Origin of the sequence: Phocaeicola plebeius DSM 17135, from assembly GCF_000187895.1 — a bacterium.
GTDB classification, from domain to species: Bacteria; Bacteroidota; Bacteroidia; order Bacteroidales; family Bacteroidaceae; genus Phocaeicola; species Phocaeicola plebeius.
Map to the genome: position 1 here is coordinate 403,479 of NZ_DS990119.1, position 57,671 is coordinate 461,149.

The 57,671-nt window shown below is 49.8% G+C and carries 53 protein-coding genes (2 of these 53 cut by a window edge); 19 read left to right on the plus strand and 34 right to left on the minus strand.

What is annotated here, in order from left to right; genetic code table 11:
• From BACPLE_RS02890 to BACPLE_RS02910, 5 genes are all read left to right on the plus strand, one after another.
• Positions 1-459, plus strand: partial view of a SusC/RagA family TonB-linked outer membrane protein gene (locus BACPLE_RS02890; protein WP_040312347.1) — the 3' portion only. Its footprint begins 2,757 nt before the window's first position; 459 of the gene's 3,216 nt are visible here — the last part of the coding sequence; its start codon lies beyond the left edge, outside the window; it ends in the stop codon at positions 457-459.
• A 21-nt stretch (positions 460-480) separates the two neighbouring features.
• Positions 481-2,427, plus strand: coding sequence for a RagB/SusD family nutrient uptake outer membrane protein (locus tag BACPLE_RS02895; RefSeq protein ID WP_040312396.1), 1,947 nt, complete (start codon positions 481-483; stop codon positions 2,425-2,427).
• Positions 2,428-2,564: 137 nt separating this feature from the next.
• Entirely contained in the window at positions 2,565-4,028 is a 1,464-nt protein-coding gene (locus BACPLE_RS02900; RefSeq protein ID WP_081458094.1) for a sulfatase family protein, read from the plus strand.
• 2 nt (positions 4,029-4,030) lie between these two features.
• On the plus strand, positions 4,031-5,434 hold the full coding sequence (locus BACPLE_RS02905; RefSeq protein ID WP_040312398.1) for an alpha-L-fucosidase: 1,404 nt from the start codon (positions 4,031-4,033) through the stop codon (positions 5,432-5,434).
• 16 nt (positions 5,435-5,450) lie between these two features.
• Complete coding sequence (locus tag BACPLE_RS02910) at positions 5,451-6,992, plus strand: sulfatase (protein ID WP_007558779.1); 1,542 nt, start codon at positions 5,451-5,453, stop codon at positions 6,990-6,992.
• Between the two features lie 160 nt (positions 6,993-7,152).
• On the opposite strand, the gene BACPLE_RS02915 is transcribed toward BACPLE_RS02910, so the two are convergent.
• Positions 7,153-7,962 (minus strand): TrmH family RNA methyltransferase, encoded by an 810-nt coding sequence (locus BACPLE_RS02915; RefSeq protein WP_007558781.1) that lies wholly within the window; start codon positions 7,960-7,962, stop codon positions 7,153-7,155.
• 86 nt (positions 7,963-8,048) lie between these two features.
• Positions 8,049-8,663: a hypothetical protein gene (locus tag BACPLE_RS02920; RefSeq protein ID WP_007558782.1), complete on the minus strand. Its 615-nt coding sequence runs from the start codon at positions 8,661-8,663 to the stop codon at positions 8,049-8,051.
• Positions 8,664-8,818: 155 nt separating this feature from the next.
• On the opposite strand from BACPLE_RS02920, the gene BACPLE_RS02925 reads away from it, so the two are divergent.
• Positions 8,819-9,457 carry a DUF1847 domain-containing protein gene (locus BACPLE_RS02925; protein WP_007558784.1) on the plus strand — a complete coding sequence of 213 codons (639 nt, stop codon included), beginning with the start codon at positions 8,819-8,821 and terminating at the stop codon, positions 9,455-9,457.
• A 22-nt stretch (positions 9,458-9,479) separates the two neighbouring features.
• Here BACPLE_RS02925 and BACPLE_RS02930 read toward each other — a convergent pair whose 3' ends face one another.
• On the minus strand, positions 9,480-11,027 hold the full coding sequence (locus BACPLE_RS02930; protein WP_007558786.1) for an ATP-binding protein: 1,548 nt from the start codon (positions 11,025-11,027) through the stop codon (positions 9,480-9,482).
• A 183-nt stretch (positions 11,028-11,210) separates the two neighbouring features.
• Here BACPLE_RS02930 and BACPLE_RS02935 point away from each other — a divergent pair, with 183 nt between their 5' ends.
• The gene (locus BACPLE_RS02935) at positions 11,211-12,674 is read left to right on the plus strand and encodes a redoxin family protein (RefSeq protein WP_007558789.1); all 1,464 of its coding nucleotides are present in this window, start codon (positions 11,211-11,213) and stop codon (positions 12,672-12,674) included.
• A gap of 76 nt (positions 12,675-12,750) precedes the next feature.
• On the opposite strand, the gene BACPLE_RS02940 is transcribed toward BACPLE_RS02935, so the two are convergent.
• Genes BACPLE_RS02940 through BACPLE_RS02950 form a run of 3 tightly spaced genes read right to left on the minus strand, consistent with a single transcriptional unit; the run spans position 12,751 to position 14,792 of the window.
• Positions 12,751-13,311, minus strand: coding sequence for a flavin reductase family protein (locus tag BACPLE_RS02940; RefSeq protein ID WP_007558791.1), 561 nt, complete (start codon positions 13,309-13,311; stop codon positions 12,751-12,753).
• 30 nt (positions 13,312-13,341) lie between these two features.
• Entirely contained in the window at positions 13,342-14,388 is a 1,047-nt protein-coding gene (locus tag BACPLE_RS02945; protein WP_007558792.1) for an alcohol dehydrogenase, read from the minus strand.
• An 11-nt stretch (positions 14,389-14,399) separates the two neighbouring features.
• The gene (locus BACPLE_RS02950) at positions 14,400-14,792 is read right to left on the minus strand and encodes a DUF1810 domain-containing protein (protein ID WP_007558793.1); all 393 of its coding nucleotides are present in this window, start codon (positions 14,790-14,792) and stop codon (positions 14,400-14,402) included.
• A 453-nt stretch (positions 14,793-15,245) separates the two neighbouring features.
• On the opposite strand from BACPLE_RS02950, the gene BACPLE_RS02955 reads away from it, so the two are divergent.
• On the plus strand, positions 15,246-17,132 hold the full coding sequence (locus BACPLE_RS02955) for an AAA family ATPase (RefSeq protein ID WP_007558794.1): 1,887 nt from the start codon (positions 15,246-15,248) through the stop codon (positions 17,130-17,132).
• Between the two features lie 83 nt (positions 17,133-17,215).
• Here the strand turns inward: BACPLE_RS02955 and BACPLE_RS02960 are convergent, their stop codons facing one another.
• Complete coding sequence (locus BACPLE_RS02960) at positions 17,216-17,728, minus strand: lipocalin family protein (RefSeq protein WP_007558795.1); 513 nt, start codon at positions 17,726-17,728, stop codon at positions 17,216-17,218.
• Between the two features lie 167 nt (positions 17,729-17,895).
• Between BACPLE_RS02960 and BACPLE_RS02965 the strand changes: the two genes are divergently transcribed.
• The 4 genes from BACPLE_RS02965 to BACPLE_RS02980 all read left to right on the plus strand — a co-directional run bounded on the left by BACPLE_RS02965 (position 17,896) and on the right by BACPLE_RS02980 (position 24,422).
• Positions 17,896-19,866, plus strand: coding sequence for a DUF3857 domain-containing transglutaminase family protein (locus BACPLE_RS02965; RefSeq protein WP_040312348.1), 1,971 nt, complete (start codon positions 17,896-17,898; stop codon positions 19,864-19,866).
• A gap of 36 nt (positions 19,867-19,902) precedes the next feature.
• On the plus strand, positions 19,903-21,540 hold the full coding sequence (locus BACPLE_RS02970; RefSeq protein ID WP_007558798.1) for a DUF3857 domain-containing protein: 1,638 nt from the start codon (positions 19,903-19,905) through the stop codon (positions 21,538-21,540).
• A gap of 184 nt (positions 21,541-21,724) precedes the next feature.
• The gene (locus tag BACPLE_RS02975) at positions 21,725-23,281 is read left to right on the plus strand and encodes an ATP-binding protein (protein ID WP_007558799.1); all 1,557 of its coding nucleotides are present in this window, start codon (positions 21,725-21,727) and stop codon (positions 23,279-23,281) included.
• A gap of 448 nt (positions 23,282-23,729) precedes the next feature.
• The gene (locus tag BACPLE_RS02980; protein ID WP_007558801.1) at positions 23,730-24,422 is read left to right on the plus strand and encodes a DUF6624 domain-containing protein; all 693 of its coding nucleotides are present in this window, start codon (positions 23,730-23,732) and stop codon (positions 24,420-24,422) included.
• A gap of 51 nt (positions 24,423-24,473) precedes the next feature.
• On the opposite strand, the gene BACPLE_RS02985 is transcribed toward BACPLE_RS02980, so the two are convergent.
• A complete protein-coding gene (locus tag BACPLE_RS02985) occupies positions 24,474-25,820 on the minus strand; it encodes a pepsin/retropepsin-like aspartic protease family protein (protein WP_007558802.1) in 1,347 nt (448 codons plus the stop codon).
• Between the two features lie 114 nt (positions 25,821-25,934).
• On the opposite strand from BACPLE_RS02985, the gene BACPLE_RS19810 reads away from it, so the two are divergent.
• Positions 25,935-26,063, plus strand: a complete 129-nt coding sequence (locus BACPLE_RS19810; protein WP_148374634.1) for a hypothetical protein — start codon at positions 25,935-25,937, stop codon at positions 26,061-26,063.
• Here BACPLE_RS19810 and BACPLE_RS02990 read toward each other — a convergent pair.
• The 5 genes from BACPLE_RS02990 to BACPLE_RS03010 form a co-directional block, all read right to left on the minus strand.
• A complete protein-coding gene (locus BACPLE_RS02990) occupies positions 26,042-26,932 on the minus strand; it encodes a DUF4377 domain-containing protein (protein WP_007558804.1) in 891 nt (296 codons plus the stop codon). The genes BACPLE_RS19810 and BACPLE_RS02990 overlap by 22 nt on opposite strands.
• Positions 26,933-26,972: 40 nt before the next feature.
• The gene (lgt, locus tag BACPLE_RS02995; RefSeq protein WP_007558806.1) at positions 26,973-27,854 is read right to left on the minus strand and encodes a prolipoprotein diacylglyceryl transferase; all 882 of its coding nucleotides are present in this window, start codon (positions 27,852-27,854) and stop codon (positions 26,973-26,975) included.
• A 41-nt stretch (positions 27,855-27,895) separates the two neighbouring features.
• Positions 27,896-28,462: a hypothetical protein gene (locus BACPLE_RS03000; RefSeq protein WP_007558807.1), complete on the minus strand. Its 567-nt coding sequence runs from the start codon at positions 28,460-28,462 to the stop codon at positions 27,896-27,898.
• A 105-nt stretch (positions 28,463-28,567) separates the two neighbouring features.
• Positions 28,568-29,665, minus strand: coding sequence for a DUF4932 domain-containing protein (locus BACPLE_RS03005; RefSeq protein WP_007558809.1), 1,098 nt, complete (start codon positions 29,663-29,665; stop codon positions 28,568-28,570).
• A gap of 110 nt (positions 29,666-29,775) precedes the next feature.
• On the minus strand, positions 29,776-30,054 hold the full coding sequence (locus tag BACPLE_RS03010; protein ID WP_157131878.1) for a carboxypeptidase-like regulatory domain-containing protein: 279 nt from the start codon (positions 30,052-30,054) through the stop codon (positions 29,776-29,778).
• A gap of 390 nt (positions 30,055-30,444) precedes the next feature.
• On the opposite strand from BACPLE_RS03010, the gene BACPLE_RS03015 reads away from it, so the two are divergent.
• The gene (locus tag BACPLE_RS03015) at positions 30,445-30,942 is read left to right on the plus strand and encodes a putative signal transducing protein (RefSeq protein WP_007558817.1); all 498 of its coding nucleotides are present in this window, start codon (positions 30,445-30,447) and stop codon (positions 30,940-30,942) included.
• A 66-nt stretch (positions 30,943-31,008) separates the two neighbouring features.
• Here BACPLE_RS03015 and BACPLE_RS03020 read toward each other — a convergent pair whose 3' ends face one another.
• Positions 31,009-33,051, minus strand: coding sequence for a TonB-dependent receptor (locus BACPLE_RS03020; RefSeq protein WP_148374635.1), 2,043 nt, complete (start codon positions 33,049-33,051; stop codon positions 31,009-31,011).
• Between the two features lie 120 nt (positions 33,052-33,171).
• Between BACPLE_RS03020 and BACPLE_RS03025 the strand changes: the two genes are divergently transcribed.
• Positions 33,172-33,966, plus strand: coding sequence for an ADP-ribosylglycohydrolase family protein (locus BACPLE_RS03025; protein ID WP_007558821.1), 795 nt, complete (start codon positions 33,172-33,174; stop codon positions 33,964-33,966).
• 155 nt (positions 33,967-34,121) lie between these two features.
• Here the strand turns inward: BACPLE_RS03025 and BACPLE_RS03030 are convergent, their stop codons facing one another.
• From BACPLE_RS03030 to ppdK, 4 genes are all read right to left on the minus strand, one after another.
• Positions 34,122-34,517 carry a cupin domain-containing protein gene (locus tag BACPLE_RS03030; protein ID WP_050792062.1) on the minus strand — a complete coding sequence of 132 codons (396 nt, stop codon included), beginning with the start codon at positions 34,515-34,517 and terminating at the stop codon, positions 34,122-34,124.
• Positions 34,518-34,578: 61 nt separating this feature from the next.
• The gene (locus tag BACPLE_RS03035; protein WP_235777889.1) at positions 34,579-36,717 is read right to left on the minus strand and encodes a polysaccharide lyase family 8 super-sandwich domain-containing protein; all 2,139 of its coding nucleotides are present in this window, start codon (positions 36,715-36,717) and stop codon (positions 34,579-34,581) included.
• A gap of 18 nt (positions 36,718-36,735) precedes the next feature.
• On the minus strand, positions 36,736-37,311 hold the full coding sequence (locus tag BACPLE_RS03040) for a hypothetical protein (protein WP_007558827.1): 576 nt from the start codon (positions 37,309-37,311) through the stop codon (positions 36,736-36,738).
• A gap of 118 nt (positions 37,312-37,429) precedes the next feature.
• Positions 37,430-40,156, minus strand: a complete 2,727-nt coding sequence (gene ppdK, locus BACPLE_RS03045; protein WP_007558829.1) for a pyruvate, phosphate dikinase — start codon at positions 40,154-40,156, stop codon at positions 37,430-37,432.
• A 212-nt stretch (positions 40,157-40,368) separates the two neighbouring features.
• Here ppdK and rlmD point away from each other — a divergent pair, with 212 nt between their 5' ends.
• The 4 genes from rlmD (at position 40,369) to BACPLE_RS03065 (ending at position 44,006) form a co-directional block, all read left to right on the plus strand.
• Positions 40,369-41,787 (plus strand): 23S rRNA (uracil(1939)-C(5))-methyltransferase RlmD, encoded by a 1,419-nt coding sequence (gene rlmD / locus BACPLE_RS03050; RefSeq protein WP_007558832.1) that lies wholly within the window; start codon positions 40,369-40,371, stop codon positions 41,785-41,787.
• Between the two features lie 41 nt (positions 41,788-41,828).
• Entirely contained in the window at positions 41,829-42,755 is a 927-nt protein-coding gene (locus BACPLE_RS03055) for an RluA family pseudouridine synthase (protein ID WP_007558834.1), read from the plus strand.
• 9 nt (positions 42,756-42,764) lie between these two features.
• Positions 42,765-43,391: an HAD family hydrolase gene (locus BACPLE_RS03060; RefSeq protein WP_007558836.1), complete on the plus strand. Its 627-nt coding sequence runs from the start codon at positions 42,765-42,767 to the stop codon at positions 43,389-43,391.
• Between the two features lie 189 nt (positions 43,392-43,580).
• A complete protein-coding gene (locus tag BACPLE_RS03065; protein ID WP_148374636.1) occupies positions 43,581-44,006 on the plus strand; it encodes a hypothetical protein in 426 nt (141 codons plus the stop codon).
• 203 nt (positions 44,007-44,209) lie between these two features.
• Here the strand turns inward: BACPLE_RS03065 and BACPLE_RS03070 are convergent, their stop codons facing one another.
• The 16 genes from BACPLE_RS03070 to BACPLE_RS03145 all read right to left on the minus strand — a co-directional run.
• The gene (locus BACPLE_RS03070) at positions 44,210-45,097 is read right to left on the minus strand and encodes a F0F1 ATP synthase subunit gamma (protein ID WP_007558843.1); all 888 of its coding nucleotides are present in this window, start codon (positions 45,095-45,097) and stop codon (positions 44,210-44,212) included.
• 5 nt (positions 45,098-45,102) lie between these two features.
• Positions 45,103-46,692, minus strand: coding sequence for a F0F1 ATP synthase subunit alpha (gene atpA / locus BACPLE_RS03075; protein ID WP_007558844.1), 1,590 nt, complete (start codon positions 46,690-46,692; stop codon positions 45,103-45,105).
• Between the two features lie 95 nt (positions 46,693-46,787).
• Positions 46,788-47,342 (minus strand): F0F1 ATP synthase subunit delta, encoded by a 555-nt coding sequence (locus BACPLE_RS03080; RefSeq protein WP_007558846.1) that lies wholly within the window; start codon positions 47,340-47,342, stop codon positions 46,788-46,790.
• A 6-nt stretch (positions 47,343-47,348) separates the two neighbouring features.
• On the minus strand, positions 47,349-47,852 hold the full coding sequence (atpF, locus tag BACPLE_RS03085; RefSeq protein WP_007558848.1) for a F0F1 ATP synthase subunit B: 504 nt from the start codon (positions 47,850-47,852) through the stop codon (positions 47,349-47,351).
• A 19-nt stretch (positions 47,853-47,871) separates the two neighbouring features.
• On the minus strand, positions 47,872-48,126 hold the full coding sequence (gene atpE, locus BACPLE_RS03090; RefSeq protein WP_007558852.1) for an ATP synthase F0 subunit C: 255 nt from the start codon (positions 48,124-48,126) through the stop codon (positions 47,872-47,874).
• Positions 48,127-48,172: 46 nt separating this feature from the next.
• Entirely contained in the window at positions 48,173-49,231 is a 1,059-nt protein-coding gene (gene atpB / locus BACPLE_RS03095) for a F0F1 ATP synthase subunit A (protein WP_185150576.1), read from the minus strand.
• Positions 49,149-49,640, minus strand: coding sequence for a hypothetical protein (locus tag BACPLE_RS03100; protein WP_007558857.1), 492 nt, complete (start codon positions 49,638-49,640; stop codon positions 49,149-49,151). Before BACPLE_RS03100 ends, atpB begins: the two co-directional genes overlap by 83 nt.
• Positions 49,641-49,709: 69 nt before the next feature.
• On the minus strand, positions 49,710-49,955 hold the full coding sequence (locus BACPLE_RS03105; protein WP_007558858.1) for a F0F1 ATP synthase subunit epsilon: 246 nt from the start codon (positions 49,953-49,955) through the stop codon (positions 49,710-49,712).
• A 69-nt stretch (positions 49,956-50,024) separates the two neighbouring features.
• Complete coding sequence (atpD, locus tag BACPLE_RS03110) at positions 50,025-51,554, minus strand: F0F1 ATP synthase subunit beta (protein WP_007558860.1); 1,530 nt, start codon at positions 51,552-51,554, stop codon at positions 50,025-50,027.
• Positions 51,555-51,879: 325 nt separating this feature from the next.
• Positions 51,880-52,290 (minus strand): lipocalin-like domain-containing protein, encoded by a 411-nt coding sequence (locus tag BACPLE_RS03115; protein WP_157131879.1) that lies wholly within the window; start codon positions 52,288-52,290, stop codon positions 51,880-51,882.
• Positions 52,291-52,336: 46 nt separating this feature from the next.
• Positions 52,337-53,524 carry a hypothetical protein gene (locus tag BACPLE_RS03120; protein ID WP_007558864.1) on the minus strand — a complete coding sequence of 396 codons (1,188 nt, stop codon included), beginning with the start codon at positions 53,522-53,524 and terminating at the stop codon, positions 52,337-52,339.
• Between the two features lie 21 nt (positions 53,525-53,545).
• Positions 53,546-54,190: an ATP-binding cassette domain-containing protein gene (locus BACPLE_RS03125; RefSeq protein ID WP_007558866.1), complete on the minus strand. Its 645-nt coding sequence runs from the start codon at positions 54,188-54,190 to the stop codon at positions 53,546-53,548.
• Positions 54,191-54,268: 78 nt separating this feature from the next.
• Positions 54,269-55,768 carry a DUF4836 family protein gene (locus BACPLE_RS03130; RefSeq protein WP_157131880.1) on the minus strand — a complete coding sequence of 500 codons (1,500 nt, stop codon included), beginning with the start codon at positions 55,766-55,768 and terminating at the stop codon, positions 54,269-54,271.
• Between the two features lie 30 nt (positions 55,769-55,798).
• Entirely contained in the window at positions 55,799-56,500 is a 702-nt protein-coding gene (locus BACPLE_RS03135; RefSeq protein WP_007558870.1) for a 16S rRNA (uracil(1498)-N(3))-methyltransferase, read from the minus strand.
• A gap of 4 nt (positions 56,501-56,504) precedes the next feature.
• On the minus strand, positions 56,505-57,209 hold the full coding sequence (locus tag BACPLE_RS03140) for a bifunctional nuclease domain-containing protein (protein WP_007558872.1): 705 nt from the start codon (positions 57,207-57,209) through the stop codon (positions 56,505-56,507).
• Positions 57,210-57,222: 13 nt separating this feature from the next.
• On the minus strand, positions 57,223-57,671 hold the end of the coding sequence (locus BACPLE_RS03145; protein WP_007558874.1) for an MFS transporter. Its footprint extends 817 nt past the window's final position; only the last 449 of its 1,266 coding nucleotides appear in the window; the start codon falls outside the window, past its right edge — the gene reads right to left on this strand; it ends in the stop codon at positions 57,223-57,225.

Genomic DNA, 57,671 nt, shown 5'->3' on the forward strand with positions numbered 1-57,671 from the left:
AAAGGTTTCGACCTGAGCATCTTCTTCCAGGGTGTAGCTAAGCGTGATTATTTATTGAGTGGTATGGTATTCTGGGGTGTAGACGGCGACGCATGGTCTTCTACCGGATACAAAGAACACTGGGATTTCTTCCGTCCGGAAGGCGACCCGTTGGGTGCAAATGTCAATGCCTACTATCCGCGTCCTCTGTGGAAATCTAACCAGAACCGTCAGAGCCAGTCACAGTTCGTACAGAATGCAGCCTATATCCGTCTGAAGAACCTGCAAATCGGTTATACCTTGCCGAAAGCCTGGGTTCACAAAATCGGACTGGAACGCGTCAGAGTATTCTTCTCAGGCGACAACTTATGGACAGGTACTTCCATCAACAAGAACTTCGACCCGGAAGCATTGTATCAGAACGGTATGACTTATCCGCTGAGCCGTACACTCTCTTGTGGCGTAAACGTAACCTTATAACCAATTAAAGCATCTATGATTATGAAACTGAAATATATATTTTTATTTTCGGCTACTTTGCTGGTAGGAACCTCCTGCTCAGACTTCTTGGATAAAGAACCTATTTCAGACAATGTAGACGGCAACTTCTTCACTGCCGAAAACCAGTTGGAGCCTTATTGTAACAACATGTACGGCTTGCTGCCCGATCACGGCACAGGTACGGGTACTTTCGGGTACTTCACTACGGATAACAACAGTGATGACATGACGACAGTGGATCAGGTGGATAATTTCCTTCCTCAGCGTATTCAAGTACCTTCTACGGGTAGCTATGACGGATTCAGCAACATTCGTAACTGCAACCTTTTCCTGGAACGCACAGAAGAAAACATAAAAAAAGGCACATTGAGTTTAAGCGACAACGTGAAGCATTACATCGGTGAAATGTATTTCTTCCGTGCCTATGCTTACTTCAACTTATTGAAGGCTTATGGTGACCTGCCCATCTTGACTCAAGTATTAAATGATGGGGACTATGCAGCCAACGTAGAAGCCAACAAACGTAAGCCACGTAACGAAGTAGCCCGCTTTATCCTGAGCGACCTGGACAATGCCAGTGAACGGATGTACTCCAAATCAAACAGCTTTACAGCTCATCGCCTGAACCGTGAATGTGCTTTACTGTTCAAGTCACGCGTGGCTTTGTACGAAGCTACATGGGAAAAATATCATGCAGGTACGGCACGTGTTCCGGGTGGACCGGGATGGCCGGGTGATGCCGCTTCCTTCCATACTGACATGAACAAGGAAATTGAATTCTTCCTGGACGAAGCCATCAAGTCTGCCAAGGAAGTAGGTCTTGCATCTTCCTTATCACCGGATTATGCAAGCCTGTACAACCAGACCGACCTTTCAGGACAACGCGATGAAGTACTGCTGTGGCGTATGTACAGCGAAGATGCCAAAGTACAGAATCAGGTAGTGGGCGCTACTCACGGATACGGTGCCATTGAAGTCGGTACAGACACTTACATATTTGTTCACGGTGACAACACCGGATTTACCCGCTCACTGGTCGACAGTTACCTGATGAAAAACGGTCTGCCTATTTATGCAGACGGTAGTCTGTATCAAGGTGACAAGAGTCTGGAAAGCACTATGGAGAACCGCGACCCGCGCCTGGTAAGCTCTGTAGCAAAACCAGGTGACAAACTCATCACTTCCAATGGGAAAGACATCATGTACGGCTATCCCGGATTGATTGCTGCCAGTGGTATCCGCGTAACCAGCACGGGTTATATTCCTCGCAAAGGCTGGGTAGACAACGATGTAACCTACAACAGCGCTTATCCTTTGGCTCTGCCTATTTTCCGTGCAGCCGAAGCTTATCTGAACTATATCGAAGCTTACTATCTGAGATATAATACACTGGAAGATGAAACGCTCAAAAATTTCTGGACAGAACTGCGTACCCGTGCAGGTGTAGATACAGATTACAAGAAAACCATTGCAGCTACCGATCTGACTAAGGAAATCGACCTGGCCCGTTACTCAGGCTCCGAACTGGTGGACGCAACACTTTACAACATCCGTCGTGAACGCCGTAGCGAACTGATTGCAGAAGGTATGCGTAAGGATGACCTGTACCGCTGGCGTGCACTCGACAAGATGCAGAACTACTGGGTAGAAGGTATGAACTACTGGGACGAATTCCACACAGGTTTCGAAGCTGCTTGCACAGCCTGCAAACTTGACTATACAGCTCCTAACGAAGCATCTGTCAGCAAATACCTGCGTCCGCAAGGCAAGAACGAACTCGTAAACAAGTACAACGGCTATTGTTTCGAACAAGCCAACTACCTCTCTCCGTTGTCGTACGATGTATTCCGCATGTCAACTCCTGAAGAAGGTGGCGACGTTTCTACGTCGGTTGTTTATCAGAATCCGGGATGGCCTGTAAAAGCTGGTAGCTTTGCCAACCAGTAATGATAGAACTCTTTTAAATCTATTATAAATTAGGCGTGCCAAGGATTAAACATTTATTCCTATCTTTGGCACGCCTATTTATCTAACTGAGACTTAAAATCACAATTACCTGAACTGAAGCTTGTTTTATTCCTGATATGAAACTGACACTACTCGTTTATACCTCTGCCTTAGGCGTCGTGCTTCCGTTCTCGGCATGTTCCCGCCCGGAATCCAAGCCCTCGCGTCCCAACCTGGTCTTCATCATGGCCGACCAGTTCAGGGGCGATGCCATGGGATGCATGGGAAAGGAACCCGTACAGACTCCGAACCTCGACCGTCTGGCTTCCGAAGGAATCCTCTTTACCGATGCCGTGAGCAGCTATCCGGTATCATCGCCCGCACGGGCCATGCTGATGACAGGGATGTATCCGGCAGCCAACGGGGTGACGGGCAACTGCAACTCGCAGAATACCCCCTACGGCGTGGAGCTTTCGGAGGAGGCTGTATGCTGGAGCGACGTGCTGAAGAAAGAAGGGTATCGCACGGCCTACATCGGCAAGTGGCACCTCGATGCCCCGTACCGCCCCTACGTGGATACGTACAACAACAAGGGAGAAGTGGCCTGGAACGAATGGTGTCCGCCTGAACGTCGCCACGGGTTCGACAAGTGGATTGCTTACGGCACGTACGACAATCACCTGAAACCGATGTACTGGGATACGAAATCCGGACGGGAGGAGTTCTACTACGTCAACCAGTGGGGACCAGCCTACGAGGCCGACCGCGCCATCGAGTTCATCCGTACGGAAGGCACAAAGACTGACCGTCCCTTTGCCATGGTGGTGTCTATGAATCCTCCGCATACGGGCTACGAACTGGTGCCCGAAACCTACACGCGGCTGTACGACTCGCTCGATGTGGAAGCCCTGGCCCGACAGTTGCCCTACATTTCGGAAAAGGGCACTCCTGAAGGCGACTACTTCCGCGAAAACATCCGCAACTACTACGCCTGCATCACCGGAGTGGACGAGCATGTGGGACGCATCATCCAGGCTTTGAAAGACTGCGGCGTGTACGACAATACCCTCATCGTCTTCACCTCCGACCACGGCGTCTGCATGGGCGGACACGGAGTGGAAGGCAAGAACGTGTTCTACGAAGAATCCATGCGTATCCCCATGATTTGCTGCTGGAAGGGCAAGCTGCATCCGCAGAAAAGTGACCTGCCCATGGCGTTTGCCGACCTGTATCCTACCCTGCTCTCGCTCATGGGAATGGAAGCACAGATACCGGCATCCGTACAGACACACAACTGGGGACCACTGCTGCTGAACGAGGAAATACAAACGCCCGAAGAGGCTTTCCAGCCTTATTATTTCTGCGTACCTTCGGATTCTACTTCCGGCCGACGCGGCATCCGCACCGCACGCTACACGTATGTGACAGAGGTGGAAGAAGGCCAGCCCACGCACGTATGGCTGTACGACCGGCTTCACGACCCGAACCAGCTGCACAACCTTGCGGAAAGTCAGCCAGCTCTTTGTGATTCACTGAAACGAACTCTTTCTTCATGGCTCGAACAGACCCATGACCCATTTGAAAAATACTTGAAACCATGAATATGAAAAAGACATTACTGACACTACTGACACTGTTCGCCCTCTGCGCGACCACTACCGCAGCCCGTAATACCGACTACGAAGGTCCCCGCCCGGCTCCTCACCAACTTAAATGGCACGAAGCCGAACTGGGCGTGGTGTTCCACTACGACCTGCACGTGTTCGACGGACTGGTGTACGGACAAGGCAACAACCGCATTAACCCGATTGAGGACTATAACATTTTCCATCCCGACCAGCTCGACACCGACCAGTGGATTCAGTCGGCCAAAGCTGCCGGAGCCAAGTTTGCCATCCTCACTGCCACCCACGAAACCGGTTTCGGACTGTGGCAGAGCGACGTGAATCCTTACTGCATGAAGGCCCTGAAATGGCGCGACGGAAAGGGTGACATCGTGCGCGACTTCGTGAACTCCTGCCGCAAGTACGGTGTGCAGCCGGGCATCTACATCGGCATCCGCTGGAACTCCCTGCTGGGTATCCACAACTTCAAGGCAGAAGGCGAAGGCGAGTTTGCCCGCAACCGCCAGGAGTGGTACAAGCGCCTGTGCGAAAAGATGGTGACGGAACTCTGCACCCGCTACGGCGAACTCTTCATGATCTGGTTTGACGGCGGTGCCGACGATCCGAAAGGTCTGGGCCCCGACGTGGAACCCATCGTGAACAAGTACCAGCCCAACTGCCTGTTCTATCACAACGTGAACCGTGCCGACCTGCGCTGGGGCGGTTCGGAAAGCGGTACCGTAGGCTACCCCTGCTGGTCGAGTTTCCCCTACCCGTACAGCCACAGCAACGCTACCGACGGAGTAACCGACCACAACAAGCTGCTGGCACACGGCGACCCCAACGGCAAGTTCTGGGTACCTGCCATGGCCGACACGCCTCTGCGCGGATACAACGGGCGCCACGAGTGGTTCTGGGAACCGGGTGACGACGACAAGGCCGTCTATCCGTTAGCCAACCTGATGGAGATGTACGAAAAGTCAGTCGGCCGCAACGCCACGCTGATGGTGGGACTCACTCCCAACCCCGACGGACTGATTCCGGAAGGTGACGTACGCCGCCTGCAGGAATGGGGTGCCGAAATCAACCGCCGCTTCGGTCAGCCGCTGGCAGCAACTTCGGCCACCGGCAAGAAGAAAGTATCGCTCTCGCTCGGCAAGGTACAGCCCGTCAACTATTACCAGATTCAGGAAGACATTACCGGCGGCGAACGCATCCGTGCCTACCGGGTAGAAGCCCAGGTGAACGGCAAGTGGACTACCGTGGCCAAAGGTACTTCCGTGGGGCACAAGCGCATTGAATCCTTCCCTGCCGTAGAGGCTAAATCCTTCCGTCTGGTAGTAGAAGAATGCACGGCTGAACCCCTCATCCGAAACTTTAGTGTTTATCACGTAAACCCTTAATCTAAAGAAAGATATTATGAACAAAAATCTTTTAGCACTTCTCGGGATAGCCCCAGTGCTTTCCCCGTTGCATACCCTGGCCAACGACCGTCCCGACCCACGTCCGAACATCATTTTCTTCCTGGTGGACGACATGGGATGGCAGGACACTTCACTGCCTTTCTGGACAGAGAAGACCATGTACAACGAACGTTACGAAACCCCTAACATGGAGCGTCTGGCCCGTCAGGGAATGATGTTCACGCAGGCCTACGCCTCGAGCATCAGCTCGCCCACCCGCTGCAGTCTGATGACCGGAGCCAACGCCGCCCGCCACCGGGTGACCAACTGGACCTTGCAGAAGAACAAGACCACCGATGCCCAAAGCGAGGTGCTGCAACTTCCCGACTGGAACTACAACGGCATTGCGCAGGTGGAAGGCACGAACCACACCTTCGTGGCCAAATCGTTCGTGCAATACCTGAAAGACAGCGGCTACCACACCATCCATTGCGGAAAGGCACACTGGGGAGCCATCGACACTCCGGGAGAGAACCCCTGCCACTTCGGCTTTGAAACGAACATTGCCGGCCATGCGGCAGGCGGACTGGCTACCTACCTGAGTGAACTGAACTACGGACACGACGAGAAAGGTAACCCCACCTCGCTCATGTCGATTCCGGGACTGGAGAAATACTGGAAAACAGGTACCTTTGTCACCGAGGCCCTGACCCAGGAAGCCCTGAAAGCCCTCGACAAGGCCAAGGAATACAACCAGCCGTTCTACCTCTACATGTCGCATTATGCCATCCACATCCCTATCGACAAGGATATGCGCTTCTATGACAAGTACAAGAAGAAAGGCATGTCGGACAAAGAAGCGGCCTATGCCTCCCTCATCGAAGGCATGGACAAGAGTCTGGGCGACATCATGGACTGGCTGGAAAAGAACGGAGAAGCCGACAATACCATCATCCTGTTCTGTGGTGACAACGGAGGATATGCCACCGGTGCCGGATGGAGAGATGAGCCGCTCTACACGCAGAATGCTCCCCTAAACTGCGGAAAAGGCTCTGCCTACGAAGGCGGTATCCGCGAACCGATGATTGTGAGCTGGCCGGGCGTGACTCAACCCAATACCCGCTGCGACAAGTATGTCATCGTGGAAGATTATTTCCCCAGCATCCTCGAAATGGCCGGCATTACCGACTGGAAGGCACCGCAGACCGTGGACGGCGTGAGCTTCGTGCCCCTGCTCAAGCAGACCGGCGACCCGTCGGAAGGCAGAAGCCTTTACTGGAACTGTCCGAACCTGTGGGGCGAACAAGGCCCGGGCATCGGTGCTACCTGTACCGTACGTCAGGGAAAATGGAAACTGATTTATTTCTACGAAACGGGCAAGAAGGAACTGTATGACATTCCAGCCGACATCAGCGAGAAGCACAACCTGGCCGAACGCTATCCGGACGTAGTGAAATCGCTCTCGGCCAACCTCGGCGAGTTCCTCCGCAGTTCCGGCGCACAGCGTCCGTCGTTCAAAAAGACCGGAAAACCCTGCCCGTGGCCGGATGAAATCTGACCCTCGAAAACACACTTTTGCGTTTCAGTAAAAACGCAAGTGCATTTCATACAAAACGTCCTTGCGTCTGAATTGAAACGCAAGGACGTTTTACTGAAAACTCCTTTACGTTTTTTTCAAGCGTAAAGGAGTTTTTTTCGGAGTATAAACCCCGTATTTTTCAATGGTTCTCACCGCATCGTAACTCCCAGAAAGCTACAGCCGAAGCGGCTGCCACATTGAGCGAATCCACTCCGTGTGCCATAGGAATGCGCACCACATAGTCCGCTCCCTCGATGGCTGCTTCCGGCAGTCCGTCACCTTCGGTACCCATCACCAGGGCCAGCCGCGGTTCCTCCTTCAGCGGCGGATAATCCAGTGGCACGGAACGGTCGGTCAGTGCCATGGCTGCCGTGCGGAACCCCAGTTCCTTCAACTGCTCCAGCGGACGGTCTACCCACGTCCAGGGCACCAGGAACACCGAACCCATCGACACCCGCACTGCCCGACGGTTCAGCGGGTCGCACGAATCCGTGGTAAGCAATACGGCATCGATACCCAGTGCGGCTGCCGAACGGAAGATGGCCCCGATGTTGGTGGTATCCACCACCCCATGAATGACCACTACCCTGCGTGCCCCACGGCATACTTCCTCTACCGGACGCGGAGCCGGACGCCGCATGGCACACAGCACACCCCGTGTCAGCGTATAGCCGGTGAGCCGGGCCAGCAGTTCCCGGTCGCCCGTATAGACCGGCAGATGCGCCATGCGCTGCACAATGTCCGCCGCATCACCCGTAAGATGCTTCCGCTCACAGAGCAAGGACACAGGTTCATAGCCGGCCTCCAGCGCCACCCGAATCACTTTCGGGCTTTCGGCGATAAAGATGCCCCGCTGCGGGTCAATGCGGTTGCGCAACTGGGCTTCGGTCAGGGTGCTGAACACTTCCACTCCGGGGTGCTCTAGCGAGGTGATTTCGATAACGGGCATAACGTAAACTTTTTGAATGAACCGCAAAGTTACGACATCTGCCGCACATTCCAAGAATCACCCCACGGGAAAATCAGGTATCCCATTCACTCGGCTGCCGTATCGAGCAACGGAGCTTCCTCTTCCTCCGGTCCGCGAGGTCCCGGCCCCGGTCTCTCGCCTTCTGGCATCGGAGGCAACACCTGCGGCTGCGGTTTCACGGTCTGCCAGGTGGCATACTGTTCCTCGGTAAGAATCTTGCGGATTTTCTTCTCCCGCTTTTCCTGCTCCTTCTGCATTTTCTCGGCATGCTCCTTCATCAGTTCTTCCGGATTCATACCCTCCGGAGCTCCTCCCATTCCGGGGAATCCTCCACCCTGCGGCGGCATTCCACCTCCCATCGGAGGGCGTCCTCCACCCATCGGGGGTCTTCCTCCCATGGGAGGCTGTCCGTTCATTCCTCCCGGATGACGCTGCATCATGTTTTCCACTTTTTCCTTTTCTTCCTTCAGGAACAACTTGTAAATCTTCTTGTACTGCTTCTCCGTCAGGTTCAGTGCCTTATCCATCTCGTCGGTCCGTCGCTGGGCCGCCTTCTCCGGATTGGGCACTTCTTTCTTCTGCACTTTCTCCTGCGGGTCATCGTAGCGGATATTCGCACTTGCACTCAAAGGTGCACACATCAAGGCCATTCCGCAGGCCATCCACACAATTTTCTTCATCTTACTTACAATTTTAAATGAAAACTAATCGGAAACAAATGTAGAAGTCGCCTGCAATTTTTAAAAATAGAATCCACCAAATGCGGTTTTCTATCTACCAATTGGAAAGAAATCTCGTATCTTTGCCCTCAGTTTAACCAATTACACACGCCTTTATGGAAAAAGAAACAATACCTACCTGTGTGGACTGCGGCACACAGAACTGCAAATACAAAGACCGCACCTACCCTGATTTCTGTCCTACAGATAACCTGAAAGAGGAAGACCGCCAATGGGCACTGGAGCGTTACGACGAGGGACGCAACCGCGAGATTATGATTGCCAGTGCGGAAGTGGAATACGAAGGCTACTGCCAGTGGACCCGCGTGCAGGAAATCATGGAGTTTGCCCGGAAAATAGGTGCACACCGCATCGGCATTGCCAACTGCATCGGCCTCATCCGCGAAGCCCGTATCTTTGCCCGCATCCTCCGTGCCAACGGCTTCGAAGCTTACTCGGTCATCTGCAAGGTAGCCGGTCAGCCTAAAACGTCGATGGGCATCCCCGCACAATGTGAAAGTATCGGTGCCGCCATGTGCAACCCGATTCTGCAAGCCCGTCTGCTGAACGAAGCACATACCGACCTGAACGTGGTAATCGGTCTCTGCGTGGGACACGACAGCCTGTTCTACAAATACTCGGATGCTTACGTCACTACCCTCGTAACCAAGGACCGTGTGACAGGCAATAACCCGACGGCAGCGCTGTATACGGCAGATTCTTATTACCGGAAGAAGTTTTTTGGAGGGAAATAAAATTTAATGATATTCTGCTTTATCACGCTACAATCCACCGCTCAATGCTTCGTGTCTCGTCACTGAAGTTTACTCCCACCTTTATCACCTTCCGCCCATCGGAAGCAAAGGCTGAGGCATACCCTTTCTCATCTATCTGCTGCATGGCTTCTTCGGCGGTACCGTTCAACTTGAACTCCATCACGTAGATGTAGTCGGACGTCTTCAGCACCAGGTCTACCCGGCCACGCGATGTGCGGTATTCCACCTCGGTGTGGAAACCCATCAACTTGAACACGATGTAAAGAATGTTCTGGTAATGCACCTCACGGTCACGGGCCAATTCGTAGGGAGTATCATCGAAGAAGGTCTGCAAACGACTCAGGAAACCATCCACATCACCCTTGCGTACCTCACCCACAAAGCACTGGATTTCATAAGGGGACTTGCTCACGCTCACCGACGCATAGTGAGGAAGCAGGAAACGGAGAAAACCCTGCTCCACCTCCCGGTTCGGGAAACCGAGGGTATAGTTCTCAAACTCCGCGTTATAGTCCTTGATGGTCAGATAACCGCTTTGATAGATGACCGGTACCGGATCGGTAGAAGCCGCATCGATAGAATCCAGCACCGGACCGCTGGTCACGATATGCTCAATCTCTTCCACCGGATAATGGTGAAGCTTCATCAGCTCTACCAGGTAAGTCGGGGTACCCGTTTCAAACCAATAGCTGCCTATCTGCATATTGGCAAAAGTACTCAGCAGGCTGAAAGGATTGTACATGCCGACTGAATTATAACAGAAATGATAACCGTCATAGTTTTCCTTCAGCAATCCACAAGCTTTGGTATAATCTATGCTCAGTTTATCGGCAAGCGAATGAATGTCCTCGTCAAAGTACTGGTGAAGCTCCGCATCACTGATACCACAAATTTCTGAATATTGATTCACCATGGATATATCACGCAGGTTATTCAAATCACTGAATACGCTCACCTTGCTGAACTTCGTCACGCCCGTCAGCATAGCAAAATGAATAGAACCGTCGCACGACTTGAGGGCACCGTAAAAAGCTTTGAGTGTGTTACGGAATTTTGTCTGCAATTCCGGATTTGTAATGGCCTGAAGCATGGGCTTGTCGTACTCATCAATCAGAATCACCACCTTTTGCCCCATTTTCTTCGCAGCCCGACGAATAACTCCTTCGAAACGGGTCGCCACAGAATACTCATCCGGGTTATGACCATACTCTGCTTCCCACTGCTTCAGCGTCAGTTCCAGCTTATTTTCCAGATTTGCTTCCGTATCATACTTTTCCGTATTCAAATCCATGTGAAGCACCGGATGCACCGTCCAGTCCTTTTCCAGACTTTCCATAGCAAGCCCCTTGAACAACTCACGCTTTCCCATAAAATAAGCTTCCAATGTAGAAATCATCAGGCTCTTACCGAACCGTCGGGGACGGCTCAGGAAATAATACTTCCCTGTCTGTACCAGGTTATATAAAAGCGAAGTTTTGTCTACATAAATATATCCCCTGCTGCGGAGATCTTCGAAATTCTGTATGCCTACCGGATAAAGTCTGTTCATGGCCGTGTCGTTTTAATCCTTTCGTACACACAAAGGTAAGATTTATCTCCCGCAATTCCTAATCTGGCAGGCTGAAATCAAGGCGGCAATAGATTCCGGATAAGATTTATAGTCCCAAACAAAAAATTCCTTACCTTTGGACTAAACAACATAATATGTCATAAAACTTAAACTCTATAGTATATGAAAGCCAAACACATCGCATTCCTTTCACTCAGTGTGCTTGCAGGAACATTTGCTTCATGCACCGGCTCACACGAAATAAAGATTACAGGCTCAGCAAAAAATTTAGACGGAGGCACAATTATCTATCAGAAATCCATCGACGGAATGTTTAATTCCCAATCTCAGGATACATTGAAACTGAATACGGACAGCACGTTCAGTCTCACACTCCCCAGCAACGGGTACGAACAGATACGCCTGTTCCTGTGGGGAAAGCGTTACTTAGGTTCCTTCATTGCCGACGGCGGAAACTATCGTCTGCAAATTGATGCCGTAGCCACGCATCCCATCTCCATTCTGGAAGGCAAGAATGAAAAGAACATGGAGGTATCAAGGCTAATGGATGAACTGGGACAGGACGTGTTTGATGTACTTTCAAGAAAAGGCGACAAGTGGGGTATTACCCAGGACACCATAGCCACGTCAGTCAGCAAAAAGTTGCAGGATGCGGTATTAGCCTTAGATGAAAAGATGAAAGGTGTAGATAAAGATTTATATGAAAAAGCCTGCCAGAATACACGCATACAGACAATGTGGGCCTTCCAGAACCAGCTTTTCGGCATTGCCTACCGCTATTCCGAAGCCACCAAGCAAAGCTGGCTCAAGGAATGGGAGAAGATGATGGAATTCTGTCGGGTAAATCACCCGGCCAGCACTTTCTCGCCCGCTTTCCATGAAGTAGTCTATAACAATGCCGGTATTACCTACTACACTAAAGAAGAACCGGTAAACGAAGACTTGAAGAAAAATCCCAATAAGTTGATTTTCCATTACATCGAAAAGAACCTTACGGGGCAGGCGCAGGAATCGGCCATGGCACTGCTTTTCCTGAGGGATACAAACGAGGAAAAATACGACCCAGAAATACTTCCGCTGGAAGAACGATTCAAGCAACTGTATCCACAAAGCAAATGGCAACCGCTGATAGATGAGGCCATTGCCAAGAACAAGGCTTTCAATCAAGCTAAAACACCCGACTACATCCACTTTCCTGATGTAGACAACGCCAAGACATTCAAAGACATTACCGACTTATATAAAGGAAAGGTTATCTTCATGGATATATGGGCAACCTGGTGCGGTCCTTGTCGTGCCTCTTTCGCCTATGTAAAACCCTTACAGGAGTATGCCAAAGCGAACGACATCGTACTGCTGTATCTCTCCATCGACCGCCCGGAAGAAGATGCCAAATGGCGCAAGATGGCAGCACATTATGACCTGATGGGCGAGCATGTACGCGTGCAGGAAGCGTTTAAGGATGAAATATACACAACCTTCGGCAACGCACAAAAAGCACTTTCCATTCCTCATTGCGTGATTATCGGAAAGGATGGAGAAATCAAGTTCAAATCGGCTGCTTCTCCAGAAGATATGGAAAAACTAAAATCTCAATTGAAAGAGGCAGCGCAGGCAGAAGCATAACCCCTATTGCTACTGAAACTCCTAATACACAGAAAAGCCGCCACGTATCCCTTCCAAGATGCGTGGCGGCTATGTTTTACTTCAATGCTTTCCCGTCGGAAAAGGCATTACCCGCCTTCTCTCCTATCACCAGATAGTGATGATGAATCGGGTCATACGTAATCGGTTTCAGACGGGCAGGGTCAATCTGTCCGTTTTCATCCAGAATATTTTCCGCTGCTGACACGTTGACAATACGGCCTACCAGATGATTGCTCTCCTGATCGTATGAAACCAGCTCACATTCCAGTGTCATAGGCAGTTCCTCAATGACCGGCGCATTCACAAACTCCGATTTTACGGCATGGAAACCGGCTTTGGCAAATTTGTCCGGCTCCTTCTTTCCTGAGACAAGGCCCACATAATCGCAGGCTACCACATGGTCGGCTGTAGCCATGCTCACGGTAAAGGCCTTCGTGCCCAGAATATTCTGGGTCGTCTTGTGTCCTTCGGCCAGGCAGATGCCCACCATGTCATCCGTATAGATTCCTCCCCACGCCGCATTCATGGCGTTGGGGTTTCCATTCTCGTCGTACGCTGCCACAATAAATACGGGCATCGGGTACAACCATGTTTTTACTCCAAAATTCTTTCGCATAGTCTGTATATTTTTAGTTGCAGTATCGAATCATTTGTCATTTCGAGGACTCACCGCCACCTTAATCACCCCATCCAGACGATTCTCGAAGATGCGGTAGGCTTCTTCTATTTCATTAAGCGGGAAGCGGTGTGTAATGAGCGGCGTAGTGTCAAGCTTTCCCTCCGCTATCAACCGGAGGATTTCGGCACAGTCACAACCATCTACTCCGCCTGTCTTGAAAGTGAGGTTCTTACCGTACATGTCGGGCAAAGGAAGCACCTGCGGACGGTCGTACAAAGCCACGACGGTCACAATGGCATTCGGACGAGCGCACTCCCAAGCCAGCCGGAAGGTATCATCAGCTCCGGCCACTTCAATGACTACGTCGGCTCCTCCATGCGCACTGTGGGCTTTCACAAACTCCTGACACTGTTCCGGTGTAGTGACCAGAACTTCGGGATAATGGGTCTGTACAAAACGGATACGTTCTTCCGATTTCTCACATACAATGAGACGGCGCGGATGTTTCAGCCGGGCACAGAGCAACGTACAGATTCCCGTAGGTCCGGCTCCAATCAGCAGCACCGTATCTTCGGGTGTGATTTCCGAGATACGGGCAGCCCAGAAACCAGTGGCCAGAATGTCACCCACGAAAAGTGCCTGCTCATCCGTCACTCCATCGGGAATGCGGTTCAATCCCTGATCGGCATGCGGCACCCGCACGTATTCCGCCTGTCCGCCGTCGATACGGCAACCCAATGCCCATCCTCCGTCGGGGTCCTCACAATTGTTTACATATCCGTGCTGGCAGAAGAAACATTCTCCGCAGAAGGTCTCCACGTTGACCGTTACCCGGTCACCCGGCTTCACGGTAGTGACTTCTGAACCGACCTTTTCCACGATGCCCACCATCTCATGCCCCACCGTAATACCCGGTACAGCACGCGGCACACTGCCGTGCTTGATGTGCAAATCACTGGTGCAGATACTTCCCAACGTGACGCGCACCAGGGCGTCCTTCGGGTCTTTCAGTTCGGGCACAGGCTTCTCTATCAGTGAGAAACGACCATGCTCCATATACGTATAAGCTAACATACTCTTAAATTTTAATGAAAATACGCCTTCAACACTTCTCCGAACACCTCTCCCGGTGCTATCTTATCAAACAATTTCATCGAGGTATGCAGTTTCAGCACGTCCACCTCCGACCCCATCAGTTCCCGTACCGTGCGATGGCCACGATGACCTAACAAGGCATGGGAGATTTCCCGCAGGCGGGCACCCAATACAGGATGTGCCAGATAAGCCCGGGCCTCTTCTTCCCCGTCCAGTCCATAAAACTCCGAGTTATAACTATAGCCTAACCCCTTCTGCTGAGGGAAGATATACCAAATCCAATGGCTGCGCTTACCTCCATTCCTGATTTCCTTCAATGCCACAGGATACACGCCTTCCTGCGCATCCAGAAACCGTTGCAGATTAAAATTCGTGTGCGACATATTCCTTCGTTTTTTATCTTTACTCAAATGTAAGGATAATCCCTTAATGAGCCAACGGTCGCGAGGAGAATTATTTTTGTCACAAGTATGATTTTCCTCCCTAATTCTTCGTTTATTAAAGAGTTATGCTTATATTTGTTCCGAAAATCCGCACAAGGCGGTTTTCATCGCACATTGATTTCTAGATACAACAAATGATCGTTAAAGATGTCACACAAAGTTTTCGTTACGTTCCGCTGAGGTCCTGACCGGATTTTTCTCAGCATAGGAATCGAATGAATTATTGCTTCCGACAAGGAGGCCGGGATTGTTGTGCTCTTTGACGTACTAGCCGCACACCTCTCTTTCGATGGGGAAACGAGAGGGAATCTACGCTGCTACGGACCTTTAGTGTCCGTAAGCTTCTATCTTTATCTATTTCTATTTTCTCATTTTAAAATTCGTTTGTTGTATATGAAAAATGTCATGTTACGTGCTACACGCACCTTTATTGAAGATCTCTGTGCTCCCGAATATGCTCACAACCACCTCGCCGTGGAAATCTCTCATCCCGATGGTTTTACTGATGCCCAGGAACTCTCTATCCGGGTATATTCCAGCGAATACCGCCTGCTGGGCTGTGACACCCGTTCACTGAAAGGAAAAAGGCCCCGAAAAGTACGGTTCGACATTCTCTCTGAAGAAGAATGGGAAGCCGGACTCTACCGTATCTACGTCTACCGCAACGGACGCCCGATGGGATGGACGCTCCTGGAGCTCTATTCCGGCTATGAATGCTGGGACAGGACCGAAGTGGAGGATTTCCAGACCCGCCCTGAAGAAAAATACTTTGCCGAGACTTTCTGCTTCCTGCCCCTGTTCTCCTGGATGCACCAAGAACAGTGTGACTCGAACCTCATCCGGCAGTTCCTCGAAACATTGTATGCGCTCGACAGCCATCAGCTTGCCGTGCCTCACCTGCTCGTTTCAGGCAATCAGGCCCGTAAATATGCCGCCCGCCTGCTGGCCCTCCATTTCTGTGAAAAGCAGACTGCTCTCTGCAGCCATTTCTCCCTACAGGAATTGCTGGAGGGTTCCCTGCAATGGAAAGTCCTGCAAGAGAAGATGGATACTCGAAAAGTGGTGCTGGTGGAAGTGCCCTACATGGACTACTCCCGGCAGGAATCCAACCTGCTCGACCTGTTAGGAAACCTGATGGAACAGAAAACTTCTTCCGGTCCTATCTTCATCTTCTACGGTACGATGGACAGTACCTATCAGTTGCGCAGATGCAGCACAGCGATGAGCCGCATCTTCACCGAAGAGAACACCATCTATACGCCCGACAAGGCAGAAAACGACAACTCGGATAAAGACTTTCCGGCAAATGATCTTCCCTTGCCATTTGATGAAGAACAGCCGCTTTCGCATACCGAAGAAGATAATCCCTTGCCCGAAGACGACACGCCATCGGATGCCGAACAGGCCTTGCAGGAGATGGTGGGACTGACCCGCCTGAAGGAAGACTTGCGGGAGGCCCGGATGCTGGCCACCTTCATGAAGCGGCGTATGGAATTAGGCCTCGACACGGAACTGGACAACCGCCACCACATGCTGTTCTTAGGCAATCCCGGTACAGGAAAGACGATGGTGGCCAAACTCATCGGACAGCTGTATCACCAGATGGGACTGCTTTCCAGCGGACATACCATAGAGACATGCCGCACAAAGCTGGTGGGCGAATACATCGGTGAGACAGAAAAGCACATCAGGCAAGCCATTGAGGAGGCCCGGGGAGGCGTACTCTTCATCGACGAAGCCTACACCCTGATTACCACGAAACAAGAAACGAAAGATTTCGGAAAAGAGGTGATTCACGCCCTGCTCACCGTGCTCTCGGAACCCAATCCCGACATGATTATCATCCTGGCCGGCTACGAGGACAAAATGCAGCAGATGCTCCGTACCAATCCCGGCTTGCAGGAGCGTTTCCCTCTCCAGTTCTACTTTGACGATTACAATGCAGACGAACTGATGGAAATGGCACACCGTCTCTTGCAGAAACGCAATTTCCAGCTTACTCCTGAAGCGGACAAGGAACTGTACGCTCTGATTACGGAAGCCACTGCCCAGCGTGACGAGCATTTCGGCAACGGACGCTGGCTGCACAACCTGATTGAGCAGGGCATCATCAAGTGCATGGCCCAGCGTATCATGTCGCAACCTTCCATCCCCGACAATACCTTCCTGTTCCGTACCATCACCCAGGAAGATGTCGTGAAGGCAGGTAATCGTCTCCGCGGCAAGCAGGTGGTGAAACTGGAACCGCAGCCCATCCGTCGCATCGGGTTCAGGGCCTGAGAAAATTACCGACCAATCGCTAAAAATCCCCCTGCTTTCGCTGCAAAGTGAAGCAGAGGGATTCCTTTATTTCCAATATTCTCTCATTTGTTGAACACCAGTCTTTCCGTATCATATCCGCGCTTCCGAAGTTTATCCAAGAGTTCCTGAAGCACCCCGTCGGGCAAGGTTTCCTCGCGGCTCATAATCCAAAGATACTTGTCACTGCTACTGCCTATCAGCACGTAGCGGTAATCCGGGTCAATATCGAGCACATAATAGTCGGCATAGAACCACAGGAAGAACGATACTTTCAGTTTGCCGGGGTCGTTCGGATCGGGCTGTTTGGCCTTTCCCTTGATTTCCTTGTACTTCCCATCTTTGTATCCCGCGTTCAGCACCTCAATGCGCCCGTTGGGAAGCAAGGTATAAGTGGCCGTTACACGGGTCATGCCCTTTTCAAAGCGGTGGTCGTAACGGGCTATTTCATGCCACTTCCCCATAAAACGCGGCACGTCGAATGTCTGCACCGTCCGGTTGTCTATCTCAGTAGTGTTACTGCTTTGGCAACTGCCAAGCCCTAACAGGGCACACAGAAGAATCAGGATGTGTTTCATAACGTGTATTTTTTAAGTTCAAAGGTTGTATCTCCCACAAATATACCAAAACCTGACCAATTACGGAGGCATTTATCAAAAATAAATCCCTCAATCGTTAGGTCAGCTACATAAGAATGCATACCTTTAAGACCGTTATTTTTTACCAGGCAATCTATCAGAAAAATATGAAAAAGACAAAACTATTTTTTGTAGGTGCTGCCGTCCTGATATGGGGAGGAACGGCCGTACATGCCCAGTCGTGGAGAAACGGCGGGGCAGTTTCTTTGGATAAGCAGTATGCCGATTATCCTTGTGTAAATTTACTGGACAGTACCAGTGTGACAGTGGAACCTACCGGACAAGGCTCGTTTGCGGTCTGCCGGGCCGTACGGGTGCAGACAACTGTCGGAGCCTTGCAGCAACGGGTACTGAAATACGATTACGACCCGCTGACGGCAGCCGCCATCTTCAAGCGAGTGACCATCTACCATGCCGACGGAACATATACATCGGTTGATGTGAGCAAGGCGTGCGACTATGCCGCTCCGGCCAGAGCCATCTACTGGGGAGCCCGCCAGATTATGCTGGAACTGGGCGCATTGCAACCGGGCGACATCATCGATTATGAAATCGACAAGAAAGGATTCACGTACGCCTTGCTGGGTGATGCACCCCAGACAGGAGACGACTCCCGCTTTATCCCGCCCATGCGCGGACAGTTCTACGACATCGTGCCCTTCTGGTCGGCCGATCCCACCCTGCGCAAAGTGTACCGCGTCAGTCTGCCGGCCGAAAAAGAAATGCAATTCCAGTTCTATCAGGGCAGCTGCGCTTCCTCCATGCGCTATGAAGACGGACGGAAAGTCTATACCTTCGCCAAAGATGCCATCCTGCCCTTCCGTCGGGAACCGAATATGGTCGATTTCTATGATGCCGCACCGAAGCTGATGATGTCTACCACCGCCGACTGGAAAGAAAAGTCACGCTGGTTCTACGGAGTCAACGAAGACTACGGCAGTTTCACCGCCATTCCAGAGGCCCAGAAGAAAGTAGACGAGCTCATTCGGGGTAAAAAGACCGAACTGGAGAAAGTGGCAGTACTCACCCACTGGGTAGCCGACAACATCCGTTATGCAGGTATCTCCATGGGCAAGGGAGAAGGATTCACCCTGCACAACCTGAAAATGAACTACACCGACCGCTGCGGGGTGTGCAAAGACATTGCCGGCACGCTGATTGCATTCCTGCGGATGGCAGGATTCGAAGCCTTTCCGGCCATGACCATGGCAGGCAGCCGGGTGGAGACCATTCCGGCCGACCATTTCAATCACTGCGTGGCTGTGGTGAAACTCAGTGACGGCACGATGATGCCGCTCGACCCCACGTGGGTACCTTTCTGCCGGGAATTGTGGAGTAGTGCCGAACAGCAGCAGAATTACCTGCCGGGCACACCGGAAGGCACCGACCTGTGCCTGACTCCCATCTCCGACCCGGAAAACCATTACGTACGCATCAAAGCACAGAACACCCTCGATGAAAAAGGCACGCTGAAAGGCACCTTTACCATCGAAGCAGAAGGACAGAGCGACAGTAACATCCGCCGCATCTTCACCACCGGATTCCAAAGCGAATGGGCACATACCATGGAACGCCAGTTGCTGAACGTATCGCCCAAAGCCCGATTGAAAAGTGTGGACTACGGACGAACACCGAAAGACTACCAGCGCGCCCCCATCCGGATTACGTTCCGCTACGAAATTCCGGAATATGCACTGAAGGGCGACCAGGGAGAAATGTTTTTCAAACCCTTCGTGCTGAACAACCTCTACACGCAAGTACTCTCCTACCTGCGGATAGATACCAGCCTGGAGAAACGGGCCTACGGCTTCAAGGACGGCTGCTCCCGTCTGGTGGAAATGGAAGAAAACCTGAAACTTCCTGCCGGATACGAATGGCAAGGAAAGGAGAAACGCGACCAGATGGACGGCTCCGGAGCCGGATTCACCGGATACATGGGCCAAAACGGCAACCAGTTGCAGGTGAAAACATCCTTACGCCTGAAAAAACGGGTCTACGAAGCTTCCGACTGGGAAAGTTTCCGAAACGCAGTGAACACAGCCAAGGGATATGGAGAATATATTGTGGTAAAGAAATAACCACTCATTCGAGGATTTAACAAGAAACGAAGCGTAATGAAAACATTATCAATCTACATAGGAATCATAGGAATGCTTTTGCTGGCAGTGCTGCCGGCCAGAGCCGCATCGGAAGCGGAATTCCGCAAACTTTCGAAAACGTACACCCTGCGTGCCGACGGCAGCCAGGAGATGCGGGTACAAAAGGAACTGACCCTGTTCACCCATGCCGCCATGAACGGCTTGTACGGAGAAACATTTATCGTGTATAACCCCGATTTTCAGAAGCTGGAGATTCACGCGTCTTACACCCGCCAAAAAGATGGCACCGTGGTTCAGACACCCGCCAATGCCTTTGTAGAGGTGTTGCCTGCCGCAGCTACTAACGCACCGGCCTACAACCAGTTGAAAGAGATGGTTGTGGTGCACACCGGACTTGAGTTAGGTGCCACCATCGTGCTGGACTACTCCATTGTGAGCAAAGCCGGTTACCTGCCGGAACTCGATGTCTGCTGTCCGGTCAAGGAACTCTCTCCCATCAAGGAATTTACCTTCCGCCTGAACGTACCAGCCGGAAAATCTGTACACTATGAACTGCTGAACGCCTCTGCCCAGCCGTCCATTGCCCAAAGAGACGGAATGAAATCCTTCACCTGGACACTGAAGGAAGTAAAACCCCGCCCTTACGCCTATCCTTCTACAAGAGAAAGCATAGGACAAGCACAAGCAGTAGCCAGCGGCATGATGCCCGTATTCATGGCCTCAACCTGGTCACGGTACGATGAAGCCCTGAAAAGCCTGAAAGCACAGTTCCAGCCCGGCAACCGTTCCGTTATTGAAGCAAAGGTAGCCGAACTAACCCGAGGCATCCAAGACAATCCACAGGCAGTCCGCAACGCCATCGCCCACTACATGACTGAACTGTATCAATTGGGCCGTTGCGGTGTATCACTGCAGGATGCCGGCTATCGTTTGCGTCCGGCATCGGAAGTCATCCGTTCGGCTTACGGCACCCAGGCAGAATTAGCGAACCTGGATGTTACCCTGCAGCAGGCAGCCGGACTGGAAGCGGAAGTAGCCGTATGTGCCTTGCGTCCGTCGAAAGCAGAAAACCAAGGTTTGTCTACCATCGTATCGCTGGTAGCCCAAAGCAAGCTGATGCCCGAAAAAGTCGCCCTGACAGGCACCGAAGAAGCCAACCTGCAACCCTTCCTGGCGGTGACCAGTCTGGATGGAAAACCACTGACAATGGAAGCTTACTTAGGAGCCAAGGAAATGCAGCAGACCGACACCCTGAAAGTGGACGAAAAGAAGTTGCAGCAGCCCGCCGAAGGATGGGGAATCGTGACACTGAACGACCCTACACCGGCCCGCACGCTCTATGCGTATGCTGCCAATACAACCATTCCCGAGAATATCCTTCTGCCGAGAACGGTGAACTGCACACTGGAGACCATTGTCTGCCTGCCGGAAGGTATGAAAGTGACTCCCCGCGCCAACAAGGAAATCAGTAATGCCTGCGGAAAAGTAGTATTCAGCTACCAGCCCACGAAAGAAGGCATGAAAGTAACCCGCAGCCTGCGCATCAGCCGCCAGTTACAGACTCCGTCGAGCTACAAAGAACTGTATGCCCTTCTGGCAGAATGGAGAGATACCCATAACCATACGCTGGTGGTGAAGAAAGTAGCAGAATAAACTGAAAAATAAATCTCACCAAAAAGGAATCGCCTCTTAGATGGGTCGGTTCCTTTTCTTTTTTCCCGAAGTCGATGCCACACCCAGCAACATTTCCGGCCAACTTTTCCGTTTCCTGTTTCTGGCCTGTTTGAATGTTCGCTGAAAATTACTACATTCGCAGTAGAATCAAAATCCAGTGGTTATGAGCAAGCTATATCCGGTAGGAGTACAGAACTTTGAGAAAGTGATATTAGGTGGTTATGAATACGTCGATAAGACCACCTTGATTTATCAGTTGTTCAATACAGGAAGTTACTATTTTCTGAGCCGTCCGCGACGCTTCGGAAAAAGCCTGCTATTGTCGACCCTTGAAGCCTACGCACAAGGAAAGAAAGAGCTTTTCAAGGGACTGGCACTGGAAAAGCTGGAGAAGGACTGGACAGTATATCCGGTGCTGCACCTGGATTTGAATACGCAGAAATACGATACGCCGGAATCGCTGACCAGTATTTTGAATGATAATCTATGTATTTGGGAAAGTCGATACGGCGCACGGGAAAGTGAGACAAGTCTTTCCCTTCGTTTTCAGGGCATCATCCGTCGTGCATGCGAGCAGACAGGCCGCCGGGTGGTGATTCTCATTGATGAATACGACAAACCCATGCTCCAGGCCATCGGCAATGAAGCCTTGCAGAACGAATACCGCAGCACCCTGAAAGCCTTCTACGGGGCATTGAAATCCATGGACGGGTGCATCCGCTTTGCCCTGCTCACGGGAGTGACCAAGTTTGGCAAGGTCAGCGTGTTCAGCGATTTGAATAACCTGCGTGACATTTCTATGATTGATCAGTATGCCGAAATCTGCGGTATCAGTGAGAAAGAAATTTATACCTATTTTGAAGAGGATATTCACGAATTAGCCGCAGCTACAGGCATGAGCTATGAGGAAGCTTGTGCGGAACTGAAAACAAACTACGACGGGTATCATTTCACGGAAAATGCCATCGGTATGTACAATCCGTTCAGCCTGCTGAATACCTTTGCCAACCGGCGGTTCGGCAGCTACTGGTTTGAGACAGGCACACCGACTTACCTTGTCGAACTGCTCAAGCTCCATCACTATCCGATAGAAGAACTGGAACACATCGTCACCAGCCAGCCGGTGCTGGACAGTATTGATACGGCCTCTACCGACCCGATTCCAGTCATCTACCAGAGCGGCTACCTCACCATCAAGGGCTATAACAAGATGTTTGAGAACTACACGCTGGGGTTCCCCAACCGCGAGGTGGAACAGGGGTTCTTCAAGTTCCTGCTGCCCAACTACGCGTCGGTGAGCGTAAGCAAGTCACCCTATCAGATTCAGTGCTTTGTGGAGGAAGTAATGGCGGGCAAGGTGGACGATTTTTTCGAACGGTTGAAGACCATGTTTGCCGACATTCCTTACGAGCTGGCGCGCGACCGTGAAGTGCATTACCAGAATATTCTCTACATCATTTTCAAGCTGATGGGTTTCTATGTGCAGGTGGAATACCACACCAGCCGCGGTCGGATTGACCTGGTGCTCCAGACGCAGGACTACGTGTACATCATGGAATTCAAGTTGAACGGCAGCGCGGACGAAGCTTTGGCCCAGATTCGGGAGAAAGGCTATGCCGCACCTTTTGCCAAGGACAGCCGTACGGTCTACAAGATTGGTGTCAACTTCAGTGATGAGCTTCGGAACATTCAGGAAGTGAAGGTGGAAGTGGAGTCTTAAGCATCGTGTCAGTTTATTTCAACTCATAAAAGAAACAATATCACATAGAAATGTCAGATGATAATTATTATATTGACATATTGATATATAAATCATAGATAAAATTCTTGACTTTATCATATTTTTGACAGATTGGTTCGGTTGATATTTATGTCAACAAATAGCGATTTAACCTTTTGTATATTACCCGATATAAAACAATTATTATGATATCAATAATCAAAAATAGATATGAAACGGAGTTACATTTTATTTCAAGTCATTCTTATTGTTGTAGGGCTGACTTTTTGTAGTTGCAATGTAGAAAAAATGCCCAACGTAATGGAGTGAAAATAGATAAGGTCGTGGAACCATCAGCCGAAGAGGTGATGCGTGGAATGGATGTACAGCTGCAAGCTGCGATTGACTATCTGCAAGGAGTTAACATCTGATTTCAAAAACAGTTTTTATGAAACAAATATTCATATTCATTCTGCTTGTATTAAGCACATACCTGAAAGCACAAAGCATTCAGAAAATTGACTCATTATTGTTGGTGGCCTATGAAAATGACCAGAAAGTCAGAACGGAGTCCATGATTCTAATGAATAAGCTGAACAGCACAGGAGCTAATGACGTTCCAGTCTTTGTAATAGATTCTCTTATGCTGCTTCAGGAACAAACACAGGCCATCGACAAGGAAAACCAGATTCTTGTTACTTCAATATTGAAGAAGGGACTGCCTGAAGGTTTGTCCCAGCAATCCTATAAGACTATATGGTTGATTGTAGATCATGCTGATTTGAAATTCCAGAAAAAGCATCTTCCTATAATGGAAGAAGCAGTGCAGAAAGAACTTGTAAGTGCCGGCGATTTTGCTGTTTTGACAGATAGAATCAGAATGAGGGAATGTAAGCCGCAGAAATATGGCACACAATCTTATACCATCACGGTGGACGGCAGGCAGGTTATATATATCTGGCCTATAGAAGATGCCAAAATGCTGAATGAACTTCGAAATAAAATCGGCGTCGGTGATATTGAAACATATATCCAGGTCCTTAAGGCAACGGCAGGCTGTGAGGTGATCTACGATCCGGAACTGACAGTTCATCAAATGAAAAAGATGGGACTACTGAAAAATAAAAAAGGGAGAATCTGACGGTTCGAAGCTGAAGATTCTCCCTTTTTATTCTATCATAATACCATCCGTTTATTGTTTCTCTGCATAAGGAATAGCCTCCATATACATATCCTTCAAGTTGATAATCACTTTAGAGAACTTTTCCAGTGCATTCAAGCCGAGTACCCCATCTTCTGTACCGTGGGATTTCATCTGTCCCGTATGCAAATCAATCCCGGTATTTACTTTGACCGAATCAATCGTCGCGGTACCATTTCCTATATGGAATTTCATTTGCGGCAACCTGTAGGTACGGGTAATTGACACACCCCCTATTCCAGCCATGCGAAGCGAATCGGGTACTCCTGCTGAATTCACCTCTTTTTGGTGACGATTGTACCAGGCGGGCTGCATATAAGTGTAATAAGAGCCTGTATCAAAATGAAGATAGACAGGATGCCCGGTATCAACTGTCGTCTTTAACTGCAATCCTTCTGTATCCGTGCGCAGAAGGTTACTTTTGCCCCACGGAGATGATGTCTGTATGGTTGGGATAATGAGTTCACGGTGTTCAAAATCCAACTGAATTTCCTGCATACAAAACATGACAGGGAGTCCGATGACAGGAGGAAGCTGAAATTTTTCACTGAACTTATCTGCTTCATCATGTCCCGTCCGGGTATCAATTACGGCAAAAGGCACATTCACCCAGGTCATTTCCCCGATACGCAACGTGTCTGCAATAGCATAGTCTCCCTGTTTCAGTCCTCCAACACCTCCCACGGTGATATCTGCATCCAAAGAACGCAAACCATATTTCTTTGCCAATTCTGGGGTTATCAGGTTTCCTCCGGCTCCAGTATCGAACAGAAAACGTCCTTCTCTCCCATTGATGCTTCCATCCATTTCAATGGAGTGCTGCCCGCCTTTATCATCAATCACCATCGGAATGCGGTATTCATCCGATTTATGAAGCGGTCTATAGAGGGTGCCACAGGCAGCCAGAGCCCGATATTGCTGTGCCTGATCGCGATATGCCACGGTCAGGGTGCTGTCCGTACCCAAAGCAGTCAGTTGGTCATAGAGACTCTGAAGCAGTCCGGCTGCATCATTGTAATGACCGGTTCTAGCCAGATTGGTACTCAACAGGATAACCATATTCATGGTGTGATCGCCCAGTTCTTGCTGATGATTGCCCAGCAAATCAGAAAGAACGACACATGCTGAGTCTGGACGGTTGAAATAATGATGCGTCATGGCTGTAGCCAACTGCCGCAAAAATGGTGATATGGAATTAGCAGGAGTTTCTTTCAACGCTTGTTCCAACTCAAACCAGTTGCTTTGATTAATGAGCGAGGCGATTCGCCCGTCGACATTCTGGGCTTGTATGCTCATTGAAACGAACAAGCTGAATATGGCAAAAAGTTTTTTCCACATAATCTTATCTGTTTATATACTCATAATTTGTTCATAGTTTATCCATCTTCCTTCTTACACCTTTCCAATATATTTTCGTCATAAAGTGCCCTCCTCTAAGATAAGCAACAATCAATGATGTTGAAAACTACATTCACAGTAGAATCTAACTGTGGACAGATTGACCTGGTGTTCCAGATACAGGACTACGTGTACATCATGGAATTCAAGCTGAACGATTGTCAGTTTATTTCAATGGCATAAGAAACTACAACCGCTTTTATTGCTGCTTGCGGATATTTGTTTTTGTAGTATTCCGTTAAGTCTTTATATAGACACACTGTATTGGGAGCAGGATTGAAAGTTCTTGATTTGGTTGAACGACTTGCAAATACGTCAAACGAAGGATAGTTTGTTTCATTTCCTTCTTCGTCCAAGAATTGCCACCCCATAAATCCATAAACATTTCCTTCCCAAGGTAGTAATTTGTAGGATTCAGGCATTTTCTCCGGATCTTTGTTTTCGCTTTTTATAATACACGGCCCAAGAGTATTACTATCATCTTTTATCGCAATCCATCTTAAAGAACTGTCTTCTCCTCGATAAAGCATATAATGATAGTCCAATGGCAGAATAGAATTAGTCCTTAAATCCTCTTCTATTACTTCTTTGTTGTCGGCTTCAACGGCATATTGATACTTAGGTAAAACATGTTCTTCATAAAACCATTCAGGTATGAAATGCAACGGCAGACCTTCCGAATCTTTTTTTTCTTTTGACAGAACGTCAAGCAACTCATGTTCCGTCCAGGCAGGTTGCCCCATACTATAATCCAGGTAACTTGTTTCGCTGATTTTTATTTTATATTCATATCCTTTTTCAAATTCAAACCCATCAATATACCCCATAGCTTCCCAGTCTTCGGTATTTTCTTTTTTTACAGGATACACATCATTAAGATAATTATACCCATCTGACGACATTACACCTGGTTTCATTTCCGATGCAACTGTTAAAACATACTCTTTGTAGTCAGTAATTTTTCTACCTTCTTCATCTTCTTTATCACAACTGATAAAGGCAAATGTAAACAGGAATAGCATCAGTATTCCAAATAAATTCTTTGTTTTCATATTACTTTGATTATAGGAGTTTATAGTTTGGCAATAACTCTTATTTTCTACACTGTTTATCGGTTACCTTAGTTGTTTTAGTTGTCATTTTTGATGACTGTATATAACTACGTAAAATTAGGTATAGACCTAATACAATAAAAGGGATACTCAAAATTTGTCCCATATTAAAAAACATCGAATCTTCGAAACCTTTTTGATTTTCCTTTGTGTATTCTAAAAGGAATCGCATGAGAAAAATGGCAAAAATACTAAAGCCAAAATAGAAATAACTTCCGACTTTAAACAACTGTCTTTTATATTTATATAGAGAATAAGCAATCAGGAAAATAATAAAATAGCTTATTGACTCATAAAGCTGTGAAGGATGTCTTGGTAAATCATCAACGTACCTGAATATAAAAGCCCAAGGCAAATCTGTCGGACGTCCAATAATTTCAGAGTTCATTAAATTTGAGATTCTTATAAACGCTCCCCCTAATGGAGCCAAAATAGCTATGATATCTATTATCTTCGGGAATGGAATGTGAACTTTCCGTGAGTATAACAACATGGCAATAAACAAACCAATCGCTCCACCATGGCTTGCCAATCCTTTGTATCCTATAAACTCGTAAACACCATTAGCATTTTCTCTAAAAGGAATGAATATTTCAATTATATGAGAAGAAAAATATTCAAAATCATAAAATAGACAATGCCCCAATCTTGCTCCCCCGAAAATACCAATAACAGCATATATGAAAAGTTTCTCCATTGCATTTGGAGTATAAATCTTCTCCTTCTTGTATATGTGCCCAATTATGTAGTAACACAAGGCAAGTCCAGTAACAAAAATCAAGCCATAATATTGAATCTTAACTGGACCAAGACTAAATATTACAGGATCTATATCCCAATTTATGTATAATATTGGATTCATTGTATTTGAAATTTATAATTCTGTATTTACATGACTTTTTATTATTCATAATTACCTCTAAAGTGGTAAACTAAACGCGGAAAATCTTCATATTTCTTACCATTAACCCATAATTCCAAAGGAGAGATATTAAACATTATGAAATTATTTCCTACTTCAGCGTCTCCACCAAAAGTCTGAGCAAAAACAATCCGAATAGAAGAAGGTGCTCCATAACCGCCTAATACGTCGACATCCTTAGGCCGCAATCCAAAATTTATATTCCTACCGTCACTCTGATGAAAATCATAACCAGCAACAACTTCCACCTCTCCAATTTCACGCAGGCGCTCCGACAGGCCTTCATCTGAAATCAGTTCTACATATGGCAGTAATGACATATTGAATTTGAGTGAATCGCGTGAAACAGCTATTGCATTCTGAAGTTCTGTTATACTTGCACCGTGATAATAGTCTACTTGTACAGTGCCATGATAGGTTCCTTTCATGTCGAATAGCATCTGTTGTATTTCTTCTTTAGAAAACCCCTCTTCGTCTTTGTTGCAACTTGTAAGGCTAAGAGCACTAAGGAATAATATTAGTATTCCGAATAAATTCTTTGTTTTCATATTACTTTGATTAACATTTATGAATTAACTCATATATTCTGCACTTGATTATCATTCGAAACTGCGAATATCACAATATAGTATTTATTATTGAATATACTTCTTTTATTTAAGTACATCCAATCTTTCATTTTCCTTTTGGCTATATTCTCTGAAGAACCTTATTACATTCGGATAGAAATTCTCAAAACTACCATACTTTGTTTGTTTCTTTTCGTACTTTCTCAGCAGACTCACCAGTTCCGGCGTCCATCTGAAATTTCGTTGCACCTGCTCCAACAGTTCATTTTTTATTTCTTCCGGCTTGTAGTCTTTGTCCAGCATATAACAGATAACAGCCGCACGGACAAGTGATTCGTTTATCACGGTCTTCCAATTGCCATACGCCTGTTTCGCCATACTCCAACGTGAAGAATTAAACAAATCCGTGGCAGCCGGTTCCAGTTCTTTTACATAATCTGGATATTTGTTTTCATCCAAAAAATGATTGATAAAAGAATGATTAAATTCATGAATCAGCGTTGGCAGATATTCCTTGCTATACATGGGCATATCTTCTTTATTCACGTAATACCCCACAATGGCAAAAACCTCCTTCTTGTGTCCTTTTATTTGCCGGTCTGCTCCATAGTTTCCACCTCCATTGCAGAAACCGATGATTACAGAAAAAGTTTCCTGAGGTTCATTGCCATAGAAATCAGCATACCAGTCCACATCAAAATGATTGATGACATTATCCTGATAAGACCTGATGCCCCTTTCATAAAGGGCTTTATGGGCCAGGAAAAATTCATTGAATTTTGTATCCTTATAAAAGCTGCTGAGATAAGACAGAAATTCATCCTTATCCACCTTCTTCCATCTTTTCTCTAAGGTAGAAACTTCTTCCTCTATCAATGAAAAAACACCGTTCCGGTTATCCAGATGTACAGCCATTGACATGACGGCATCATAAGCTATGCCATACTTGTTCCTAAGTCCTTTCATATACTGCACGGCCGGATGGTCAGTACTCTCCTTAAAATAGCTGTCCATATCCTTTATGTATTGGCCCGCCATATCCATGTGATATTCCGGAAAACCGGCCATACGCGACAAGATACTCATAAGCTCCACGTTTTCATTTACCTGTGGAATAATAGACTGTGCCTTTACACAAAAAGCTGCGATGAACAGGACTAAAAATATCACGTATTTTTTCATATCGTAAACTGTTGGTTATTCATAAAACTTAGCGAAAGTGATATAATAATTCAGGCAGTTACCCTTAGTCAATACACTAAATAAACCAGAAATACATCTACATTTCAGAGTCATTTTTGCTCTATATAATTGGTCTTTTCGAGATAGTATACACTTATGTTGTTATATCTTCCCTTTGGTATATCTATTTGATATTTCCCTTTCTCGTCAGTTTTTGTTTCATACAGGACATCAAAATTTGAATTTTGAAACATAACAGAACAATTATCAATAGGATTTCCTTTATAGTCAGAAACTCTTCCTGTTATTGTTACCAAGTCTTTTTGTATTTGTGCATACACATTTGAATTTAAATAAAAAAACAGAGCTAGAATACTTAATAATTTCATACTGTATATTTTAGGGTTTAATAAATTAGTCCTTACATTTAATTTTTCTATCATTTTCTCTATACAACAAATAAGTGCAACTGAATAATATAAAGCATATTGATATTATCCATAAAAATACTACATAATGATTATAAAGATAGCATATATCTAAAAATGAAGATAAGAAACTATATGATTTTTTGAAAATCATCAATAACTTATTGCATAAATCGAATATTTTAACCGTTCATTTTACGAGAATGACATCATCAATAAAGATAAACTTCTTCAGGACATCTACCTTGAGGAAATAAAAAACCAACCTAAAAAAATAGGGATAAAGATTTAGAGATAAATCTTGTTTTTTCATATAAATATCAGTATATTGGCATAAAAGTAAATTCTAATATGAAGGAAAGACTTCTTATAAAATGTGATACTACTATTTATGCAGATGAGATTACAAATCAGCTCATTGAAAATAACATTGTTTCTCGCCAGCATGATGAGGGGCAAGACCAAAATCCAGGTGCTTATGGTGCTATCACAGGTATTGCGATATATGTTTTCGAGAAAGATTATGAAAAAGCTGTTGAGATAATAAATCCTATTGTTGACAGTAGAAATAAATCTCATGTCTGGTGCCCTAAATGTGGAAGTTACAATGTGTCAGCCATAGCCGTAAGTAATAAATACGGAACTGCTATAGCATTATGGTGCATCTTTCTTTTTCTTATTCCGGGGCTTTATCTTGTTTGGGCAAATGATTTGGGTATCAGATCAACTATTGCCGATTATATAGCATTGTCTATGTTTATTTCGTTTTTTATAGTTGCATTCTTGGGAAAAATTTCTAATGCCAATTATATATGTAAAGACTGTAATAAAAGGTTCCACCATAAATGACTTTCTGCAGTAAGCTCCACCGAGTTTAAAGTAATATACTATATCCGCTTCGTTATTCAGCAAAATTTAAAAAGACTTCAGCAGCGAACTGTTCACCGACCTATCGACCTCTCGTCTGACTTTTTTCGTTTTGTAACCAAAGTCGAAGGTATAAGCTAATTTGATGTGGCAGTACTGACCGTTTGTCCTGAAATCTTCGTCCGAATCATATGCATAGAGGTCATGCTGGAACGTTTTTCGGAACTTCCGGTCGGTAAACGGAGACACGACATTGACTTCCGCAAAAAAGTTTCCCTTGCCGTAAGTACACTCCAGACCGTAGTTGACGGGAGTCTCTTCTATTCCCAGGGAAGTGGTGTTGACAATCTTGTTTCTGAAATTGACGTAAGGCGAAAGACTGAAATCACCCAGGTAAACATTGGCATTGAGGTTGCCGGTCAGATTTCTGTTGCCGAAACCACACACGGAGTGAACAGACGTATAATTGTATCTTATATCGCCCGACAGGCTGAACATCCGGTTGAACGAGTGCGAAGCCGCCAGTATGGCAGCATAGTAATGAATGTTTCCACGGTTAATGAACGACCTGACGAGGTAAGTATCCTGAACATAATAGTCATGAACCACCGGATTATGCTCCAGCTTGTACTGGAGAATGGCCGAAAGTTCGGTTTTCTTTATCTTACCGGAATAATACAGGAACGAATTGAATGAACATCCACTCTTCAGGTTCGGATTGCCAGTCTGTACCAGATAAGGATTGAGTCCGATGCGTGCCTGATTGATGAGGTCCATGCCGTAATTATAATTGTTATAGGAGGAGGACCATAACAGCATCCCCCCTTTCAGCTGATATTGAAGGTTCAGATTGACACGCGGCGACAGCTTGCTGAATTTTTCGCTGCCGTGAAGCCGGTACTGAAGCCAGTCCACTCCCACCCTTGACCGTAGTGACAGTTTCGGGCTAAAAGCATAATTATAGGAAAGGAAAGCCAGCGACTCATTTTTCCATAGTGACTGCCTCAGCGGATGGCTGCCCTCATATTGCGCATTCCACACATGATGAAAATCGAACAGCTCGGCCGAAAATGAATGCTTTCCTTTGGACAGGTTATAGATGGCCGACAACTGAAATCCTCCGGCATTTTCCGATTCATAGGAACCCGTCTCATAGTCCTGTTCAGAGTAAGTACGGTTGTACAAGTTACGAGAATAAATGCCATGCAATCCAAAAGTAAAATCCTGTGTCTTCGATATAGAGATAGTACCCGTCAGATCTAATTTAGGAGAAAAGCTCTTCTGGTCAGTATACATCGCAAAATTAGAAGTATTACCCACCGACTCTACCGTGCCGGCCATATTCTCACGAGGAGTATTTTTGTGTATAAACGACAGTTTCCCGACGACGTACCGACCTGCCTTCTGATGCTGAAGACGGAACTGTACATACTCACTGTGCCGGGAATAATCTTCATCGGATGTACTAAAACGCTCGACGGACTGCCCGGGTAATGCATAGGATTCAGCCATGTGGTTATGATTATCCTTCACATTAAAGTAATCACTTCCAGCAAACAAGGAATAGGTCGTATTGTTACGGTTGACGGTGGTAGCAATATTGTAGTCGCCATGCGTATATCCAATTGTCTGCAAGCCATCCATCTGCAAGTAACCACCCGTCTTATATTGCTTCAGTATAAAGTTGACAGCTATCTTATCTTTTGCATATTTTCCGGTTGGATTGTCATGATACTCAATCTTTTCTATGTCCTTCGGGCGAAGCATCTGGATATCTTTGGAATCGGCCTGCTGCCCATTGATATAGAACGACACGGGCATCCCCATTGCCTCAGCTCTATTGGACCGTGTATCGATAATCATACCCGGAATCATCAAGCGTTTCAACACTCCATAGCCGCTGTTAGTCGATTTCTTCTGCTGAGAGTTAGGATAAATTACCAAATGATTGTCTACCCGCGACACGTTCGATGCCACAATGGTCACTTCATCCAACGCGATGGTCCGGCTGACGGAATCATTTGGCAACGTCTGCGCAATCATACGGAAAGGGCACGAAAGGAGAAAACAGCCCATTACTATTCTGGACATGTATTTCCTTTTATCCATATAAGACCTGTACTTATTCATTTTGTTCTCATGACATTTGCAAATATATAACATTTATCCATTAATTCTCCGTACCTTTGTATCTATCTAAACGAAAAAAATATGATTGGAAGCATTCTAGGCGACATCGCAGGCAGCGTCTACGAGTTCCGCAACATCAAGACAAAAGAGTTTCCTTTCCTCACTCCGCAGAAAGGATATACCGACGACAGCATTCTGACCCTCGCCACGGCCGACTGGCTGCTGCACGGCGGAGACTGTGCCACCTATTATTTCCGTTATGCCACCCGTTACCCCTGTCCGCTGGGAGGCTTCGGCGGACGTTTCCGCGAATGGCTCCGACAGGGACAACAGACAGGACAGCTCCGTCCTTACGGCAGCTGCGGCAACGGCTCAGCCATGCGTGTAGGCCCCGTGGGATGGGCATTCCGCACGGAGGAAGAGACACTGGAGGCTGCACGCACATCGGCAGCCTGCACGCACAACCATCCCGAAGGAATCAAAGGTGCCCAGGCTACGGCACTCTGCATCTTTCTGGCCCGGAACGGAAAGAGCAAGGAGAATATAAAAAATACCGTCGAAGCAAAATTCGGCTACAACCTGAACTTCACCTGCGACAGTATTCGTGACACCTATCAATGGGATGCCACCTGCCAGGGTACCGTGCCCCAGGCCATCCGCGCCTTTCTGGACGGGACGGACTTTGAGGACTGCATACGTACGGCCATCTCACTGGGTGGCGACAGCGACACGCTAGCCTGCATCACGGGCAGCATTGCCGAAGCATTCTACGGCATTCCCCCTGCCCTGCACGCTCAGGCCATGCTCTACCTGCCAGCTCACTTCCAGCAGATAGTGACGGAATTTGAAGGGAAATTCGGACCGGATATCCGCTAGAATTCACTCCCCCCAAAAAACGCAAGTACATTCACAAGAAAACGCCTTTGCGTTTTACCCGAAACGTAAGTACGTCTTGGGTAAAACGTAAAGGCGTTTGCATCCAAACGTCGAAGCGTTTTTTGCGGCAAAGAATTTTTCTGATTCTCAGTCGGTTATTTTTTCAGGAAATCGGCCCGCATCGGAGAGAAGCAGTCGATGAGCAAACCGGCCTCCAGGCACTTGCAACCGTGAAGTACATCCGGTTCAATATAAATACCGTCGCCAGCAGATACCACCTGCGTCTTCCCGCCCACGGTAAACTCAAACTTTCCGCTGGCCACGTAAGTGGTCTGCGTGTGATAATGCGTGTGGGCTGTACCTACGGCACCCTTCTCAAACTTCACCTTTACGAGCATCACCTGTCCGTCGTATCCCATAATCTGACGGGTTACTCCCTCGCCAGCCGGTTCCCACTCGGTTCCTTTCTCTGTTATGAAAACCTCGCTGCGTGTCTTCTTTGTCGGTGTGTCGGTCGTGTTTTCTGCGGTAGCCGACAGCACATTGGTCATTGCCAAAGCTGCTATCAATACAAATGCTTTTTTCATGTTTCTATTTTTAAGATAATGAGTTTTAGTTGACTTCAAAACGAAGGGTCGTGCCCCGATCCTTTCCTTGCGGAAGCGCATGCGTGCCCTGCTTTCCGTTCACCGTAATCTGCATCTCATCCTGACACTGCATGGGGTCACTGAAGTACACCTCCCAGCGTCCGCCCGTTCCCCGTCCGATACGGTACAGACCAGGCGTGTGAAAATCCACTTCCAGTTCCGGTGTTACACGAAGGGTAAAAGGTTCACGCACGGCTGCCCAGCAGACCGAACGGTCGACTTGCCACACAGCCTGCAAGCGGCTGTCGTTGCACATCACCCGGAAATTGTCGGTACGGAAATTACGCAAGTCGGCTTCCGTTGTCTCGGGAAGGACGGCATAACAGTAAGAAGACTCTTTCGGACGTACGCCGTGGTCCAGATAAAGGGTGAACAACCGGCCCGAAACGGTATCGTTCTTGTACATCTTCATCACGTCGTGCCAACTTCCGGAAGATGCTACCGTGCGGGTAAAGCAACTGTCCAGATTGTTCCACAGCACATACCCACGTCCGTGATGCCAGATTCGCGTATCGTCGGCAGTAGAGATGCGAAGCGGTTCCTCCCTGCTCCAGCACTGCTCCACGGCGGTGGTGACATGAAGAGCCGAATCGGAAGAGATGCCTGCTCCCAGACAAAGCACCGCCTCATCGGCAAAGAGCCAGAACTTCTGCGCCTTCAGCCCGTCGCGGTCCAGCTCCATGGCGCTGATTCCGTTTTTCCCATCCGACAAGCCTCCCACAAAGCGGCCCCGATTGCGCGGATAATAGCTGTGCTTGAGCAACGGCACCGGACGGACATCGTCGTAACAAGTCACACCGGGCAATTTGCGCCAGTCCCATAACGGGAAGATATCGTAATATTCCGTTGCATCCTTATAAATATAGAGGGCCCCGTCGGCCATGTAATAGCCTTTCATGTTATCGCCGTTCATACTCTCCACTCCCATCACGCGGTCGGATGCCATCTTGAGCGAGGCCATCCATCCGGCACGGCGGCTCAACGTGTAGTCCGACTGCCAGAAATGCTTGTGGCCAATCAGCCCGTTGTGCGGCGAAAAACAGTTTTCCAGCAGACGGGCAGCCACCTGGTTGCAGCGTGCATCGCGTCCGCCTCCCAGTTCGGTAGCGGCAAAAGCCAGGCTCAATGCCTTGTGCAGCGGAGCCGAAGCAAAAAGCTGGCGTCCCAGGGAAGCGATGTCCATTTTCCCCTGCCAGATAACCCACTGATAACCCTCTTCCAGCAATCCGGCAATCACCTCCAGTTGCGAAGGCGTAAAAGCCATCGACGTGTCCGAAAAGAGGCCCGACAAAAGGCTCATGGTGTACACATACGCCAGCCCGTAATTACCGAACTGAGGTTGCGGTCCGTGCTGGTGGAAGCACCCGTCGTCCTTGATACCTTCCTTTCCGCCCCGCACAATCTCCGACACAATCGTATCGCGCGCCTGTTTCACTAAATCCAGGTCGTTCTCCAGCACCCCTCGCATCATGACGTTACCCGCCAGCCACACCTTGTTCTGTCCGGTCATGCCGAAACGGGCCTGCTTCATCACCGTGATGGCATCCTGCTTCTCGGCATCGGTCAGAAAAGGTTCAAACAAGATAAAGGCAGTGCCCAGCGTACGGGGAATACCAATCTGATTATAGTACCAGTTCAGGCAGACCGGCTTCTGGACAAACCAGTAGCGCAAGGCCCGATGAATGGCCTTCTCCACCTTCTTCGAATGATAATATTCGTTTTCCGGATTGCTGAAGTGCTTCACCATCTCAAGTATCCGTTCGGCATGCAGACGCGGGTCCCATCCCGAACGGTTGGTGTCCTGATAATTGATGTCACTCCACGAGCCGTCGGCCTGCAATGCCTTGAGGTAATGCCTCATCCGATCCGCTTCGTACGGCACACGCTGCTGGAGTTCCATCACCACACGGTCGGATACCGAGAAGCCCGGCTGGTTCTGCAAGAGCAGCTCTTTCAGAGGAGATTCCTCCCCTTCCGACTGCACATAAATCCGGTTGAAATTCTGCCGGATGACCGACAAATCGCCTTCCGCCTTACCGAAAGCCTGCGAAAAGGCCAGGCATGCGCAAAAAGAAAAAACTAAACGGGTGTATTTCATAGACATAGACTGAACGGTATTTTCTTATGACAACATTCCGCCCGGCACGCGACCGATTTCCACTTTCTCAAATTTATATCCCAGGCGTTTGAGCTCAATGGCCACCCCGATACGGAACATCGTACGGCAGGCACGGGCAAACACATGGAAAGCCAGCGGACTCTGCGGCTCTATCTGTTCGTGGCGAATCAGTCCCACGGTAGTCTGTCCGCAGCGGCGGATGATGTCCTCCAGCTGGCGGGCCTCTTCACCGTCGAGCGACAAGCCGAGCAAATCGCGCACGATGTGTTCATCCATATCGTCAAATCCCTGCTCTCCGTAGTACGACTGATAAGAAGCCTTTGCGCTGGCCTCCCAGTCTTCGTCCCAGCAAAAAGCTACTCCCAAGCCCAGATAAGCAGCCCAGGCCACCGACACCACGGGATAGTCACGAATCTGTTCCACGGCATCGGCCACGTACTCCGGTGCCAGATCGTGCCAGCGGTTGTCCAGGTCCTCCGTAGCCAGCAGAGTGCCGTCCAGCACATGATAGTCAGTACACAAACGCAGCAATTCCTGCTGCAATCTCTCTTCAAAACGGTTCAAATATTCTGTATCCATTGAGGTTTCTTTATTTTTTTGTCAAAGATACGAATTTAGCGAAAACCCACAAAAAAGCCATCCCGAAAGAAAATACAAGTTCTCACGGGATGGCATCTTATGTTAAAAAATCATCAAATTACAAACTTTCTTCAATCACAGCCTGCGCCGCAGCCAGTCTTGCGATAGGCACGCGGAACGGTGAGCAGCTCACGTAATCCAGACCTACCTTGTGGCAGAACTTCACGGACATCGGTTCACCACCGTGTTCACCGCAGATACCGCATTTCAGTTCCGGACGTACGGAACGGCCTTTGGCTACCGCCATCTTGATAAGCTGGCCCACACCATTCTGGTCGAGTACCTGGAACGGGTCTACCTTCAGAATCTTCTTTTCCAGGTAAACCGGCAAGAAGGAAGCGATATCGTCACGAGAGTAACCGAAGGTCATCTGAGTCAGGTCGTTCGTACCGAATGAGAAGTATTCGGCATGTGAAGCGATGCGGTCGGCAGTCAGGGCGGCACGCGGCACTTCAATCATGGTTCCCACCTTGAACGGAATTTCCACGCCTTCTTCCTTGAACAGTTTGGCAGCAGTTTCACGGATCACCTTTTCCTGTGCTTCGAATTCATACAGGATACCAATCAGCGGCACCATGATTTCAGGATGCGGGTCGTAACCTTCCTTCTTCAGTTCGCAGGCAGCACCCAGGATGGCGCGAGTCTGCATTTCAGTGATTTCCGGATACGTATTTCCCAGACGGCAACCACGGTGACCCAGCATCGGGTTGTGTTCGCACAGGCTTTCCACGCGCTGGCGGATATATTCTACGGTCACACCCATGGCCTGTGCCATTTCTTCCTGACCTTTCAAATCGTGCGGAACGAATTCATGCAACGGCGGGTCGAGCAGACGTACGTTGACAGGCAGTCCGTCCATGGTCTTGAAGATTTCCTTGAAGTCGGCTTTCTGGTAAGGCAACAGTTTGTCGAGGGCTTTCTTGCGGCCTTCCACGTCCTTAGCCAGAATCATTTCACGCATAGCTACAATCTTTTCGTCGTCGAAGAACATGTGTTCCGTACGGCACAGACCGATACCTACGGCACCGAAGCCACGGGCATCCTGTGCGTTGCGCGGCGTATCAGCATTGGTGCGGACTTTCAGGCGGGCATATTTGTCGCAGAGTTCCATCAGTTCGGCAAAGTTACCCGAAAGTTTGGCCGGCTGAGTCGGAATTTCTCCGGCATATACATATCCCTTGGTTCCGTTGATAGAAATATAATCACCTTCTTTCAGTACGACTCCGTCAATTTCTACCGTACGAGCCTTGTAGTCTACGTTGATGGCTCCGGCACCTGATACACAGCACTTACCCATTCCGCGAGCTACTACGGCTGCGTGTGAAGTCATACCTCCACGGGCAGTCAGGATACCTTCTGCAGCCTGCATACCAGCCAGGTCTTCTGGAGAAGTTTCAATACGTACCAGTACCACGCGATGGCCGTTATTATGCCATTCAGCAGCATCTTCTGCGAAGAAGACGATGCGTCCGCAGGCAGCACCCGGAGAGGCCGGCAAACCACGTGTCAGCACACGGGCACGTGACAGTTCTTCCTTGTCGAATACCGGATGCAGCAGTTCGTCCAGCTTGTTGGGTTCGCAGCGCATCAAAGCGGTCTTTTCGTCAATCATGCCCTGATGCAGCATTTCCATGGCGATGCGCACCATAGCGGCACCTGTACGCTTACCGTTACGGGTCTGGAGGAACCAGAGTTTGCCTTCCTGCACGGTAAATTCCATGTCCTGCATATCGTGGTAGTGATTTTCCAGTTTGGTCTGGAGTTCATCGAGTTCCTTGTAAATCTTCGGCATGGCTTCTTCCATAGAAGGATATTTGGCCACACGTTCTGCTTCGGAGATACCCTGCAGTTCGGCCCAGCGCTGAGAACCGATTTTGGTAATCTGCTGCGGAGTACGGATACCGGCTACAACGTCTTCACCCTGCGCATTGATCAGGTATTCACCGTTGAACAGGTCTTCACCGGTAGCGGCGTCGCGTGAGAAGCATACACCCGTAGCCGAAGTCTCACCCATGTTACCGAATACCATGGCCTGTACGTTCACAGCTGTTCCCCACTCTGCCGGAATGCCTTCCATCTTACGGTAAAGGATGGCGCGTTCGTTCATCCATGAATCGAATACGGCACAGATGGCGCCCCACAACTGTTCGTAGGCACATGACGGGAATTCCTGTCCGGTCTGTTTCTTCACAGCTTCCTTGAAGCGGACTACCAGGGTCTTCAGGTCGTCCACGTCGAGTTCGTTGTCCAGACGCACGCCTTTAGCCTTCTTCACTTCCTCAATGATGGCTTCAAACGGATCGATGTCTTCCTTGTTCACGGGTTTCATGCCCAGCACCACGTCGCCGTACATCTGTACAAAGCGGCGGTAAGAGTCCCACGCAAAGCGAGGGTTGTTGGTTTTGCGAGCCAGTCCTTCTACTACTTCATCGTTCAGACCCAGGTTCAGAATGGTGTCCATCATCCCCGGCATGGACGCTCTGGCACCCGAACGTACGGAAACGAGCAACGGATTTTCCACATCACCGAACTTCGACTTCATCAGGGCTTCTACTCCTTTGATGGATTTTTCCACGTCGTCTTTCAGCAGCGCAACCACTGCTTCTTTTCCTTTTTCAAAATATTCGTTGCAGACTTCGGTTGTTATGGTGAATCCGGGAGGTACAGGCACCCCGATCAGGTTCATCTCGGCCAGGTTTGCGCCCTTGCCACCCAGAAGATTTCTCATGTCAGCTTTTCCTTCAGCTTGTCCGTTTCCAAAAGTATAGACTCTTTTCTTTTCCATGTTTTCTTATATTTGATAAGGTTCAATAATGTTTTTCGTTGGTCAACCGCTGGCAAATCTATATATATTTTATTGAATCCCAAATTTTGTGAAGATATTTTTCGACATATTTTGCAACATAGAGTTTGCAAAATGAACTTCTTCGAAAAACATGGAAGAATGTCAGGAAAAATGTATAAATTTGCTCCCAAATTGGTTTTATTGAAAAGAACGTGGCAAGAAAGAAAAAAGAACTGCCTTTACTGGAGAAGGTAACGATAACAGACGTAGCCGCAGAAGGAAAAGCCGTGGCTAAAGTGAACGAGTTGGTAATATTTGTCCCGTATGTAGTGCCGGGCGACGTAGTCGATTTACAGGTGAAGCGCAAGAAGAACCATTACGCCGAAGCGGTGGCGGTAAAGTTCCATGAGAAATCACCCCTGCGCACGGAGCCGTTCTGCAGTCACTTCGGAGTGTGCGGAGGATGCAAATGGCAATGTCTTTCTTACGAGGAACAGCTCAAGTACAAGCAGAAACAAGTGTTCGACAACCTCACCCGCATCGGGAAGGTGGAACTGCCGGAATTCCGTCCTATCTTAGGCTCGGAAAAGACCCGCTTTTACCGTAACAAGCTGGAGTTTACATTCTCCAACAAGCGCTGGCTTACGGAAGAGGAGGTGAAGCAGGACGTGAAGTACGACCAGATGAATGCCGTGGGATTCCACATTCCGGGGGCGTTCGACAAGGTGCTGGCCATCGACAAGTGCTGGTTGCAGGACGACATTTCCAACCAGATCCGCAATGCCGTACGCGACTATGCCTACGCGCACAACTTCCCGTTCTTCGACTTGCGCACGCAGGAAGGACTTCTTCGTAACATCATGATCCGTACCTCGTCTACGGGCGAACTGATGGTGGTGCTGCAGTGCAAGGTGACCGACGACGAAGGCCGCCGCAAGATGGAAGAGATTCTGCAGTTTATGGCCGACAGCTTCCCGCAGATTACTTCGCTGATGTATGTCATCAACAACAAGTGTAACGACACCATCGGCGACCTCGACGTGGAGGTGTTCAAAGGCAACGACCACATCTTCGAGGAGATGGAGGGACTGCGCTTCAAGGTGGGACCGAAATCGTTCTATCAGACGAACTCTGAACAGGCCTATAATTTATATAAGGTGGCACGTGAGTTTGCCGGACTTACGGGCAACGAGCTGGTGTACGACCTCTACACGGGTACAGGTACCATCGCCAACTTCGTGGCACGCCAGGCACGCAAGGTGGTGGGCATCGAATATGTGCCCGAAGCCATCGAGGATGCCAAGGTGAACTCGGCCCTGAACGGCATCGACAACACGCTGTTCTATGCGGGCGACATGAAGGACATCCTTACCAACGACTTCATTGCGGAACACGGACGTCCGGATGTCATCATCACCGACCCTCCCCGCGCAGGTATGCACAATGACGTAATCGACGTGATTCTGGCTGCCGAGCCGAAACGCATCGTCTACGTGAGCTGCAACCCGGCCACACAGGCACGCGACCTCCAGCTGCTCGACGGCAAGTACAAGGTGACTGCCGTACAGCCTGTCGACATGTTCCCTCACACGCATCACGTGGAAAATGTCGTGCAACTGGAAAGACGCTAAACACTCTCCCCTATCTTCTAACTTTTAACTGACGCAACAAAGTGGCAAGAAATAACTCTGGCAACAACGGCCGACGCCCTATCCCGCGTGCCGCAGCCAAATATACAATCTATCCGGTCAATGAACCGGCAGAACTGATGGAGTTCCTTATGAAGAAGATGGACGGCATCAGCCGCACGCGCGTAAAAGCCTTGCTGGCCAACCGCGTGGTGCTGGTGGACAACAACATCCAGACGCAGTACAACTTTCCCCTGAAGCCGGGCATGAAGGTGCAGGTGAGCCGTGAAAAGAACAAACACGAGTTCCGCCACCCCATGCTGAAGATTCTCTACGAGGATGCCTATCTCATCGTGGTAGAGAAGAAGGAAGGACTGCTGTCCGTGGCTACCGACCACCAGAAGGAGCGTACCGCACAGCACATTCTGAATGAGTACGTGAAGCGCACGCACCGCAACAACCGTATCTTCGTGGTGCACCGCCTGGACCGCGAAACCTCAGGCATCATGATGTATGCCAAGGATGAGAAGACGCAGCACACGCTCCGCGACAACTGGCACGACATCGTGTACGACCGCCGCTACGTGTCCATCGTCATGGGCGACATGGAGAAAGACCAGGGCACCGTACGCTCCTGGCTCACCGACCGCAAGCTGTACGTCAGCTCCTCGCCGGTAGACGACGGAGGCAAACTCTCCATCACGCACTACCGCACCATCAAGCGGGCCAACGGCTATTCGCTCATGGAACTGCAACTGGAAACGGGACGCAAGAACCAGATTCGCGTGCACATGCAGTCGCTCGGTCATCCGGTGGTGGGCGATGCACGTTACGGCTGCGAAACCGACCCGCTCGGACGTCTGGCACTCCATGCCTTCAAGCTGTGCTTCTACCACCCGCTTACGGGCGAACGGATGGAATTCGAGACTCCCTATCCTGCCCCGTTCAAGAACCTGATGCTGAGAAAATAAAAACAATATATGATAAAAAACCTGATTTTTGATTTCGGAGGGGTCATCGCCCCTATCAGCCGCGAACAGGCGGTGGAAGCGTTCCGCCAGTTAGGAGTGGCTGATGCCGACCAGCGCCTGGACAAATATCACCAGACGGGAATTTTCCAGGAATTGGAAGAAGGGAAAATTACCCCCGATGAGTTCCAGGAAAAACTGGGACAGTTGTGCGGCGGACGCACACCCAGCTGGGAGGAGACACGCCAGGCATGGCTGGGCTATTTCACCGGACTGGACGAACGCCTGCTCGACTGCCTGAAGGAGCTGCGCAAGCGCTACAAGCTCTTCGTGCTGAGCAACACCAATCCCTACGTGATGGACTGGGCCTGCAGTCCGGCATTCTCCTCAAAGGGGAAACCGCTCACCGACTATTTTGACAAGCTGTACCTCTCCTACCAGATTGGAGTGACTAAGCCCGACCGGCAGATTTTCGACTTCCTGATAGCCGATGCCGACATTCTTCCGTCAGAATCGCTCTTCATTGACGACGGGGCCGGCAATGTAAAGGCAGCCCGCGAACTGGGTTTCCAGACCTACTGCCCGCATAACGGCGAAGACTGGCGCGATGCGCTGGCTGTCCTGCTTCAGAAAGCCTGACCAGGCACAATAATACATCTCCATAACACCCTGCACCGGAAACTTTTCCACCGGCTGCAGGGCTTTTTTATGCGCCAATCCCTACCCCCGATAGGGAAATTCCCCCACAGGAATAGGAAAAATCATTCGTTTGTATGATTTTTTCCGGATACCTTTGTCACATAGAGGAAAACAAACACACAAAGAGTTATGAGAACAAGGGTAAGAAAATTCATGTATATGGCGATGCTGGTCGCACTGACACTCGCCTTCCCGTCGTGTAACGTGGAAATGGAACTGGGAAACAACACCCTGGAATATCGTGAACGCACAGCGTATCTCTGCAGCTACGACTGGCAGGACGACTGGTACGACGACTACGGCTTGCATCACTTTCAGGTGCTGCGCTTCTATACCAACGGAACCGGTGAAGACTTTATCCGCATTCAGGATGCTCACGGACGTTGGGAAGAATATACCTACACCTTCACGTGGGACTGGTACGACGCTTTCTACACCAGCATCCGGTTGAACTACGGCCGAGGCGACTACTCCTACATGGACAATATCCGCCTGGGAGAAGGACGAATGGAATGCCTGCTCGACGGTGCGGCAGTATGTTTCTATAGTTATTAAAAAAAATCAGTAAGAAAAACCGACAGATAAAGCGAACAAAACACGAAATCAGTTTGTTATAGAAATAAATCACCAAAGAATTTCATGTTTTCTTTTTTAAGATAATTAATTTTTTAGTTTATTCGTTCAAAAAAAAACGTATCCTGCCGTGAGACAGCGATACGTTTTTTTATGCAATGAACACAAGAGTTCCGCCCGCGGGGTCAGCTCATGCTGCCACCCACGATGTCCAGCAACTCGTTGGTAATCGCCTGCTGGCGGCTCTTGTTGTAAATCAAGGTCAGTTCCTGAATCAGGTCGTTTGCATTGTCCGTGGCAATCTGCATAGCCATGGTGCGCGCGGCATGTTCCGAAGCCGTGGAGTCAAGCAGCACGGTGTACATCTTCATGCGGAGCACCTTGGGCAGCAACTCCTCCATCACCTGTTCCGGCGACGGTTCGATGAGGTAATCAGCCTGCATGGTTTCCTGCTCCTCTCCCTTCTCGTCCGCATGACCGGCACTCAGGTCGAGCGGCAAGTAAGTTTCCCGCGTCAATACCTGCGAAGAGGTCGACTTGAAGTGGTTGTAGAGCAGCTCCACCTGCTGAATCTCACCGCTGGCAAACCGTGTCATCAGCTCGGCAGCCAGGTCGGCCGCTTCCTGATAGTTCGGTTTTCCGCTCATGTGCTGATAATCGCCGGCCGCCGTCAGTCCCTCCATCTTCTTCACCGCATCGGCCACCTTACGGCCCACCGGATAAATCAGGATGTTCTCACGGCCCACCTTCGGCTCATACTCTGCCACCACCTCGTTCAGGTGACGGATTACATTGGCATTGAATCCGCCGCACAGACTGCTGTTGGAGGCAAACACCACCACGGCCACTTTCTTCACTTCACGTTTCACTGCAAAAGGCGATTCCACGCTCAGCTCCGCGCCCAGGAAATTATTGAGCATGCGGTGCAACCGGCGTTCGTAGGGAAGCATATTTTCAATGGCCTCCTGCGCCTTGTGCAGCTTGGAAGACGCCACCATCTTCATCGCCGAAGTAATCTTCAGCGTGCCGTGGATTGAGTTGATTCTTCCTTTAACTTCTTTCAGTGATGCCATGGGATTTATGCTTTAAATTGTTCGGCTGCGTCTGCGGCCAGTTTTTCAATGAGCGACGTAATTTCGTCGGTAATCTTTCCGGAAGCCAGCACGTCGAGCACATCCTTCTGATGGTTGGCACGCAGGTAAGTCAAGAACGCATCCTGGAAGGCACGTACCTTCGAAATAGGAATGTCGCGCATCAGTCCGTGCGTACCACAGTACAGAATGGCCACCTGTTCGCCTACCGGCATCGGTGAGTACTGCGGCTGAATCAGCAGCTGGTTGTTCTTACGTCCACGGTCGATGGCCATGGCAGTCACAGAGTCCATGTCGCTGCTGAACTTCGAGAAGGCCTCCAGCTCACGATACTGCGCCTGGTCAATCTTCAGCGTACCGGCCACTTTCTTCATACTCTTTATCTGGGCGCTACCACCTACACGCGATACGGAGATACCCACGTTGATAGCCGGACGGAATCCCTGGTTGAACAAGTCGGTTTCCAAGAAGATCTGACCGTCGGTAATGGAAATCACGTTGGTCGGAATGTAGGCAGACACGTCGCCGGCCTGTGTTTCGATAATCGGCAGGGCGGTCAGTGAACCTCCGGCCTTTACCTTACCCTTCAGGCTGGCTGGCAGGTCATTCATCTGTTCGGCCACTTCCTGCTGATTGATAATCTTCGCCGCACGTTCCAGCAGACGAGAGTGCAGGTAGAAGATATCACCCGGATAAGCCTCACGTCCTGACGGACGACGCAGAATCAGTGATACCTCACGGTAGGCCACAGCCTGTTTTGACAAGTCATCGTACACCACCAGTGCATGACGGCCGGTGTCACGGAAGTACTCACCGATGGCAGCTCCCGCAAACGGAGCGAAATACTGCATGGCAGCCGGGTCGGAAGCCGTAGCAGCCACCACAATGGTATAGTCCATCGCACCCTTCTCACGCAGCGCATTCACGATGCTGGCCACGGTAGAACCTTTCTGACCGATGGCCACGTAGATACAGTACACCGGATTTCCTGCCTCGTAGTTGGCACGCTGGTTGATGATGGTATCGATGGCAATGGCCGTCTTACCTGTCTGACGGTCACCGATAATCAACTCACGCTGTCCGCGGCCGATAGGAATCATGGCATCGATGGCCTTCAGTCCCGTCTGCAGCGGTTCCGTTACCGGCTGACGGAAGATAACCCCCGGTGCCTTACGCTCCAGCGGCATCTCGCACAGCTCTCCGCCAATTTCGCCGCGCCCGTCCAAGGGCACACCCAGAGGGTCGATTACACGTCCCAGCATCGATTCTCCCACGTTGATGGAAGCAATGTGCTTCGTACGCTTCACAATCATCCCCTCCTTAATCTGGTCGGTCGGACCCAGAAGCACCGCTCCCACGTTGTCCTCCTCCAGATTCATCACCGTTCCCATGATACCGTTTTCAAACTGCAGCAACTCGTTGGCTTCCGCATTACGCAAACCGTAAATACGGGCCACACCGTCGCTCACCTGAAGCACGGTACCCACTTCGTCGAATTTCAGCGAGTTGTCAATCCCCTTCAACTGTTGGAGCAACACCTCTGAAACTTCGCTGGGTTTTATTGTATTTTCTGGCATAATTCTTTTTAATTAATAATTAATAATGAACAATTAAAAATGAACAATGAATAATAGGAATCGTTTTTCATTATTCATTCTTCATTATTCATTGTTTACACTATTCTCCTGTTTTTCGCGATAAACTGCTGTTTCACGCGCTTCAACTGGTTCGCCACACTGGAGTCCAGGCGAAAGCCACCCAGTTCGATGATGTATCCTCCGATCAGGCTTTTGTCCACCTTCTCTTCCAGAATCACCTCACCGTGCGTCTTCTCGGCAGCCAGTTTCTGCAAGTGTGCCACAAGCTTGGGCGAACTGACGGCAGTGGTAAGCTTTCCGATGAGGATGTGCTTGTCTTCCTGATACAGGTCGATGTACGACCACATCATGAACTGCAAGAACTTCTCCCTTCTGTCTTCCAGCACCAGGCTGAGAAAACGCGTCATCACCTGGCTTACGTCCTTTCCACCCGAAGCCTCGCAAAGCAGCTCCAGCTTCTTGCTTCTCTCCAGCACCGGATTTTCCACGGCACGCCGCAGGGCGGGCACCTCAGCAAAGTGTGCAGCCAGTGTCTTCACCTCTTTGTACACCTTGTCTTCCAGCCCTTCTCCCTTCGCGTATGCCAGCAGTGCCTTCGCGAAACGTCTTGAAACGACTCCTGTATTCATGACACGTTATTTTTTAGAAGTTTCAATCATTTCATCCAGCAGACGGTCAATCAGCGCAGCCTGTTCCTTTTCATCGGCCAGCTTGTTGCGCATAATCTTCTCTGCGATGCCCACTGACAACACGGCTACCTGGCGGCGGATGTCACGGATGGCACTTTCCTTTTCCGTTTCAATCTGCTTCTTCATCTCCTCCATCAGGCGGTTGCCTTCGGCGAAGGCCTTCTCCTGAGCGTCCTTGATGATGCGGTCGCGCGTAGCAGCAGCCTCACTCAGAATGCGGTGCTGTTCTTCACGTGCCTGTGCCAGGAGTTTCTCCCCCTCCACCTTCACGTTGGCCAGCTGTTCGTTGGCCTCGCGCGCCGCCTTGAGCGAATTGTCAATGTATGCTTTCCGGTCCTCCACCGTCTTCAGAATCACCGGGAAGCCGTATTTCGCCAAGATGAAGAACACGACTCCGAAGGTGATGACCATCCAGAACAGCAGCCCCGGATCCGGAGTTAATAATCCCATAACTTATTGTTTTATTTTTTTACAAGAACAAAGTCAACAAACAAACCACGATAGCAATCAGTGCCACACCTTCTACCAGCGCAGCAGCGATAATCATGTTCATACGCAAGTCGCCTGAAGCTTCCGGCTGGCGTGCGATACCTTCCATGGCCGAGCTACCAATTTTACCGATACCGATACCGGCACCCAAAACTGCAATACCTGCACCGATAGCGGCGCCCAACTTACTAATACCTACACCTGCAGCTGCCTGCAATAAAACTGACAATAACATAATTTTCTTGTTTTAAAAGGTTATACTTTAATTTTTTTTGAATCAATTATTTTTCGGCATGTTCCTTCACCTGCGACAGACCGATAAACACGGCCGACAGCATCGTGAAGACGTATGCCTGGATGAATGCCACCAGAATTTCCAGCGCATCCATGAAAATGCTGAATGCCACCGACACCACCGTCATCGAGCCGTTGATTACCGGACCCGACTTCACCGTGATGAAGATAATGGCTACCAGACTGAGCACGGCCGCATGTCCTGCCATGATGTTGGCAAACAAACGGATCATCAGTGCAAACGGTTTGGTAAAGATACCGAAGAATTCAATCAACGGCATCATAGGAATCGGCGCCTTCAGCCACGTAGGCACGTCGGGCCAGAAGATTTCCTTCCAGTAAGCCTTCGTACCATACACGTTGGTCAGCACGAACGTACACAAGGCCAGCACCAGCGTAATGGCGATGTTACCCGTCACGTTGGCACCTCCGGGGAAGATAGGAATCAGCCCCATCAGGTTGTTCACCAGCACGAAGAAGAACGCCGTAAGCAGATAAGGTGCGTAGCGGCGGTAATTCTCGCCGATGCAGCCCTTAATCACGTCGTTGTAGATAGAAAGCACCGTGGCCTCAATCATGCCGACGCCCCCCTTGGGTGCCCCGTCTTCCAGCGGATGTTTCTTGTACCAGCGCACGCAGCTCATCATGATGACCAGCAGCACCGCACTGTTGATAAACAAGCCCAGCACATTCTTCGTGATGGAGATGTCCAGCGGACGCACCTCCTCGCCGGCCGCATTGCGTTCCACGATTTTGCCGTCGTAGGCACCGCCCTCGGCCACGTACAGACCCTCATAAGGACCTTCCTCCAGCCGGGCAGACGAGAACACATGCCAGCCCGTACTGCTTTTCACGATTACCGGCAGCGGAATGCTTACCTCCGTATCGCCAAACTTCGCAATGTGCCACTGGTAGGCATCGCCAATGTGTCCGAACACCAGTTCGTTCACGTCGATGTCCCCCTCAGCGGCCTGTGCCTTCGTCAGCGCAGCCGGAACCGCCATCAGCAGTAACAGCGTTATGACTATGTACCGTAATTTTTTCATCATTAGCTTTTTTTCTTAGTTTGAGTTTCGCTTCAAAAAGAAGGAAAAAACGGGTTTCGAATATCAGAAACGCAAAGTAGAAGAAGATGAAGGTCAGCATGAACGCCACCACTTCATGTCCTATCACAAATCCGTAGAACATCAGCAGCATGGCACTGACAATGAATTTCAGTACCTTGCACACCAGATACGTCATCGCAATCCGTTCCAGCCCCACGCGATAGTTGAACGCGAACATTTCTATGTAAAACAGGCCGAAAAGATAGAAGAATATCGGAATGGCCGGAAACCACAGGAAATACCTGTCGGGAATGAACAGATGATATACCACGGCGACAAAGGTCGTCAGCACAACTCCAATCACGGTCAGTTCTTTTATAAATTTCTTCTTAACGGTCAACAAAAACATAGTATCGTGCGGTTTTTCATCCGGAAAGCCGCCAAAAACATATTCGGTTCATCGCCTGCTTCGCTCCTCTCAGAGTTCCACACAGACTGAAATCTGATTCTCCTTGACTTCCACGAATCCCCCCTTGATTTGCAGGGATTGCGTTTCCTGTCCGGCCACGTATTTCACTTCCCCGGCCGAGAGCGTGGAAATCAGCGGGGCATGGTCGGCCATGACCTGAAATTTTCCTGCGCTTCCCGGAAAGGTAGCCTGGCTCACTTTACCTTCGTAAACCAGCTTTTCGGGTGAAACGATAACCAGATGAAGTTCTTTCATAATTCAATTATTCGTTATTAGCCGCCGGCTTTTCAGCGCCTTCAGCTTTTAACTTTTAACTATTAATTATTAACTCTTAGCCGCTTCCATCAGCTTCTTACCCTTCTCAATGGCGTCCTCAATGGTACCCACGTTCAGGAAAGCCTGTTCAGGCAGATAGTCTACCTCGCCGTCCAGAATCATCTTGAATCCCTTGATGGTGTCTTCTATGGAAACCATCACGCCCGGCACGCCCGTAAACTGCTCGGCCACGGCAAACGGCTGCGAAAGGAATCGCTGCACGCGGCGGGCACGGTTCACCGTCAGACGGTCTTCATCCGAAAGTTCATCCATACCTAAGATAGAGATAATATCCTGAAGCTCCTTGTTGCGCTGCAGAATCTGTTTCACGCGCTGAGCGGTTTCGTAGTGCTCCTTGCCCACAATCAGCGGGTCGAGGATACGCGACGTAGAATCCAGCGGGTCTACAGCCGGATAGATACCCAGCTCAGTAATCTTACGGCTCAACACCGTAGTGGCATCCAGGTGCGTAAAGGTAGTAGCCGGCGCAGGGTCGGTCAAGTCATCGGCCGGCACGTACACCGCCTGCACGGAAGTAATGGAGCCGTTCTTCGTAGAAGTGATACGTTCCTGCATCTGTCCCATTTCCGTAGCCAGCGTAGGCTGGTAACCTACTGCCGAAGGCATACGTCCCAGCAAGGCTGAAACCTCAGAACCTGCCTGCGTAAAACGGAAGATGTTGTCGATAAAGAACAGGATATCGCGCGGACCGTTGTCGCCCGTCTGGCGGTCACGGAACGATTCGGCCAGTGTCAGACCTGACAAGGCTACTGACTGACGGGCACCGGGAGGCTCGTTCATCTGTCCGAACACCATGGCTACCTGCGATTTTTCCACTTCATTGTAATCCACCTTCGAAAGGTCCCAGTTTCCCTCCTCCATGCTCTTGAGGAATTCGTCACCGTAGCGGATTACGCCTGATTCAATCATTTCTCTCAGCAGGTCGTTACCTTCACGGGTACGCTCACCCACTCCTGCAAACACGGAGAAACCATTGTGTTTCTTGGCAATGTTATTGATTAACTCTTTGATGAGCACGGTTTTTCCAACACCCGCCCCACCAAACAGACCGATTTTACCACCCTTCAGGTAAGGTTCCAGCAGGTCAATCACCTTGATACCGGTAAACAATACTTCCTGGGTAGTGGCCAGGTCTTCGAATTTCGGAGGTTCACGGTGAATAGGAAATCCGTCCGTCTTGTCCAGTTCTTTCATACCGTCAATGGTATCACCTACCACATTCATCACACGGCCCTTGATCTGGTTTCCGATAGGCATCGAAATCGGATGCCCTGTAGGAACGACTTCCATTCCGCGCTTCAACCCGTCCGTACTGTCCATGGCCACGCAGCGTACCGTGTCTTCACCGATATGCTGCTGCACTTCAATCACCAGCGTACGCCCGTCGTTACGGGCAATCGTCATGGCATCGTGGATCTTCGGCAAGGCGTGTTCCACGTCTTGTCCTTCTTCAAACTTGAAGTACACATCGACCACCGGACCGATTACCTGCGAAATGTGTCCAACGATTTTTGACATAAGCAATTATTTTAATTTAAAAGAATGAATCATCCATGGTTCTTACCTATTAAACAAACGTCCCGGGTATTTGTTTAAAGTTTGACCATTTCTGTAACGCAAATTTACTGAATAAACTCTCATATATGTAACTCCATGTAACATTTTTTAGACTGATTCCCCTAATAATAGACATAAATCAAGAGATATCGGACAAATGGTTTTACACTTGTTTACACGGAAGCCGGATATCTAAACAAATATTTACAAGATTCAGGGCGTGTGTGCGGCCACACCTACAAAAAAAGCCACATTGCTGTGGCTCTTCTTGTAATAATATGTCTCGTTACACGCGCTTGAAGGTGTAATTGCCTTCCTCGGTGTACATTTCCGATTCAAACGTACAGTCATACGAAGCTTGAATCTCCTCCTCCGTATACGACAGAATCACCACCCGTATGTTGCGGCCACGGTTGTCCGACAGCGTCAGCACTCCCTTGCTCAGCGTCCAGTTGAACGACTCGCCACGGAACGAAGCCGTACCGTCACTTCTTACCGAGAGCGTCTGCCCCACATGGTCGTTCCGGTTCGACTCTTCTTCCGAGTTAGTCCAGTCATTCGCCGTCACCTTCCACGTACCGATAATATCTTCTCTCGACACTTCCACACCCGTCGGGTCTTCCGTGCTACAGCTGGCCATTCCAGCCACCATCAGGATAAAGCTCAAAAAGAGCCATACATTCTTTAGTTTCTTCATTTTCATTTGGTTTTACAGATAATATAACAATTAATATGCGCCTATGCTATTTTTTCACCCGAATGGAATCCACCTTCCGCCGCACGGCCAGCACGTTCAGTACCGATACCAGCAGGAAAAGTCCCCCGGCCGTCAGCAATGCCGGCAGCAGGCTGCCTCCCTGAAAATCGGGCACCATCCGCTGCAGCATGTCCAGATACGCTCCCCGGGCCACGCACACCAGCAGCACGCCCATGGCTGCCACTGCCGCGTTCAGCGCCACCGTGAGCACCTGATACGGACGCGCCACCGCTGCCGGACTGAAGCCTATCATCAGCAGGTTCTCCAGCTTCTTCGTGTTTTTCTGCAACAGCAGGTAGATGCTCAGCATCAGCAGGTAGAACGACAGCACACTGATAATCAGGCCCACCGTGAGCACGATGCCCACCACCATCTTCAGGAACCACGTCGTCTTTCCCGCATCCAGCTTGTCGCCTTCCGTCTCATAGCCTTTCTGCTTGAAATACTTCGCAATGCGGTCGTCCGCTGGATTGTCCACTTCCACAATCAGTCGTGAGGGAGCCGTCTCACCGCCGTCACCCAACCTCGCGTTGGCCCATTCCATGAACGCCTGCGGCACCAGAATCGTGTTCAGCCGGTTGGAGAAACCCACGATACGTCCCTTCATGCGCTCCGTCCGTCCCCGTCCGCTCAGCCGCACGTCCAGCGTCATCATCCCCATCACGCCCTCCGAGAGCTGCGGCAGGTTACGGCTCTGTGCAAAGCCGAAATTATACAGGTTCAGGTAGTTGCGCGGAATGATGATAGGAATTTCGGTCTGCCCCTCGCGATACGTCCAGCCATCCAGCCGCACGTCGACAAACTCATCGGGCACCGACTCAAAGAACATGGCCGTAGAGAGCTGCATGCCCGCCATGCCCATGCCGGCCGACACCTGAAACTGCGCCGGAGTGAACGCCCCCGTCCGCTTGGCAAACGGCTGCGACTCCATGTCGGCTATGTCGGCACGCGAGAACGTACCACCCTTGCCCACCAGGCTGCCCAGCGTGCTCACCTGCTTGCTCACAATCACGTAGTCCTTCTTCATGAAACTGTCGCCCTGCGTAAACACCGGCAACACGTCCTTATAAAACTGTATACTCAACAGCACGATGACCATACCGCACAGGTTGGCCAGGAAGAATCCCGCCAGCTGCGCCACACTGATGTGCTGTCTCAATAATTTCCAGATCATATCCGTCTTCGTTTTAATCCCTTACAAACTCAGCACCCTGTCATACTCCAGCGGCAGGTGCTTGCCGATGGACGTCACAATCACTCCTGCTCCCTGGCGGGCCGCCTCCTCCTTCAGGATGCGCGCCATAATCTGCCCGTTGCCGTCGTCCAGGTGGCTCACCGGCTCATCCAGGAAGAAAAAGTCGGCCGGCTGACACAGCATCCGCACGAAAGCCACGCGCTGCTGCTGTCCGTACGACATCTTGCCCACTTTCACGTCCCACTTGTCGGCGATGCCCAGCTGCTCAAACCAGTCCTTCACCTGCTGCTTGCGGCAGAAGCCCGTCAGCCCGTTCTTCAGCTGCACGTTCTCCCATGCCGTCAGTTCCCCGAACAGGCGGAGCTCCTGAAACAGCATACTCAGCGAACGCTTGCGGATGTCGGTCCACTGCTTCACCGTGAGTTTCCGCACATTCTCCCCGTCGAAGGTGATAATCCCCTGGTAGTCCGTACGGTACCCGTAAATAAAACTGCAAAGCGACGACTTGCCTGTGCCCGACGCCGCTTCAATCAGATACATCTTTCCCTTCTGGAAAGCCACCTGCCGGTGCCACACGTCAGACACGATTCCGTCGCGTCCGGCGAATACCTCCGGCAGGGTTTGCTGTAATTCTATTGTGTTCATTTCATTCAATGAATAATTAATAATGAACAATGAAAAACGAGTGAATGCTCTTCGTTATTCATTATTCATTATTCACTATTAATTATTAACTATCTGTACCAGCTGCTTCAGCGCATTCTCCTTGCGGTTCTTCAGCTGCAACACCATGCGCGCCTTGGTCGGTTCATCCGATTCCACGCTCAGGTAGTCCAGCATGCTCACGTATGGCACCTGCGGAAGCACGGCAGCCAGTGCCTGGAAGTTTACGTTCAGGTAGAAATGCTTGTCCTTCACGTCTTTGGCCCAGTCACAGTCTTTCAGCGACAGTCCCTTCACCTCACGGCCAATCAGGTCTTCCTGATTCGTCAGGTAGAAGCGGTCATCCTTCACGCCCAGCCAGAAAGACACCGGTCCGCGGCCCATGCCCAGCATGGCACCGTTGGCAGCCACAAACTGATAAGCATTCTCGCCCTTGTTTACCAGGCGCATCTGTCCGTTTGTCATGGCCAGCATCGGTTTCAAGTCTTCAAACGTGCGCATAAAGTCACTGTTCGTCACGTCGGCATACAGGATGAAGCCCGGCTTCATCGACATTTCCGGCATGGCCACTGCCACGTCACCCTTCACCGCCTTGAAGATAGCCTCAAAGTCGAGCGGCATCATCGAGTTGTCCAGCTCCTGACGCACCGTCGGGTTCTCGCGCAGCAGTTCGTACGCCTTCTCACCGTTCACGTTGGCAGCCATCCAGCACACCGTATTGGCCGGGAACGTCTTCAGGTACGTACCGTCCAGTTCCCCGCTCACTTCCGCCTGCTTTTGCAGCAACTCCTTGAACTTGCCACCCAGCAGCGCTTCCACTTCCACCACGGCTTTTCCTTCTTCAAAGTCGAGCGTAGTAAACAGTTTCAAATCATTCAGGTTCAAGTCAGCCGGCAGTCCCATGGTCATCGGTCCCCAATAACTTTTCGGCATGGCATCCAGTGCAGTCACCATTGCCACATCCTCGTCGGCATCCTCTAATTTCTTGAATTCCGGAGTGCCCGAATAGCCCTCCCCTTTCTTCTGGCGCAGCCACATCGAAGCCTGATGCTGCAAGTCCTTCGGGTTGCCGTTGCCCGCCAGCATCATGAACGCATCGTCCGTCCAGGCCATCAGTCCGCCGCCACCCACGGTCCAGCGGCAACCGTCGCCGTCGGCAGGCGCCTCACACGCCTTCTGCTCCTGAAGCATTGCAATCAAATCTTCCAGTTTTCCCTTGTCGGCCATGCGCACCAGCACACCGCCCATTTGCATCTGAGAAGCCCCAAAGAAATACACCCGGTCGGTCAGTTTCAGTCCGCTTTCCTCCGGATTCTCCATCAGTTTGTCCACCAGGGCATCCGCATTGCCCTTCAGGCTCGATTTCATCATCTGCCCCATCGACTGCTTTGCCTGATCGTTCAGGTCACACTTCTGTGCCATATCCATCAGGTCGAACGAGAATACAGCAGCCGCATCTTTCGGCAATGCATTGGTGTACGCATTGTCTTCCCCGCAGGCAGACAACAGGAAAGCCATACCCAGTGCCAGGCTTCCCATCCATTTCCATGTCTTTTTCATAATCATTTATTTAAAAGTTACACATCACCTTCATTCCGCGTGTGTCAGGTTCATCAGGTGTACGGCCACCAGCGCCGCCGTCTCCGTGCGCAGACGCGACTTGCCCAGGCTCACGGCCTGAAAACCTTTTTCAGCCGCCAGTGCCACTTCCTCCGGACTAAAGTCCCCCTCCGGGCCAATCAGCACCACGGCATCCTCATCCTTGCGGAGCACATCGCGCAGAAGGGGCTTTTCCCCCTCATAACAGTGCGCAATGAACTTCTGCCCCGTAAATTCCCGCTCCATAAAGCGGCGGAAATCCGTCATCTCGTTTACCACCGGCTTGCGCGCCTTGAGCGACTGCTTTACGGCCGACACCACGATTTTCTCCACCCGTTCCGTCTTGATAACCTTCCGTTCCGAAAAACGGCAGTTCAGGAAAGTCAGCTCGTCGAAACCGATTTCCGTGGCCTTTTCCGCCAGCCATTCCATGCGGTCCATGTTCTTGGTAGGTGCCAGTGCCAGGTGCAGATGCCCTTTCCAGAAAGGTTCCTGCTCCGTTTTCTCCACCACCTTCACCACACAGCGCTTCTGCGTGGCAGCCGAAATGACCGCCCGATAGAAGCAGCCTTTCCCGTCGGTCAGGGTAATCTCCTCGCCCACTCCCAGGCGCAACACCCGCAGACAGTGTCCGGCCTCTTCCTCCGGCAGCTCCATGGTCTGCGCAATATCCGGTGCATAAAACACGTGCATAGACTTATTCCTTTTCGTTAGCTTCTTCTTCCAGACTGTCGTCTGTTTCCCCTCTCTCCTTACGAGCCTGCATTTCGCGCTTAATCAGCTCTGCATACTCGTAGTTTTCCTCACGGATGGCCTTTTCCATCTCCTTCTCCAGGTAAAACATCGGCAATCCGCGCAACAACGCCGCCTGCAAGTGCGATACAGACTTCTTGGCAAAATCCGGCACCCGGTTTTCCAGCATCTCCGTTCTGATATAGAACGGTGCCTCTCCCAGGGTAGCGAGCACCAGCGCATCGGCCAGTTTCACGGTCAGTTCCACCACCGTGCCGTCCGCCTTGCGCATATAGACACTGGTCTGCGGTACCTGGTCTTCCTTTCCCCACAGCACAGCCTTTTCCACCGTAGCCCCATAATGCTCCTTCAGCATCTTCAGCATCTGGTAGTGCACCGAAAGGTCCACCGCCTCCGGCGCATCCAGCGACACGTCCAGCAAGTCTGCTTCGTCGGCATTGATGATAGCCATGAACTTACGGTGCGGCTCTTCCTTCTCTTCCAGCATCATCTTGTAATTGTAGCCGTTTGCCATCAGCATATCCATTTTGTCCGCATCCGTCAGCACCTCATCGAATGTCAGGTCCTTTACCAGTTCTACCGGGTTTATCATCTCTGTAATGTAGCTGACTTTCAGTTCTGTCAGTCCTTCGTTTCCTTTGAATTCCATAGTGAAATCTCATTTAATTGTTATTACTATTATGCTTATATTTAAATACCACTGAAAAGACTACGGCCACCACCAGCGCATAAGCTGCAAACACGAACCATGCGTAGCTCCAGCCTTCCACCTGCGGCGCCTGCGAGTTGAAGTCCACAAAGCAGTTCACCACCGCCTGCGCACTCAGCGTACCCACCGTAGCACCGATACCGTTGGTCATGATAATGAACAGTCCCTGCGCGCTCGAGCGGATAGACAGATCCGTCTCCTTGTCGACAAACAGCGAACCCGACACGTTGAAGAAGTCGAATGCCACGCCATACACCAGCATGGACAGCACGAACATCCACACCCCGCTGCCCGGGTCACCCAGGCCGAACAGTCCGAAGCGGAGCACCCATGCCACCATGGCAATCAGCATCACCCGCTTGATGCCGAAACGTCCCAGGAAGAACGGAATCAGCAGGATAC

Bases quoted from the DNA above. Each gene is read 5' to 3' on its own strand.
- BACPLE_RS02895 (WP_040312396.1), top strand. From the start codon at position 481: ATGAAACTGAAATATATATTTTTATTTTCGGCTACTTTGCTGGTAGGA.
- BACPLE_RS02900 (WP_081458094.1), top strand. From the start codon at position 2,565: ATGAAACTGACACTACTCGTTTATACCTCTGCCTTAGGCGTCGTGCTT.
- BACPLE_RS02905 (WP_040312398.1), top strand. From the start codon at position 4,031: ATGAAAAAGACATTACTGACACTACTGACACTGTTCGCCCTCTGCGCG.
- BACPLE_RS02910 (WP_007558779.1), top strand. From the start codon at position 5,451: ATGAACAAAAATCTTTTAGCACTTCTCGGGATAGCCCCAGTGCTTTCC.
- BACPLE_RS02915 (WP_007558781.1), bottom strand. From the start codon at position 7,962: ATGCCCGTTATCGAAATCACCTCGCTAGAGCACCCCGGAGTGGAAGTG.
- BACPLE_RS02920 (WP_007558782.1), bottom strand. From the start codon at position 8,663: ATGAAGAAAATTGTGTGGATGGCCTGCGGAATGGCCTTGATGTGTGCA.
- BACPLE_RS02925 (WP_007558784.1), top strand. From the start codon at position 8,819: ATGGAAAAAGAAACAATACCTACCTGTGTGGACTGCGGCACACAGAAC.
- BACPLE_RS02930 (WP_007558786.1), bottom strand. From the start codon at position 11,027: ATGAACAGACTTTATCCGGTAGGCATACAGAATTTCGAAGATCTCCGC.
- BACPLE_RS02935 (WP_007558789.1), top strand. From the start codon at position 11,211: ATGAAAGCCAAACACATCGCATTCCTTTCACTCAGTGTGCTTGCAGGA.
- BACPLE_RS02940 (WP_007558791.1), bottom strand. From the start codon at position 13,311: ATGCGAAAGAATTTTGGAGTAAAAACATGGTTGTACCCGATGCCCGTA.
- BACPLE_RS02945 (WP_007558792.1), bottom strand. From the start codon at position 14,388: ATGTTAGCTTATACGTATATGGAGCATGGTCGTTTCTCACTGATAGAG.
- BACPLE_RS02950 (WP_007558793.1), bottom strand. From the start codon at position 14,792: ATGTCGCACACGAATTTTAATCTGCAACGGTTTCTGGATGCGCAGGAA.
- BACPLE_RS02955 (WP_007558794.1), top strand. From the start codon at position 15,246: ATGAAAAATGTCATGTTACGTGCTACACGCACCTTTATTGAAGATCTC.
- BACPLE_RS02960 (WP_007558795.1), bottom strand. From the start codon at position 17,728: ATGAAACACATCCTGATTCTTCTGTGTGCCCTGTTAGGGCTTGGCAGT.
- BACPLE_RS02965 (WP_040312348.1), top strand. From the start codon at position 17,896: ATGAAAAAGACAAAACTATTTTTTGTAGGTGCTGCCGTCCTGATATGG.
- BACPLE_RS02970 (WP_007558798.1), top strand. From the start codon at position 19,903: ATGAAAACATTATCAATCTACATAGGAATCATAGGAATGCTTTTGCTG.
- BACPLE_RS02975 (WP_007558799.1), top strand. From the start codon at position 21,725: ATGAGCAAGCTATATCCGGTAGGAGTACAGAACTTTGAGAAAGTGATA.
- BACPLE_RS02980 (WP_007558801.1), top strand. From the start codon at position 23,730: ATGAAACAAATATTCATATTCATTCTGCTTGTATTAAGCACATACCTG.
- BACPLE_RS02985 (WP_007558802.1), bottom strand. From the start codon at position 25,820: ATGTGGAAAAAACTTTTTGCCATATTCAGCTTGTTCGTTTCAATGAGC.
- BACPLE_RS19810 (WP_148374634.1), top strand. From the start codon at position 25,935: ATGATGTTGAAAACTACATTCACAGTAGAATCTAACTGTGGACAGATT.
- BACPLE_RS02990 (WP_007558804.1), bottom strand. From the start codon at position 26,932: ATGAAAACAAAGAATTTATTTGGAATACTGATGCTATTCCTGTTTACA.
- lgt (WP_007558806.1), bottom strand. From the start codon at position 27,854: ATGAATCCAATATTATACATAAATTGGGATATAGATCCTGTAATATTT.
- BACPLE_RS03000 (WP_007558807.1), bottom strand. From the start codon at position 28,462: ATGAAAACAAAGAATTTATTCGGAATACTAATATTATTCCTTAGTGCT.
- BACPLE_RS03005 (WP_007558809.1), bottom strand. From the start codon at position 29,665: ATGAAAAAATACGTGATATTTTTAGTCCTGTTCATCGCAGCTTTTTGT.
- BACPLE_RS03010 (WP_157131878.1), bottom strand. From the start codon at position 30,054: ATGAAATTATTAAGTATTCTAGCTCTGTTTTTTTATTTAAATTCAAAT.
- BACPLE_RS03015 (WP_007558817.1), top strand. From the start codon at position 30,445: ATGAAGGAAAGACTTCTTATAAAATGTGATACTACTATTTATGCAGAT.
- BACPLE_RS03020 (WP_148374635.1), bottom strand. From the start codon at position 33,051: ATGTCCAGAATAGTAATGGGCTGTTTTCTCCTTTCGTGCCCTTTCCGT.
- BACPLE_RS03025 (WP_007558821.1), top strand. From the start codon at position 33,172: ATGATTGGAAGCATTCTAGGCGACATCGCAGGCAGCGTCTACGAGTTC.
- BACPLE_RS03030 (WP_050792062.1), bottom strand. From the start codon at position 34,517: ATGACCAATGTGCTGTCGGCTACCGCAGAAAACACGACCGACACACCG.
- BACPLE_RS03035 (WP_235777889.1), bottom strand. From the start codon at position 36,717: ATGTCTATGAAATACACCCGTTTAGTTTTTTCTTTTTGCGCATGCCTG.
- BACPLE_RS03040 (WP_007558827.1), bottom strand. From the start codon at position 37,311: ATGGATACAGAATATTTGAACCGTTTTGAAGAGAGATTGCAGCAGGAA.
- ppdK (WP_007558829.1), bottom strand. From the start codon at position 40,156: ATGGAAAAGAAAAGAGTCTATACTTTTGGAAACGGACAAGCTGAAGGA.
- BACPLE_RS03060 (WP_007558836.1), top strand. From the start codon at position 42,765: ATGATAAAAAACCTGATTTTTGATTTCGGAGGGGTCATCGCCCCTATC.
- BACPLE_RS03065 (WP_148374636.1), top strand. From the start codon at position 43,581: ATGAGAACAAGGGTAAGAAAATTCATGTATATGGCGATGCTGGTCGCA.
- BACPLE_RS03070 (WP_007558843.1), bottom strand. From the start codon at position 45,097: ATGGCATCACTGAAAGAAGTTAAAGGAAGAATCAACTCAATCCACGGC.
- atpA (WP_007558844.1), bottom strand. From the start codon at position 46,692: ATGCCAGAAAATACAATAAAACCCAGCGAAGTTTCAGAGGTGTTGCTC.
- BACPLE_RS03080 (WP_007558846.1), bottom strand. From the start codon at position 47,342: ATGAATACAGGAGTCGTTTCAAGACGTTTCGCGAAGGCACTGCTGGCA.
- atpF (WP_007558848.1), bottom strand. From the start codon at position 47,852: ATGGGATTATTAACTCCGGATCCGGGGCTGCTGTTCTGGATGGTCATC.
- atpE (WP_007558852.1), bottom strand. From the start codon at position 48,126: ATGTTATTGTCAGTTTTATTGCAGGCAGCTGCAGGTGTAGGTATTAGT.
- atpB (WP_185150576.1), bottom strand. From the start codon at position 49,231: ATGAAAAAATTACGGTACATAGTCATAACGCTGTTACTGCTGATGGCG.
- BACPLE_RS03100 (WP_007558857.1), bottom strand. From the start codon at position 49,640: ATGTTTTTGTTGACCGTTAAGAAGAAATTTATAAAAGAACTGACCGTG.
- BACPLE_RS03105 (WP_007558858.1), bottom strand. From the start codon at position 49,955: ATGAAAGAACTTCATCTGGTTATCGTTTCACCCGAAAAGCTGGTTTAC.
- atpD (WP_007558860.1), bottom strand. From the start codon at position 51,554: ATGTCAAAAATCGTTGGACACATTTCGCAGGTAATCGGTCCGGTGGTC.
- BACPLE_RS03115 (WP_157131879.1), bottom strand. From the start codon at position 52,290: ATGAAGAAACTAAAGAATGTATGGCTCTTTTTGAGCTTTATCCTGATG.
- BACPLE_RS03120 (WP_007558864.1), bottom strand. From the start codon at position 53,524: ATGATCTGGAAATTATTGAGACAGCACATCAGTGTGGCGCAGCTGGCG.
- BACPLE_RS03125 (WP_007558866.1), bottom strand. From the start codon at position 54,190: ATGAACACAATAGAATTACAGCAAACCCTGCCGGAGGTATTCGCCGGA.
- BACPLE_RS03130 (WP_157131880.1), bottom strand. From the start codon at position 55,768: ATGAAAAAGACATGGAAATGGATGGGAAGCCTGGCACTGGGTATGGCT.
- BACPLE_RS03135 (WP_007558870.1), bottom strand. From the start codon at position 56,500: ATGCACGTGTTTTATGCACCGGATATTGCGCAGACCATGGAGCTGCCG.
- BACPLE_RS03140 (WP_007558872.1), bottom strand. From the start codon at position 57,209: ATGGAATTCAAAGGAAACGAAGGACTGACAGAACTGAAAGTCAGCTAC.